The 57,671-nt window shown below is 49.2% G+C and carries 45 protein-coding genes (1 of these 45 running past the window's edge); 15 read left to right on the top strand and 30 right to left on the bottom strand.

Annotated features, from left to right (window positions below; translation table 11 throughout):
- Both ACRJJO_RS05985 and ACRJJO_RS05980 read left to right on the top strand, forming a co-directional pair.
- Window positions 1-137 carry the final stretch of a VPLPA-CTERM sorting domain-containing protein gene (locus ACRJJO_RS05985; RefSeq protein WP_431064980.1) on the top strand. The gene continues 541 nt to the left of window position 1, outside the view, so 137 of the gene's 678 nt are visible here — the last part of the coding sequence; its start codon lies beyond the left edge, outside the window; the stop codon is at window positions 135-137.
- A gap of 339 nt (window positions 138-476) precedes the next feature.
- Complete coding sequence (locus ACRJJO_RS05980) at window positions 477-728, top strand: hypothetical protein (protein ID WP_125219000.1); 252 nt, start codon at window positions 477-479, stop codon at window positions 726-728.
- Window positions 729-913: 185 nt separating this feature from the next.
- On the opposite strand, the gene ACRJJO_RS05975 is transcribed toward ACRJJO_RS05980, so the two are convergent.
- Entirely contained in the window at window positions 914-1,774 is an 861-nt protein-coding gene (locus tag ACRJJO_RS05975; RefSeq protein WP_431064979.1) for a radical SAM protein, read from the bottom strand.
- Between the two features lie 80 nt (window positions 1,775-1,854).
- Between ACRJJO_RS05975 and fae the strand changes: the two genes are divergently transcribed.
- Window positions 1,855-2,403, top strand: a complete 549-nt coding sequence (gene fae / locus ACRJJO_RS05970) for a formaldehyde-activating enzyme (RefSeq protein WP_431064978.1) — start codon at window positions 1,855-1,857, stop codon at window positions 2,401-2,403.
- Window positions 2,404-2,501: 98 nt separating this feature from the next.
- On the opposite strand, the gene ACRJJO_RS05965 is transcribed toward fae, so the two are convergent.
- The 5 genes from ACRJJO_RS05965 to ACRJJO_RS05945 all read right to left on the bottom strand — a co-directional run bounded on the left by ACRJJO_RS05965 (window position 2,502) and on the right by ACRJJO_RS05945 (window position 6,392).
- Window positions 2,502-3,308, bottom strand: coding sequence for a response regulator (locus ACRJJO_RS05965; protein ID WP_404355439.1), 807 nt, complete (start codon window positions 3,306-3,308; stop codon window positions 2,502-2,504).
- A 413-nt stretch (window positions 3,309-3,721) separates the two neighbouring features.
- Window positions 3,722-4,252, bottom strand: coding sequence for a c-type cytochrome (locus ACRJJO_RS05960; protein ID WP_431064977.1), 531 nt, complete (start codon window positions 4,250-4,252; stop codon window positions 3,722-3,724).
- Window positions 4,239-5,528 carry a sulfite dehydrogenase gene (gene soxC, locus ACRJJO_RS05955; protein WP_431064976.1) on the bottom strand — a complete coding sequence of 430 codons (1,290 nt, stop codon included), beginning with the start codon at window positions 5,526-5,528 and terminating at the stop codon, window positions 4,239-4,241. Before soxC ends, ACRJJO_RS05960 begins: the two co-directional genes overlap by 14 nt.
- Complete coding sequence (locus ACRJJO_RS05950; RefSeq protein WP_431064975.1) at window positions 5,521-5,964, bottom strand: DUF6691 family protein; 444 nt, start codon at window positions 5,962-5,964, stop codon at window positions 5,521-5,523. Before ACRJJO_RS05950 ends, soxC begins: the two co-directional genes overlap by 8 nt.
- Window positions 5,961-6,392, bottom strand: coding sequence for a YeeE/YedE family protein (locus ACRJJO_RS05945; protein WP_431064974.1), 432 nt, complete (start codon window positions 6,390-6,392; stop codon window positions 5,961-5,963). The genes ACRJJO_RS05950 and ACRJJO_RS05945 overlap by 4 nt, the downstream gene beginning before the upstream one ends.
- An 850-nt stretch (window positions 6,393-7,242) precedes the next feature.
- On the opposite strand from ACRJJO_RS05945, the gene ACRJJO_RS05940 reads away from it, so the two are divergent.
- Both ACRJJO_RS05940 and bioA read left to right on the top strand, forming a co-directional pair.
- A complete protein-coding gene (locus ACRJJO_RS05940; RefSeq protein ID WP_431064973.1) occupies window positions 7,243-8,724 on the top strand; it encodes a DegQ family serine endoprotease in 1,482 nt (493 codons plus the stop codon).
- A gap of 312 nt (window positions 8,725-9,036) precedes the next feature.
- Complete coding sequence (gene bioA / locus ACRJJO_RS05935) at window positions 9,037-10,326, top strand: adenosylmethionine--8-amino-7-oxononanoate transaminase (protein ID WP_431064972.1); 1,290 nt, start codon at window positions 9,037-9,039, stop codon at window positions 10,324-10,326.
- A gap of 274 nt (window positions 10,327-10,600) precedes the next feature.
- Here the strand turns inward: bioA and ACRJJO_RS05930 are convergent, their stop codons facing one another.
- Genes ACRJJO_RS05930 through ACRJJO_RS05905 form a run of 6 tightly spaced genes read right to left on the bottom strand, consistent with a single transcriptional unit; the run spans window position 10,601 to window position 18,628 of the window.
- Window positions 10,601-12,688 carry an EAL domain-containing response regulator gene (locus tag ACRJJO_RS05930; RefSeq protein ID WP_431064971.1) on the bottom strand — a complete coding sequence of 696 codons (2,088 nt, stop codon included), beginning with the start codon at window positions 12,686-12,688 and terminating at the stop codon, window positions 10,601-10,603.
- Entirely contained in the window at window positions 12,685-14,661 is a 1,977-nt protein-coding gene (locus ACRJJO_RS05925) for an ATP-binding protein (protein ID WP_431064970.1), read from the bottom strand. Before ACRJJO_RS05925 ends, ACRJJO_RS05930 begins: the two co-directional genes overlap by 4 nt.
- Window positions 14,662-14,667: 6 nt before the next feature.
- Window positions 14,668-15,291, bottom strand: a complete 624-nt coding sequence (locus ACRJJO_RS05920; RefSeq protein ID WP_431064969.1) for a DUF1638 domain-containing protein — start codon at window positions 15,289-15,291, stop codon at window positions 14,668-14,670.
- On the bottom strand, window positions 15,288-16,316 hold the full coding sequence (locus ACRJJO_RS05915) for a uroporphyrinogen decarboxylase family protein (RefSeq protein ID WP_431064968.1): 1,029 nt from the start codon (window positions 16,314-16,316) through the stop codon (window positions 15,288-15,290). The genes ACRJJO_RS05920 and ACRJJO_RS05915 overlap by 4 nt, the downstream gene beginning before the upstream one ends.
- Window positions 16,313-16,978 (bottom strand): cobalamin B12-binding domain-containing protein, encoded by a 666-nt coding sequence (locus ACRJJO_RS05910; RefSeq protein WP_431064967.1) that lies wholly within the window; start codon window positions 16,976-16,978, stop codon window positions 16,313-16,315. Before ACRJJO_RS05910 ends, ACRJJO_RS05915 begins: the two co-directional genes overlap by 4 nt.
- A 12-nt stretch (window positions 16,979-16,990) precedes the next feature.
- Entirely contained in the window at window positions 16,991-18,628 is a 1,638-nt protein-coding gene (locus ACRJJO_RS05905) for an ASKHA domain-containing protein (protein WP_431064966.1), read from the bottom strand.
- A 206-nt stretch (window positions 18,629-18,834) separates the two neighbouring features.
- Between ACRJJO_RS05905 and ACRJJO_RS05900 the strand changes: the two genes are divergently transcribed.
- Window positions 18,835-20,109, top strand: coding sequence for a sensor histidine kinase (locus tag ACRJJO_RS05900; protein WP_431064965.1), 1,275 nt, complete (start codon window positions 18,835-18,837; stop codon window positions 20,107-20,109).
- 183 nt (window positions 20,110-20,292) lie between these two features.
- On the opposite strand, the gene ACRJJO_RS05895 is transcribed toward ACRJJO_RS05900, so the two are convergent.
- On the bottom strand, window positions 20,293-20,826 hold the full coding sequence (locus ACRJJO_RS05895; protein WP_431064964.1) for a septal ring lytic transglycosylase RlpA family protein: 534 nt from the start codon (window positions 20,824-20,826) through the stop codon (window positions 20,293-20,295).
- A 954-nt stretch (window positions 20,827-21,780) separates the two neighbouring features.
- On the opposite strand from ACRJJO_RS05895, the gene ACRJJO_RS05890 reads away from it, so the two are divergent.
- The 6 genes from ACRJJO_RS05890 to ACRJJO_RS05865 all read left to right on the top strand — a co-directional run bounded on the left by ACRJJO_RS05890 (window position 21,781) and on the right by ACRJJO_RS05865 (window position 31,181).
- Window positions 21,781-24,210, top strand: coding sequence for a mechanosensitive ion channel domain-containing protein (locus ACRJJO_RS05890; RefSeq protein ID WP_431064963.1), 2,430 nt, complete (start codon window positions 21,781-21,783; stop codon window positions 24,208-24,210).
- 32 nt (window positions 24,211-24,242) lie between these two features.
- On the top strand, window positions 24,243-25,889 hold the full coding sequence (ade, locus tag ACRJJO_RS05885) for an adenine deaminase (protein WP_431064962.1): 1,647 nt from the start codon (window positions 24,243-24,245) through the stop codon (window positions 25,887-25,889).
- A complete protein-coding gene (locus ACRJJO_RS05880; protein WP_431064961.1) occupies window positions 25,889-27,298 on the top strand; it encodes an FAD binding domain-containing protein in 1,410 nt (469 codons plus the stop codon). The genes ade and ACRJJO_RS05880 overlap by 1 nt, the downstream gene beginning before the upstream one ends.
- Window positions 27,285-29,540 carry a molybdopterin cofactor-binding domain-containing protein gene (locus ACRJJO_RS05875; protein WP_431064960.1) on the top strand — a complete coding sequence of 752 codons (2,256 nt, stop codon included), beginning with the start codon at window positions 27,285-27,287 and terminating at the stop codon, window positions 29,538-29,540. The genes ACRJJO_RS05880 and ACRJJO_RS05875 overlap by 14 nt, the downstream gene beginning before the upstream one ends.
- Window positions 29,540-30,022 (top strand): hypothetical protein, encoded by a 483-nt coding sequence (locus tag ACRJJO_RS05870; protein ID WP_431064959.1) that lies wholly within the window; start codon window positions 29,540-29,542, stop codon window positions 30,020-30,022. Before ACRJJO_RS05875 ends, ACRJJO_RS05870 begins: the two co-directional genes overlap by 1 nt.
- Before the next feature lie 175 nt (window positions 30,023-30,197).
- Window positions 30,198-31,181 carry an XdhC family protein gene (locus tag ACRJJO_RS05865; protein WP_431064958.1) on the top strand — a complete coding sequence of 328 codons (984 nt, stop codon included), beginning with the start codon at window positions 30,198-30,200 and terminating at the stop codon, window positions 31,179-31,181.
- A 29-nt stretch (window positions 31,182-31,210) separates the two neighbouring features.
- On the opposite strand, the gene ACRJJO_RS05860 is transcribed toward ACRJJO_RS05865, so the two are convergent.
- From ACRJJO_RS05860 to ACRJJO_RS05780, 17 genes are all read right to left on the bottom strand, one after another.
- Complete coding sequence (locus ACRJJO_RS05860; protein WP_431064957.1) at window positions 31,211-31,552, bottom strand: HepT-like ribonuclease domain-containing protein; 342 nt, start codon at window positions 31,550-31,552, stop codon at window positions 31,211-31,213.
- Window positions 31,545-31,835: a nucleotidyltransferase family protein gene (locus ACRJJO_RS05855; RefSeq protein ID WP_431064956.1), complete on the bottom strand. Its 291-nt coding sequence runs from the start codon at window positions 31,833-31,835 to the stop codon at window positions 31,545-31,547. Before ACRJJO_RS05855 ends, ACRJJO_RS05860 begins: the two co-directional genes overlap by 8 nt.
- Before the next feature lie 73 nt (window positions 31,836-31,908).
- The gene (locus ACRJJO_RS05850) at window positions 31,909-33,003 is read right to left on the bottom strand and encodes a hypothetical protein (protein ID WP_431064955.1); all 1,095 of its coding nucleotides are present in this window, start codon (window positions 33,001-33,003) and stop codon (window positions 31,909-31,911) included.
- Window positions 33,004-33,086: 83 nt separating this feature from the next.
- Window positions 33,087-35,078, bottom strand: coding sequence for a restriction endonuclease subunit S (locus tag ACRJJO_RS05845; protein ID WP_431064954.1), 1,992 nt, complete (start codon window positions 35,076-35,078; stop codon window positions 33,087-33,089).
- Window positions 35,078-36,838, bottom strand: a complete 1,761-nt coding sequence (locus ACRJJO_RS05840) for an N-6 DNA methylase (protein WP_431064953.1) — start codon at window positions 36,836-36,838, stop codon at window positions 35,078-35,080. The genes ACRJJO_RS05845 and ACRJJO_RS05840 overlap by 1 nt, the downstream gene beginning before the upstream one ends.
- 458 nt (window positions 36,839-37,296) lie before the next feature.
- Window positions 37,297-39,696, bottom strand: coding sequence for an EcoAI/FtnUII family type I restriction enzme subunit R (gene hsdR, locus ACRJJO_RS05835; protein ID WP_431064952.1), 2,400 nt, complete (start codon window positions 39,694-39,696; stop codon window positions 37,297-37,299).
- Between the two features lie 312 nt (window positions 39,697-40,008).
- Window positions 40,009-40,290 (bottom strand): type II toxin-antitoxin system RelE/ParE family toxin, encoded by a 282-nt coding sequence (locus ACRJJO_RS05830; protein ID WP_125217026.1) that lies wholly within the window; start codon window positions 40,288-40,290, stop codon window positions 40,009-40,011.
- On the bottom strand, window positions 40,287-40,535 hold the full coding sequence (locus ACRJJO_RS05825; protein WP_404355478.1) for a type II toxin-antitoxin system Phd/YefM family antitoxin: 249 nt from the start codon (window positions 40,533-40,535) through the stop codon (window positions 40,287-40,289). Before ACRJJO_RS05825 ends, ACRJJO_RS05830 begins: the two co-directional genes overlap by 4 nt.
- A gap of 295 nt (window positions 40,536-40,830) precedes the next feature.
- A complete protein-coding gene (locus ACRJJO_RS05820) occupies window positions 40,831-41,646 on the bottom strand; it encodes an SDR family oxidoreductase (RefSeq protein WP_431064951.1) in 816 nt (271 codons plus the stop codon).
- A 368-nt stretch (window positions 41,647-42,014) separates the two neighbouring features.
- On the bottom strand, window positions 42,015-42,860 hold the full coding sequence (locus tag ACRJJO_RS05815) for an SMP-30/gluconolactonase/LRE family protein (RefSeq protein WP_431064950.1): 846 nt from the start codon (window positions 42,858-42,860) through the stop codon (window positions 42,015-42,017).
- Window positions 42,850-43,395 (bottom strand): gluconokinase, encoded by a 546-nt coding sequence (locus ACRJJO_RS05810; RefSeq protein WP_431064949.1) that lies wholly within the window; start codon window positions 43,393-43,395, stop codon window positions 42,850-42,852. Before ACRJJO_RS05810 ends, ACRJJO_RS05815 begins: the two co-directional genes overlap by 11 nt.
- Window positions 43,396-43,405: 10 nt before the next feature.
- Complete coding sequence (locus ACRJJO_RS05805; protein WP_431064948.1) at window positions 43,406-44,869, bottom strand: alpha-amylase family glycosyl hydrolase; 1,464 nt, start codon at window positions 44,867-44,869, stop codon at window positions 43,406-43,408.
- 4 nt (window positions 44,870-44,873) lie between these two features.
- Window positions 44,874-47,567 (bottom strand): MGH1-like glycoside hydrolase domain-containing protein, encoded by a 2,694-nt coding sequence (locus ACRJJO_RS05800; protein ID WP_431064947.1) that lies wholly within the window; start codon window positions 47,565-47,567, stop codon window positions 44,874-44,876.
- 483 nt (window positions 47,568-48,050) lie between these two features.
- A complete protein-coding gene (locus ACRJJO_RS05795; RefSeq protein ID WP_431064946.1) occupies window positions 48,051-49,454 on the bottom strand; it encodes a mechanosensitive ion channel domain-containing protein in 1,404 nt (467 codons plus the stop codon).
- A gap of 365 nt (window positions 49,455-49,819) precedes the next feature.
- A complete protein-coding gene (locus ACRJJO_RS05790; protein WP_431064945.1) occupies window positions 49,820-50,506 on the bottom strand; it encodes an endonuclease/exonuclease/phosphatase family protein in 687 nt (228 codons plus the stop codon).
- Window positions 50,503-52,635, bottom strand: coding sequence for a VTT domain-containing protein (locus tag ACRJJO_RS05785; protein WP_431064944.1), 2,133 nt, complete (start codon window positions 52,633-52,635; stop codon window positions 50,503-50,505). The genes ACRJJO_RS05790 and ACRJJO_RS05785 overlap by 4 nt, the downstream gene beginning before the upstream one ends.
- Before the next feature lie 234 nt (window positions 52,636-52,869).
- Window positions 52,870-53,157: a hypothetical protein gene (locus tag ACRJJO_RS05780; protein ID WP_404355508.1), complete on the bottom strand. Its 288-nt coding sequence runs from the start codon at window positions 53,155-53,157 to the stop codon at window positions 52,870-52,872.
- A 188-nt stretch (window positions 53,158-53,345) separates the two neighbouring features.
- On the opposite strand from ACRJJO_RS05780, the gene ACRJJO_RS05775 reads away from it, so the two are divergent.
- The 3 genes from ACRJJO_RS05775 to ACRJJO_RS05765 all read left to right on the top strand — a co-directional run bounded on the left by ACRJJO_RS05775 (window position 53,346) and on the right by ACRJJO_RS05765 (window position 57,419).
- Complete coding sequence (locus ACRJJO_RS05775) at window positions 53,346-54,548, top strand: hypothetical protein (protein WP_431064943.1); 1,203 nt, start codon at window positions 53,346-53,348, stop codon at window positions 54,546-54,548.
- Window positions 54,549-54,557: 9 nt separating this feature from the next.
- Window positions 54,558-55,373 carry a mechanosensitive ion channel family protein gene (locus tag ACRJJO_RS05770; protein WP_431064942.1) on the top strand — a complete coding sequence of 272 codons (816 nt, stop codon included), beginning with the start codon at window positions 54,558-54,560 and terminating at the stop codon, window positions 55,371-55,373.
- 117 nt (window positions 55,374-55,490) lie between these two features.
- Window positions 55,491-57,419: a DUF389 domain-containing protein gene (locus tag ACRJJO_RS05765; RefSeq protein WP_431064941.1), complete on the top strand. Its 1,929-nt coding sequence runs from the start codon at window positions 55,491-55,493 to the stop codon at window positions 57,417-57,419.
- Window positions 57,420-57,671: the final 252 nt, after the last annotated feature.

The raw sequence follows: 57,671 nt of genomic DNA, 5'->3' as shown, positions 1-57,671 counted from the left end.
TTGGAGAAGCGGCTTTCATTGAAAAAAAATATGTTGGCCTAAACGTCACAGCAGTCCCATTACCGGCAAGCATCTGGTTACTAGGTGCCGCTTTGGTTGGCCTTATTTCTTCTACAAAACGCAGACAAACAATCTAATTGCTCAAGCGTTAGCGGGAGCAAATTCGCTTCCGCTTTTCTTGAAACGACCCCTTCAAAATAAACCGCCTGCCATAACTCAATGCCGAACTGACCTTCTGTTGGATTAGGCGCCTCGTTGAGCTGAACTACCATCGGCAGCAAGAATACCTGCCATCGCCAAAAAAAATCTCATACCTTTTAATCTAAGAAACGTGAAATAACGCTCGGACAAAACAACATAAAAGAGCTATTGTTCGACTTAAAGCGAAGCAATAAAGAAGCATACAATTGATTTTAAAAGACTAAAATTAGTTTATATAATTCCACTAAGCGCTCATACTTCACGAGGGTTTTACCATGGACATTTCACCAACAAACAGCGCATTGAACCTCATCAACGGCGCACAACATAAATCAGCCGAAGCGGCTCACAAAATTGCTGCATTACCGATAAAAAACGATGAAGTAGGCAGCTCCGAATTCAAGTCTGAAGACATTATTAAACCGGTACTCAGCTTAAAAGAAGCTGAATTCGAAACATCTGCCGCCGTTAAAATTCTCGAAACCGAGAAAAAAACGATAGGAAGTCTTTTAGATATTAAGGCTTAAATCCGGCTTCAGAGCAAAAAATGATTTTCAACCGAGAAACTAAATCTTAGTTTACAGCCTTCTTCGGTCGTATCGCTGGATGTCGGGTGCGCTATATTATCCGATAACGCCCATTCCCCGACCCGACGCCATTCACCTCTCCCCGCTAACAATTTACCCAAAGCCATCAACCCGAAACTAGGCAACTAACAATCTACCCGAACCTCGAAACCAAGCGCTCTGATCTCGCCCGCAAAATGTCGCATGAGTTCCGGTGACAACGGCTTCATTTTAGCCGCTTCCGGCTGCATCGATGGGCGCGCAATTGTATAAAGCATAATTTTACCAATCGCCACACCATCGTTCTTGATTCTTTTTAAAAATTGCAAATACGCGTTTTTTTCCACGTCGGTCAATCCCTGCCCGGAATAATCGACTAGGCAAGTTTGAATTTTAGTCTGACAGATTGCGGCCGAAATCTTTAGATTTCTTAATGCCGACTCCATCGTTTGCGCTGCGTTATTAATTAAATTACGCCCCGCATCAGTCGCGCTATCAAACTTGAACCAAACTTCTCCCCCATAGCGATGCAATGACCGAAGCCCGACCTGAACCTTCGTCTGGTGCATTAAACTGCCATTGCTAATCAGAACTAAATTGCTATTCGGCAGCACCCCCATTTCAGTGGCAATACTGCCGATCAAGTTGACAGCCTTATCGAAATCCTGAACGCTGGTCGGCTCGCCATTTCCCGAAATCGCAATATCTTTGATTACTCGATTACGGGGGTCGACTTGAAATCGGTCAAAAAAATCGCCATGCAAAACATCGCTCAGAAACTGCCTCAATTCTTTTTCCAATAATGAAAAATCGAGCAGTGGCGCTGCACCCAACGTTAAATCGGGTACTTGACAATAAATACATCGCCAGTTGCAAGCATTGTTGATATTAAAATTTACACCGATCGACAAGCCTCCGGAACGTCTTGAGAGAACGGGATAAATATAAGTTAATCCGGCTGAATCCCTACTATGATCGGTTATTGTTAATCGTGTTGAATTTGTCACAGCCTTAAGAATGAGAGTCAAATGTGCTATTCTAGTCGCTCAAAATCTTTCCCTGTAACATTTTTATTAAGGAGATTATTATGAGCGAAAGAATTATCATGCGTACCGGTGAGGCATTGGTAGCGGGCGGTCCTCCCGGAACCGCGGCGGAACCGGAAATCGTCATCGGCGAACTGGACGGACCGGTCGGTACGGCCCTCGCCACTCTGACAGGGGACCAAGTCAAAGGTCATAGCCGGGTTTTCGCAATTTTGAATACCGATATTCAAGTCCGCCCCGTGACTTTAATGGTCAGCAAGGTCACTGTTAACAATAGCCGCTACACCAACATATTAATGGGTACCGTTCAGGCCGCTATCGCTAATGGTGTACTTGATGCAGTTCGCGCGGGAGATATTCCGAAAGAAAAAGCGAACGATTTGGGAATCATCTGCTCGGTATGGCTCAACCCTAGTGTGGCGACCGACGATAATCTGGACCATCAAATACTTTTCGACATCCACCGCAAAGCCATGGCACAAGCCATCCATAAGGCCATGACCAATACCCCGGATATCGATTGGCTGTTGGAAAATCAAGATAAAATCACTCACAAATATTTCCAAATGGGCCTTGACGGAAAAATTTAAATGGTTCGAGGGTTGCCCCGACATCAGCTTTAAAATCTTGATTTTTAGTTTGGCGGTTTCAGTCGCGATATTCGCGACTGAAACCACTACAAAATAAACTAGATTTCCTCTAACAATCGATAAACTAATTCCTTTATATTTTTCGGTTCGAACGGCTTATCACAAATCGCAGAAACTCCGGCCTGCTGAATTTTATTGAGCGTTGCTTGGTTCGACTCACTGGTTACCATTAATATCGGAATCGAGCTATTTTCCATATTGGCTCGTATCGCCTCGATCAATTCCTGACCGTCCATTTCCGGCATATTGTAATCCGTCACAATCAAGTCGAAGGCATCCGGCGACTCGGCGAATATTGCCAATGCGTCCGTCCCGTCGTTTGCCAACGTTACGCGCTGTATCCCCATATTGTTGAGTACTTTGGTAATATGCTTACGTGCCGGCGCACTGTCGTCGACCAACAAAACCCTAACAGCCTCGATATCATAAGAATCCAATTCCAATTCCTCCGGATCGACAAACTCGACCGAAGCGCGTAATGCCCTTTTCAAATCGGCATGATCGAACGGTTTGGGTAAAATTGCCACAACGCCGGCTTGACGTATCGGCTCCAGCGCCACTCGACTAGTTTCGCTGGAAATTAGCATGCACTGCATATCCTGAAAGTCGTCCGATTCCTTAATTCGGGTAAATAACTCGGTCGCCGTGGTATCTGGTAAGTACATACTGCTAATCAGCAAGTCCGGTTGGTAATTGCTGATAGCCTCCAATGCCTCCTCGCCCGAAGAGACGCCATTAATATACTTGACGCCTTCTTCCTGCAAATGCTTCACAATGAGTTTCAATTGCGGAACTGAAGGCTCGATCAGGACAATGGCCAAGTCCGAAATAGTTAATTTATGCATGATTTAATCGATGGATTAGAAAAGCGAAAACGATCGTACTCAAAAATTAATTCGAACTGAAAATCCCAATCGCCGGCCATTACTTAAAATCAACGGACCCGAGCTAGGGTGTCGAAATTTACCGATTTCCATGTCGGATAGAATGACTGCTTTATGGATTTTGAGAAAATAACTAGGACCTTATAGCCTATGATGATCAACAAATTCGTAACTCTTCAGTCCCCCGGCAATTATCGTTCCCATGCTCTGCGTGGGAACGATAGCGGGATGTGAATAATTACACAAATTCCAAGACAGCTTGAACGCCGCTGGGTGCGCATCGGGCGCCTTTTCAAAAATATTTTGAGTCTAAAAAGCGGGAACACGGCGATTAGCTAAAAGCGGCTTTTTTCGACAGCCTAGACCCGAGCGCCTTAATCGTCCTGCCGATAATTATCAATAAACCCGTCCCGATTCGGCATGACGACAGCCGGCAACGATCGCGCATTCATTTCGCCGTCCGGCCCGATAATACGATTGAGATAAAGCAAATAGGCGGTTACCGCATAGACTTGATCATCGGTCAGCGACCCAGGATTCGATAACGGCATGGAGCGTCGCGTAAAATCGAAAAGAGTCGTCGCATACGGCCAATAAGTTCCGATCGTTTTATCCGGCGGATCGTCGATTAATGAATGTTCGGCGCCGGCCAGCTCCTCGGCGCTACCGCCACGTCCTTCCGGACCATGACAACCGATGCAATGCGCCCGGTAAACGACCTCACCTTCGCGAGCGGTCCCTCGCCCTAACGGCAAACCCGCCCCATCGGGAAAAACATCTCTATTCCATTGTTTCAACATCGCCGGCGGCGCCTGAATACCCAATCCGGGACCGATCAGCTCTTCGGCTACAACCATATTAGCCGAGCCGAGGCTAAAGCATAGCAGACTCTTAAAGATAGACATGACTAATCTCACCCGCTTCCGTAATGGCCCAACTCACAATAGCATTATAATGAAAATAACCATGCCGGCCGCGCTTTGCGATCAACTCGGAACGTTCCGGCTGAACCTCACCGGTTTCGTCGAACGCCCGACTTTTGAGCACAACGTCTTGCCCCTGCCATCGCCAAGGAATCCGGAATCGCGTGAAACACTGCGGCAATACCGGCTCTTGTAACTCGGCCTCGGCCCAACTCTTACCTCCATCGGCGGATACTTCGACTTTCGCGATTTTACCGCGACCGCTCCACGCCAAGCCGCTGATCTGGTACAAACCGTGCCGATCGAGTCGGTGCCCGAATGATGGATGGGTAATCACCGACTTCGGCTCCATCACGAAGCTAAATTGCCGCGCCTTACCCGAAGGCAACAATTCGGTGTATTTAGCGGTTTCGTTACGAGCCATGACAGGTTTAGCCGCAAGGTTTAATCGCCTGAGCCATTTGACATTGAGCACCCCTTCCCACCCCGGAACCAACAGCCGCAACGGATAACCGTTCTCGGGCCTCAGTCGTTCGCCGTTTTGATATAAGGCCAGTAAACAATCGTCGAGCGCTTTGTCGAGCGGCAAACTGATATTCATCATCGACGCATCGCTTCCTTCGGCGACGATCCATTTTGCACGGCCTTTAATACCGGCCTCCTGAAGGACGACACTCAAGGGCACGCCGGTCCATTCGCTGCATGAAGCCATGCCATGAAAATAGCCGACTTGGGTTTGTATCGGCTCGCTCCGCCAACCGGCATTGCTATTGCCGCCGCATTCAATGAAACATAAACGGGATTGCATCGGATATTGCAATAAATCCGATACCGAAAACGTCAGAGAACGCTTGACTAAACCATGTATCAACAAGCGATGCCGCACAGGATCGATTGCCGGCACACCGTTGTGATGGCGCTCGAAATGTAAGCCGCTTGGCGTAACAATACCCTCGAGTTCGTGCAGCGGTGTCCACGAAACGCCATTACCCGGTGCATCGTCGTTGGCCATAATCCAACGAATCACCTTTTTTTCATAGTCGGATGGCAACCCGTAATTAGAAAAAGGCTTACCCGGTTGTTTCGTCCACGATTCACGCTCGAATCCGGCCTTTGCGGTCTGTGAATTTATCGCACCCCAAGTCGCGGCGGTAAAAATCAAACCTTGCTTTAAAAACAGACGCCGATCCAGCAAACCGCCGCCCGCAGCTTCAATTTCGGCACTGGGTTGAACGGCATTTAACAATTGCTTAGGCATCGACCGGTACGGATTTTTTAAAACGTTTCCGGGCCCAAATACCTTGCGCGATAAATCCCAAATAAATCGAGGCAACCATAATGAATGCTTCGGGGTTGCCCAACCCCAAGCCCGCAACAGCAGGCCCCGGACAATAACCGCTCATCCCCCAGCCGATACCGAAAATCATCGCCCCGAACAAAAGAGGTTTGTCCACGGACTTTTTCCGGGCGACATGAAATTCCTCTGCCCATATCGGTCTAGTACGTTTTAAGATAAAACGAAACGTAATAACGGAAACGGCCAAAGCTCCCATCATCACGAAGGCCAAACTCGGATCCCAGCGTCCTGCGACATCGAGAAAACTCAAAACCTTGTTCGGGTCGGTCATTTGCGATAACGATAAACCGAACCCGAACAACGTACCGCTCAATAAAGCCGCTAAACAATGCTTCATACCCCGACTCCCACAATATGCCTGATACAATAGACCGTGACGACACCGCTGATCATGAAAATCAAAGTCGCCGTTATCGAGCGCAACGATCCGTTGGCGATACCGCAAATACCATGACCGCTCGTGCATCCGCTACCCATGCGAGTACCGAAACCGACTAGAAAACCGCCCACAGCCAACAGCCCATAAGGATAGTCGGAACGCGGCGTGAAAAACCCGGGATTGAACCAATTAAACAGTAAAGCGCCTAAGACCAGGCCGATTAAAAAATTGAACCGCCAAAGCCACTCCGACTTCGAGGAATTGAGTAAACGATGCATGATGCCGCTAACCCCGGCCATGCGACCATTTAGCCATAACAGCAAGGTGGCGGCCAAACCGATTAATGTTCCGCCGAGAAAAGCCGAGAACGGTGTAAAATTTTCCACAAAGAATTCCTGAATAATTTTGAAATTTAAAAAATAACCCTTATATACCCTTTACTAGTCAAATTTCGGCGTCGGGGTGCCCGTCAAAGGACGCCGTGAACCCAGCACCTAAATTATCCAAGATAGTTAACCATAGCCAATGGACTATGGTATTTAGGTGCTGGGTGAATACGTCCATGTAGGCTCTATGACAGCATCCATGCTGCCAAAGCCTTTGCAAGCGCCATGGATGGCGTGAATGTCGATTTTGCAGTAGCAAAAATCGACCGAACACCCCGACGCCTCCATGCGCTAATGCCGAAATTTGAAGTGCGATAGGTATATACACACGTAGGAAAGTGCATTTTATTGTTTTTTGAGAAAAGTCTTAAAAGCTACCCGCTAATATTAACGCTCGAGGATTCAGTCAACAAGGCAAAAACATATTGGCCAAAGAAACTTTCAACCCAAAATGAACAGTTGGCATGTAATTATTCAGTCCCCGGAAATTATCGTTCCCACGCTCCGGCGTGGGAACGCCTGAGTACCGCTCCAGCGGTACGAGACGCTAGAGCGTCTCGGTCTTCATTCCCACGCCGGAGCGTAGGAACGATAGGGGGGTGTGAATAATTACGTTGGCATGTGTTGTAGACCGTTCGTACTGAGCCAAGTCGAAGCATGAACGGTCTACAACACTTTCACCGCATTGGTGAAGTCTCAAACTACCCTTCACCGCTTCGACAGGGCTCTCCTGAGCGTAGCCGAAGGGCTCAGGGCGAACGGTAGTTGAAGCTCTCAAATACTCTTTTTAGGTTTAAACTTTTACAAATTTCCTTACGCGCCCTGAACAACAGACAAGAAGGTTAAATTTATGAATAAAAAATATTTTTTACCGTTACTACTGTTAATTATCACGCTGCCCCCTCTCTCATTCGCGCAAACGGGCGGTATCGAAAATCTTAGGCAAACCAGTAAAGCGTTTGCGTCGGTCGCGCGGCAAACCTCTCCTTCGGTTGTCTTTATCCAAGTGGAAAGTTCCCGTGAAGGCCTCGCGCAAGCCCCCTTTACAACGCCATTCGGCGACGAATGGCCTTTCGGCGATGATTTTTTCCGGCATTTTTTTGGCGATGAATTTCCCGGAACGCCAAGACGCCCGGGGCCGACCCCTGCACCACAACAACGGCCGCCCGCGATAGGACAAGGTTCCGGCTTCGTTTTCGCGTCGAAGCGAGGCTTGTTGAGCGAAACCTCCTATATCATCACGAACAATCATGTCGTTGCGAATGCCGACAAAATTCGCGTGACATTCCAAGATGGGCGGGAATTCGACGCCAAGATTACCGGCACCGATCCTAAATCGGATATCGCCGTCATTGAAATCAAAGCCGGAAACTTGCCGGCCTTGCCGCTGGGCGACTCAACAAAACTGGAAGTCGGCGAATGGGTCGTGGCCATCGGCAATCCGTTCGGCTTGAGCCATACGTTGACCGTCGGGGTCGTAAGCGCCAAGGGCAGAACCAGCCTCGGCATCAGTGATTATGAAGACTTCATTCAAACCGATGCCGCGATCAATCCCGGTAATTCCGGCGGCCCGCTCGTCAACCTGGATGGTGAAGCAATCGGCATCAATACCGCGATTTTCAGCCGGAGCGGCGGTCATATGGGTGTAGGCTTCGCAATCCCGATAAATCTGGCAAAATCGATCGCTGACCAATTGATCGAACGAGGCGAAGTCACGCGCGGCTATTTAGGCGTCGTGATTCAGCCATTGACGCAGGAATTGGCCGAGTCCTTCAACTTGACTACGCATCAAGGCATTTTAATCGCACAGGTCACCGATGATTCGCCGGCAGCAAAGGCAGGCCTCAAAGCCGGCGACATCGTGACCCAATACCAAGGCCGGCCAGTCAACGATATCGGCGATTTCAGAAACCGTGTCGCGCTAACAGCGCCCGGCAAAAGCGCCAAAGTCACGATCTTGCGCGATGGAAAATCGCGCACAATCGACATAAAAATCGAAAAACTCGGCGATCAACCAATTGTAGCAGCACAAGCGCCCACCCAAAGCACCGAAGAACTGGGCTTGACCGTGCAGACTGTAACTAAAGAACTGGCGCGGCAATTTAATGCAACTCCCGGCCAAGGCGTCATCGTCACCGAAGTCAAGCCGGGCGCGATTGCCGCAATGGCCGGCATACGCCCCGGCACTGTAATCCTGGAAGTCGACCGCAAACCGGTCAATTCCGCCAACGAATTCAATCGCGCCGTCAACCGAAGCAAAGATAACAAGCGGGTCTTGTTACTGATCAGCGATCGCGGCATGTCCCGCTATGTCGTCTTGCAGTGGCGCTAAACGCATTCGTGTACTTCGCGGCCCAATTGCTTTTCTACTCCCTTTATAGTCAAAAATTAGATAACTTTATGAAGGTATGGGGTGTGGCTAGCGAGGATGTCGGCAGCAGGGATCGCTGCCGTCAAGCCGCCATGGATGGGTTTACCCAGCACCTAAATTCCATAGTCCATTGGCTATGGTTAACTATCTGAGATAATTTAGGTGCTGGGTGAACGGCGGTCCTCGATAGACACATCCCATACCTTTTATTCTTAGACGGTTTTTCAATCAAAAGAGAGTAGGTTTAATGATTTTCCAAACTCATTCAATTAAATGACTCAACAAGATACACGACTGCAACTCGACCGCGACCATATCTGGCACCCCTACACATCAATGACAGCACCGACGCCGGTTTATCATGTCGCCAGTGCTTCCGGCGTCATGCTTAAACTGGGCGACGGCCGCGAATTGATCGACGGGATGTCGTCTTGGTGGTCGGCAATACACGGTTACAATCACTCCAAACTCAATCAAGCGGCCACGAAACAATTACAATCGATGGCCCATGTGATGTTCGGCGGCATTACGCATACGCCGGCAATCGAATTGGTCGAGCGTCTATTGAAAATTACACCCGAGGGCTTGAACAAGGTGTTTCTTTGTGATTCCGGATCGGTCAGCGTCGAAGTCGCATTGAAGATGGCCATTCAATATTGGCAAGCGCTCGGCAAACCCGAAAAAAACCGATTCGTGGCGCTTCGGGGTGGTTATCACGGCGATACCTTCGGTGCGATGTCGGTCTGCGACCCGGTTACCGGTATGCATCATTTGTTCAACCCCGTATTACCTCAACACTATTTCGCGCAACGGCCGGCTTGCCGTTTCGGCGAACCTTGGAACTCGTCTGATATCGACTCGTTGGAAGCTATTTTATCGAAGCATGGCGAGTCCTGCGCGGCAGTCATTCTCGAACCGATCGTACAAGGCGCGGGCGGCATGTGGTTTTATCATCCCGACTATCTGAAATCGGTAAGCGCCTTATGCAAAAAATATGACGTATTGCTGATCGCCGATGAAATCGCGACCGGCTTCGGCCGTACCGGCAAACTGTTCGCTTGCGAACATGCCGGCATTTCGCCCGATATTTTATGCCTCGGCAAAGCCTTGACCGGCGGATATTTGACGCTGGCCGCTACATTAACGACCGACAAAGTTGCAGGAGCGATTTCGGATGGACCGGCCGGCTGTTTCATGCACGGCCCGACATTCATGGGCAATCCGCTGGCCTGCAGCATCGCATCGGCAAGCATCGACTTATTATTCGAGTCGAATTGGCAAAGCCAGGTCGCGGCCATAGAGGCCGGACTCAAAAAGGGCTTGGAACCGTGCTGCAACCTGGCTAGCGTTAACGATGTCAGAGTGCTCGGCGCTATTGGTGTCGTCGAAATGAAAGACCCTGTGTGCCTATCCGAGATTCAAGACCGTCTGGTTAAACACGGCGTTTGGCTGAGGCCGTTCGGGCGCTTAATTTATACGATGCCGCCTTATATAATCGACGAACGCCAATTGCAAAAATTAACCGCGGCGATTTTTGAAACCCTACAACTAACGGATCATTAAGCGTTATACTTCGCGGGGTGAAGCGTAGGTCGGGTTAGCGCTACCGACTTCTACCGGCGAGTATAAACAGCTTAGCCCGGATGGAACCCAGCGCAATCCGGGAAGTTCGAAGCCACGCCATTCCCGTATTTCGCTACGCTGCATACGGGCTACATGCTTTAATAGCAACTTGGGAAAGAGCGGAGCGGATTGGCCGTTTTTAGCTTGATGCGTATGGCTTGCAAACCCCGTCTTGCTAAGGAAGTTGGCTGACAAAAAAAGTAGGTTTCTGCCGTTAATTCTTTTGTTCCAACTGCCATTCGTTTAGCCAGTTGAACAAGGCTTCCTCTGTCATGGGTTTCGCAATGGCATAACCTTGACCATTTTCACAACCCAACTCAAGTAATTTCGATAAGTGTTCGGTTGTCTCGACGCCTTCCGAGATGACTTGTAATTTGAATATCGCGGCGAGATCAATAATCCCTTTAACTATCGCCAAATCCCCCTCGTCTTCCAGCATACCCAACACAAACAACCGATCGATTTTTAACGTTTTCGCCGGCAAGGTTTTCAAATAACTCAACGACGAATAACCTGTTCCAAAATCATCAAGCGCAAATACGACACCCAACGCTTGGCAAGCCTTCATCACCTTAGCGGCACTTTCGTAATCGTCCGATGTCCCGGTTTCCCGTATTTCCAGTTCAAGACAGCCTGGCTGCAACTCGGGGTTTTCGTCAAGCTTAGCGGCTAAATTTTCAACAAAATCAGAATTCAATAATGCCCCGGGGGCAACATTAATACTAATGGCAATATCGATTCCTGCTTTTTTCCATTGATGCCAATAACTTAAGGCCGTCGACAACACCCATTGGCCGATATTAATCTCCAACTGGCTGCCTTGAATCATCGGTAAAAACTCGGCAGGGCTCAGTAATCCACGAGTGGGATGTTGCCAGCGAATCAAGGCTTCAACACCCAGAATAGTTCCATCGCGAAGATTGATCTTCGGTTGAAAATACAACACAAATTCATTATCGGCTAATGCGCTTTCGATACGGGCAAATTGCTTTCCTTGCTCACAGGTTTGTTTTTCTTGAAGCATGTCGAACCGTTGAAATCGATTCTTACCTTGTTGCTTGGCTTGATACATCGCTTGATCGGCATGGCGAATCAATGTTTCAGAATCGGCTGAATCATCCGGATACAGAGTAAAACCCAAGCTCAACGATACCCACACTGTTTGATTCGCCAGCAACATTTTTGCCGAAACAGCTTTAAGAATTCTTCGTAATATCGTCTTACATTCGCCGCTGTCATTGATATCCAACAGCAACAGCACAAACTCATCGCCGCCGATGCGTGCCAGCGTATCTCCCTCGCGTAAACAAGCCTTGATGCGCCGAGTAATTTCTATCAATAATTGATCGCCGACTTGATGACCGAATCGATCATTGATCGGTTTAAATTCATCCAGATCCAGATAACACACCGCCATTAATTTTCGCGATCGCCGCGCATGAACGATGGCTTGTCCCAATCGATCCGATAATAAAAAGCGGTTCGGAACCCCGGTCAAGGGATCGAAATGCGCGATACGTTCCAATGCGTGCTGATGCTCTTTGATCGGAGTAATGTCGATAAACGAACCGATGAAATGATGAATGCTGTCTTGATCGTCCCTGACCACTGCAATAGACGTCAAGGCCGCGTAAATTTCACCCTGCTTGTTGCGATTCCAAATTTCGCCGCTCCAGTGACCTTCCGATAACAAGGCTTGCCACATGTTGCGGTAGAATTCGGTATCCTGCCGCCCCGATTTGAGTATACGTGGATTTTCGCCTTTGATTTCGTCAAGCCCATAACCGGTAATACGACTAAAGGCGTTATTTACATTGATAATACGGTTTTCAACATCGGTAATCACGATGCCGTCATGACTATAGGCAAAGACAGTCGCGGCAAGACGTTGATCTTCTTCCTTTTGACGCAATGCCTGCCGCATCCGTTCGGTTTCCAACAAATTGCGCACCCTAAGCTGAGCAATCTGGAGATTAAAAGGCTTGATCAAAAAATCTGCCGCACCCAGCGATAAACCCTGAATTTCAGCTTCAATTTCACTCAACGCCGTCACGAAAATAATCGGTATATGCTGTAATTTAGCATCAGATTTAAATAAGCGGCAGGTTTCATAGCCATCGAGATCGGGCATCATGATATCGAGTAAAACCAAATCCGGCGGAGTCTCGCTCGCCAAAACCAGGCCTTTTTTACCGCTAGTCGCTATTTGGATCTCGTATTGATCCTGTAATGCCATCCCCAATAGCGTGATATTAGCCGGTGTATCATCGATTATCAGGATCTTCTGGCGTTCAATACTCACAATGCGTTTCCCTTGGTCTCGGAGAATTGCTCACGCAATAATTTTAACTGTAGATGAGCCTCCTCAAAATTCATATCGTTGATCAGTTTACCAATCGTGTCAAAATGCGAAGCAATCACACTACCCTCCAATTTTGCTTGCAGCATGCTGAATTGTTCAACGGCAGTAAACATATTTTTTTCCAACTGGCCTTCGAGACCATCGAGAATCCCGTTAATACCCTCACAACTCTTGAAAAACAAGCGATCTTCTTTACAAATTACTGTCTTTTGCTGCTGAGCCGCGGACAGATGTATATGGCTTTCGATAACGCTCACTAAATGTTCTATCGTAAAAGGCCGAACGAGTCGTTCATCGATATCCTGTTTAAATTCAGGCTCTAACCCTTCGCTTTGCTGTTGATCGCTAATACCGATGATGAATGCGCGAGGAAGATGATGGGCCGATTCCAAGACACGAATCTTTCTCGCAAGTCGGCCAAAAGATCTATTTTCCAAACTAAGTTCAATAATGATTGCATCAAATTCTAGATCCTCGTCGATAAAGTCCGAAATTTGATCATCCTGATCCACACCAATCACTTCGATAGATCGTGCCTTTAGTTGTGCAGACAAATTAGCGCCATGTCCACAATCACTGTCAATCAATAACACGCGATGTAGCCTAGGATTTGGATTCGATAATTGGGATGACTCATCGATATTGGATGGTAAAGCGCTGTTATCGATCTCATTATCGACGCGGGTAGGTATCCGAAACCAAAAACGCGAACCTTGCCCTTCATCGCTCTCAAACCCTGCTTTGCCTTGCATCAACTCGGCAAAACGCGATACCAGTGACAATCCCAGCCCAGTCCCCACATAGCGTCGATTCGAACTGCTATCGACCTGGGTAAACGGTTTAAATAACTCGCGCTGTTTGTCCTTTGGAATACCGATACCGGTATCGCTGACCGAAAACTCCAACAAACAATTCCTCGACTCATCAAGGATTGAACGCGCCTCAATCCGGATAGAACCGCGATCGGTAAACTTAATCGCATTGCTGACCAGATTGGATAACATTTGCTTAACTCTGAGCGAGTCAACTTGATAAGCCTTTACCTCACGATCTACCCAGGCAGCATGAATTCTCAAGCCTTTTTGCTGGGCAGCACCGGAAAAAAGCGTCATAATTTCGTCTAAAATCCTTTGCGGTTGAACGGCTAAAAAATTTAGCTCCAAGCGATTCGCCTCGATTTTAGACAAATCTAAAATATCATTGAGCAAAGCAAGCAAATTGTTGCCGGACGTCAGAATCGTCCGAGCGCATTCTAGGCGTTTAGTATCGTTGCATTCCCGCTTGGCTAATAATTGAGCCATACCCAGAATCCCGTTCAATGGCGTCCGAATTTCGTGAGACATCGTCGCTAAAAAACTACTTTTGGCACGATTAGCGGCTTCCGCTTTACGAGTCTGTATTTTATTATTCAAAATCAGCGCGATATGAGAAAAAAACGGTGCCAAATAGTTGCGCATCTGTGCCGATCCCAGCAAATCGGACATTTTGACGACACCCAACATTTGGTCGCCAATCGTCAAAGGCATCACCCATGTGCAGGCCACCGCAGCAACATTATCTTTGAGCAAGGTATGGTTCAAATCGGTATTTTGTTCGACAAAATGGCGAGTGGCAAAGACCTCCGCCACCAACGAATCTTCAATCTCACCGACAATCCGTTTTTCGCCGAATAAGTTGACATAGTGAATCTCGCCTTCGTCCAGATAATAAATCTCTGTATTGGTACCGCCTAAACTACCGCAAAGCGCCGCTATCATACTATCTAGGAAGTAATCGATACCGGCAATCGGATTAAGCAATTCCACCATATGCAGGACAAGATGCAGATTGGCTTTTTCTTCGGATAGCTTACGGACACGGCGCTCCAAGTGCTCGATACGTCTTTGCAAATCTTGTTCGTTTGAATTCATCATGCCCGTTCAAGTCGTTGCTTGATCTAATCGCTGCTTAATAGCCTCGAACAACACTTGCTTTAAGTGTTCAAGATCCACTTCGAGCCAGTGTAAAGGTAAATCCACAAAATCGGCCGCGGTTTGAGCGGCTTCGGAAAAATCGGCGCTGCAAGGCGTTTTGAGCGCGAGCATATACTTATGGCTGCTGTGAAAAATTTCGCGCACCACGGCAATATTGTTACCGAAACAAGCCGTGATCATCGGTTGCCAAGTCAAGGCCCAATCCTCAACTAGAAAGTACGCTCCCTTTTCAAGCTCCTGCATGAAAAGCTCATAACCCAATAACATAACGATGCAATTTTGACCCCGGGTGCGGCAAGTGCGATGTTCGTCCAAATAGTTGTCCATCAACGGATGGCAACTGCCGTAAAAAACAAAGGTCTTTTCGCCTTTCGCCTCATGCTCTTGCAAGGCTTCGTTAAGTTCTTTAGATAAACGATTCAGGTAATTGTGCAGAGCCGAATCCAAAAAATGCGTTTGCACATTCCAGCCATGAGTCCGGATCAAATAGTCGACTTCTTTGCGCAAAATACCGCAACCGACCATCGTCAAGGGTTCTGTATGCTCCTGATGCAGGACAAATTTTTTCATGTCAACTGCCCGTAGTCAAAAGCTGCCGTTATCATCGCCTTGATATTGGCCTCCGGCACCGCCAGAGGCATAACGCCATTGCCGAATAAAAAATGTCCGCCCTGCTTGCCTATCTCGATGATGCGTTTGACTTCGGATTTTATTTCCGCCTCAGTCCAATGAATCATTTTGATGTCGTCAATCACACCACATGTCAAGCCGCGGGTATCGATCAAGCGCTTGGCTTCGGCCAAGTCAGCCAATGGACTGATGTAATGCGACGTGATGCCCAGTTGGTCAAACGCCAAATCGATAACGCCGTTAAATGGCGCCATGCCGCAATAATATACGACATCGGCAACACCGCCGGGTAGTAAGTCGAGTTTCATCCAAGGCAATACGATTTCTTCGATGATTTTGTTACCGACAAAATAGGGCGAACCGAACGGCGTCGAATACATCAAAACATTGGCTCCGGCCGCACGTAGCGCGTTAATGTGCTGATGAACAAAATCAACGCATTTGCGCAACAATTCATCGCGCAGATCGGCCGGCCCGGTCAAAAATAGCTCCATCCAGTTATCCATGCCCATCAACAGGGCCGGCAAGGTCGTCGAAGCCGTCACATAAGCGCAAATGGCATGCGTCTGCCCTATCTCGGTACGTAAAATCGATAAACAATCAGCAATGGCTTGCCAGGCTTGCTGTTGAGTGATATCGGTCGGGACTTCAAATTTGGCAATATCGTCCCAATTCTTGATCACGAAATCTTCCACATTAGGCACGCCGTCATCGGCAAACAATATTTTTTTACAGCCCAACAATTCGGCTTCTTTGCCGACATAGTGCAAACTCCACACATTATCGTGACCGAAACGCTTTAACATTTGCAACTGCGCTTCGGCAACACAATCGCCCCGTGCAAAATAATCTTGAGCGCGCATATCGAGTTCTCGCGCACCTTGATCGAACAAATTGCAAAAGATCGGAATACGCGGTGCCGGGGCGCCGTATTTAGCCGCCGCTAAAATTTCTAAAGGCGTCATGGACTCACCTCTTTGATCAATTGGATAATAACTTTTGCCGCCGTCACACCATCAGGAGCCCACACATCGGCCCCCACTTTTTTATATAATTCCGGATCGAATCGATAGGGCGCGCCTCCGACCGCCAGCTTGATTTTATTTTCCAAGCCTCTCTCCTTTAATAAGGATCGAACCTTGATACTACCATTCTCGCCGATCGCGGTATGCACCATCATGGCCGAAATCGCGATGACTTGTGCGTCGTTATCAACTGCCCCGTCGACAAACTGTTCGGCGCTGATATTGATGCCTAAATCGATGACATCGACCATCAACGATTTAAGACAACCTATCACGATACGTTTACCGAGCGAGTGCAAATCGCCATAGGCGGCTCCGATCACCACTTTACCGATCGTTTCCGGTGCGCTGGCGAATTTTTCCAGCATTCGCTCGGTCACTTCGGAGGCGATCTGTGCCGTCATGAAATGTTGAGCCAAATTGGAATCGGGATCCTGTTCGATGCGCGCCATCATGGCTTCCACGGCAGGAATGACCAAATTGAACACAATATCTTCCGGGCTATAACCATCTTGAAGAGCCCCATTAACCACGGCTAAGGCGGCCTGCTTATCGGTTTCAAAAACCGCTTCGTTGTATGCCTGCACGTAACGACTCAACATACTCCGGTCCCCTTATGCCATCGGTTGCAAGCGCAAATGTTCGATAAAACTTTCTTCATAGCTACTGATTCCGCCTAAATTGATCGATTTTGTCTTGTTTATGATCGCATTTAAACGAGCATTTGCGTTTTGGTCTAGCAACAACTGCTCGCACCCGGCCAAACTCGCATTCGCAAGACGTTTGAATCTGTCGACCGGTAAACGGGGCAACAAGCCGACACGCACAGCATTGTGCAAATCCAGATGTTGCCCTAGACTGCCGCAAATCCAAACAGCCTGTAAATCGCTTGGTTTCAAATCGGCAAACCCGAGTAATTGCATCATGGCTGCAGCGGTCGAAGCCTTGGCTCGTTGAAAAATATCGATATCGCCACCAAAAATCGCCGACCGAGCACTGCCGGCATCAAGCCGATAACCTGTACCGCTCGACTGCAATGATTGGGCAAAGCGACCGGAGGGTTTGAGTATTTGCTTGTCCAACATCACCGCAATCGCATCGATGAAGCCGCTGGCACAATATCCTCGAATCGGCTGCTCGTCGATCGTAGTCATCAGCCAACGCTCGCCGTCATCGCGTACACGATATATGGCGCCCGTTTCAGCCGCCAAGCCATTGCGCATCCCGACCCCTTCAAACGCCGGCCCACCCGGAACCGATGTCACCCATACCGTAGTACCGTCCCACAGAGCAATTTCAGTATTGGTTCCCAAATCCGCCAACAGCATCGGACTAGATTGCTCGGTAATTCCCGTGGACAAAAGATCGGCCAATAAATCCGAACCGACAAAACCGGCCAATGGCTGAACGATCGAGATATCCGCGTGAGGCATACGCCAATCATGGCGCCACGAGGCCACATCATCGATTTTGCACTCGATAGGGCTATGCCAATTTTCAAGCCGATACAAATCATCGCTATCGTTACCGCCACCAATCAGCATCAGCATAACGGTGTTTCCGACGATGATAATCTGTCCGGTTTCGGCAAGGAAATGAGCCACTTCCCCAAAATCTCGACTCAAAATATCTCGAATGCCATCCAAGATAGCCTTACGCCCTTCGGTCATCAAGTCCCGCGAGGCATGAACGTCCAATCTTTGGGCATCCAAACGAGTCAAGACATCGGCGCCATGCGCCACTTGAGGATTGATGCCTACCCGGCAACCGATGAACCGAGCGGTGGGGCGATGCCAAATAGACAAACGAATATGAGTCGTTCCTAGATCGACCGCAATGCCATACGGTTTCCGAACCTCGTCGGTAACTTTCGAAAACACTACCGTAGGCCACTGGTATCGATCCGGACTCCTCCATTGCGACGCCGGAGCAGGATGAGCAAGATACGCTTCACCGTCACTCAGAAGCCTTAATTGGCAGGCGAGCCGATAACCCTGCTCCAATTGATCCGGCAACAATTTCTGCCGTTCCACCGGAGTCGGAAGATTGAACCGACCGGAAATAACTTGTATCAAACAAGCGCCGCAAGTACCCAGCCCGCCACAGGCCGCACGAACGCGAATTTCGGTGTGATCGAGCGCTTCTCGAACCGATACCGAATCGGACAGGTAAAGCTCTAAACCGCAATTATCCGTGTTGACGCGTAACCGGTGATGTTTTTGTTCTTCGATGGATTCTAAATTTTTTGGCATCGGTCTTTTAGCCGCAATTCCGGACACTATCACGGAGGGTGGAACTCATATTACTATAGTAATATTCATGAAGGTCTGGCAATCGATCGTCTCGGCAAATGAAAGTGCGCGGCAGGCGGAGAGTGCGGTCACTCGCCCGATAGGACGATAGGACGCCGATGCCGAATTTTGATCTACGATGATGATAAATAAATTTTGAGGTCTTGATGTCAAACGATACCACGAGCATTGATAAGCGCCCCAGCATTCTGATAGTCGACGACGAAAGCGTCAATCTTTCGGTTTTCGGACAATATTTGATGGCGGATTATGCGGTCTTGGTCGCAACATCCGGCGCTAAAGCCTTGGAAATAGCGAATAATAACTCCTTGGACCTAATCCTGTTGGATATTATGATGCCCGGCATGGACGGTTACGAAGTCATTAAAGTTTTAAAAGCTAGTCCGAAGACACAAGACATTCCGGTCATTTTCGTGACGGCCTTGACCTCCGGACTAGACGAAACGTTCGGTTTTTCATTGGGTGCGGCGGATTATCTCTATAAACCCTGCAACTTATCGATATTATCGGTTAGGGTCAACTCACAGATAGAACTAAAAAAAGCGCGCGAGCGCTTACAAAATCAAAATATTCATCTCGAAGCGGAACTACAAAAACGCTTGCAAGAAAATCAAATAATTCAATCCGAACTGATGCAATCGGAAAAACTCGCCGCGATCGGTCAATTAGCGGCCGGCATTGCACACGAAATTAATAATCCGTTGGGGTTTATTTTTTCCAACCTCAATTCCTTTCAAGAATATGCCCTCGAAATATTCGACTTGATCGACCAATACGATAATCAACTCTCTAAATGCCGGCACCAACCTGACTGTATCTCGAAATTACAAGATTTGAAGCAGCAAAAAGACTGGAATTTTTTGCGCGAGGATATCGCCGATCTAATTTGCGAATCCAAAGAAGGTTTAACCCGAGTGCGAAATATCGTCCGTGCCTTTAATCAATTTACCGATGACAACGGCCAAGACTGGCAGCAATGCGATATCAAGCTGAGCTTGGAGACGACCTTAAAAGTGTTCGTCTGCAGCCAAAATATCCAATGCCGTATTCGCAAAGAATATGGCGACACGCCCGAGATCGAATGCATTCCTCAACTCATGAATCAAGTTTTTTTGAGTTTGCTGACCAATGCCTGGCAAGCCGTCGACGAATCCGGTGAAATCATCATACGAACCGGAACCGACGGCAAACAGATCTGGGTGGAAATTGCAGACAACGGCCACGGGATTAATCCCGACCATCTGCATAGATTATTTGAACCGTTTTTCACGACGCGCCCCATTGGCAAAGGCATCGGCCTTGGCTTATCGACCGCGAATAATATCGTCCGAGCTCATCATGGCAGAATCGATGTTTCGAGCCAAATCGGAGAGGGCGCCAGTTTTAAGATTTGGTTGCCTATTCATCAAACGCATGAATGAATGATTATACCCCTCGTAGATCAAAATTCGGCGCCGGGGTGCCCGTCAAAGGACGCCGTGAATACGTCCCTGTAGGCTCTATGCCAGCTCCATGCTGGCAAAGCCTTTGCCGAGCACCCCGGTGCCTCCTTAGACACTGCCGAAATTTGAAGTACGAAAGGTATACTTTCGCGCAGGCATCGACTATCTATTGCTACCGGCATACTCACCGATATACTCCACTTCCACTTCGGCAAGCCCTTTAACGCCAATCGCTTTAGCCGCGCCTTTCGATAGATCAATCAAACGATTTTTGGTGAAGGGGCCGCGATCGTTCACGACCAAAATAATCGACCGGCCATTTTGCAAGTTAGTCACTTTGACTCTGGAAGGTAAAGGAAGCGTTTTATGCGCGGCGCTTAAACCTTCGGGATTAAACTTGACGCCCATCGCAGTGCGATTGCCGGATTCGGCGCCATACCAAGAAGCAATGCCTCTTTCCTTATAACCATTGGGGTTGGCCAAGGGATAGTAGCGTTTGCCTCTAATTTGGTAAGGCCTGTTATAAGGCGCATCTCTCTTGAATTCGATGACTCTACCGAAACCATCATCCAATACCGGCTGTTTGGAAGAACAGCCGAATAACATCATAGCGACAATCGCCAAAACGGCGACGAACCCGAAATTACGTCTAACGGGCAAATGATACGGTTTTTTATGCAACAACTGAAAATCCATAAGATACTTAAAATTCAATATATTGACGAGCATTCTTAAAATAGCTTAATAAACTTAACGTCTGCTGAAGGCTCAGTAACGAATCGATATGACCGCTAGGATATTTTTGCCTAAAACTCAAAAGAGAATATTGCCACCACCGGTATTCTGATCGGCCGCGATTTGCAGTAAAGTCTTAAATATTAGATACTCCCAGTTCCAAAAGGTGGCTTATAATCATTTTTCATTGATTTCACGACACTTCAAATGCAGCTGCCGCTCATCCATCAAATTTAAGTTTCCAATTAATCATACTCTCTCGATAATACCCGAGACGTGGATACCAGTAAAAATTGGCGTCAACTCGGTTAATCGAAGTTTCCACCTTCACCAATTTGCACACTTTGATTGCTTACAACCGGGATGATTCAGGGCAAACGCATTAAAATAATCAATATATCAATATGTTATCCTGTTACTTAGAACGCTTAGTCAATTCGGCTTAACTTATGGCACCCCTCCCTGGGCCCCGTTAGGCCGCGCCGAGCACTGGCGATTTTGCCGAGAATAGCCCGTTAGGGGAGCGGCAGGGATGCCGCTCGTTTTCGGAGGGCTAGGGATAGCCCTTCCGAAAACCCTCGGCAAAATCGTCAGCGCGCAGGATGCAGCGGCCTCCGGGTGTCTTTTCTTTTGGATACTTTTCTTTGGACAAGCAAAGAAAAGTATCGCGGTTGTCGGTCCGCGAACCGACTACACATAAGCGTCGCGATAGCGACACAAAGCCTTATTTAGGTTTCAAATAAACTAAATCTTTATAGTTAACCAGGAAAAAGGAATATTTTAACTATTTGATTTTCTATAGTGTTTTAATGCGTTTGCCCTGCGGGATGATTGCAATGCCGCGACATTTTGGTAAACAAGACTTATGACCGAGTACGCTACGAAAACGACTGACTCTCAACACGAGGAATAAACATGAACATCAACGCAGCAATTTCATTGACCCGAAATCCAAGTCTCTGGCTATTGCTATTTTACTTGATGGCACCGTTTAATTTAGCCTGGTCTCAAGACGCACAACAAGCAACAGAACCCGAGAATAGCACCGAATCCGTTACGCTCGACCAAACCATCGAAGCCATTTCGGAACGTCGTAAAGCCTTGGAAAATGAAAGAACTGAAATCAACCGGCGTTTGCAAAAAGCATCGGGCCAAGATGCCGAACTATTACAAAAGCAACTCGCACTGCTGGAGCAAACAGCGGCAACCTTTACGGCACAAATCATCGAACTCAATCGAAGTCAGGAACTAGATGCTCAAAAAGCCGCCGACTTACAAGAAATTGCCCGACTAGAAAAAGATCCTAAGCCTGAAAAACCTGTTTCAGTTTTGGATTTGGACCGTGCACGAGAACAACTCGCAATAGAGTCGGCCCGGGTTAAAGTAGTTCGCGCCAAAGTCGATTTGGCAAAAGAAGACTTGGCACAAGCGCAACTGGTATTTAAACAAACACAAGACAAACTGACTCAATTACAAAGTCAAAATGGAGCAATCGAGCCCTTGCTGCTGAAAGCGACGGAATTCGAAAATGATCTCGCCGAACAACAACAGACGCTTCGCGAACTGGAACTGAAAAACGAAGAAAAAACGTTTTCAGTCTATGACACCCATCTTGAGCTATTACGTCGTCAAGTCGACTATTTACAGCAACACGCGCGCTTCGACAGTGCGGAATTAACCAAGAAAAACGAGAGCATCCGCAAAAATCAATTCGAACTGAACCGCGATTTGTCTCGACTCAACGATCAGCAATCAAAGGCACAAAGCCTATTGGATCAAGCTAGGAAGCGTCTGGAAGCGACTTCTTTCGAAGATATACAAGCCATTGAAGAAACAGAAGCGCGCCGCCTGGAACTAGAAGCACTTAAATCGAAAACCGATGCTGCGCAACGCAAACTAAAATTATTTTCGGAAAAAAAGGAGTTATGGCAAAAGCGCCATGCCGTATTCAACGAATCGGTCGAACGACAGGAATTACCGAACTGGCGATCTCAGGCCAACTCAGCCATCGCAGAAATCGAGCAAGAGCAAGCCACGATTAAACTTTGGCTCAGCGACTGGCAAAGCCGACTGAATGGGGTCGGCAGCAAAACGGCTCCGAATAAATCCTTTTGGCTATCACGTCAAAGTGAACACATACAAAGTATCATCGACACATTGACCGATTTAAACGGAGCAATGGATGAAACCCGCCGGCTTCATCAATACTTGATCGACGATATTAATGCCAGAACATCGCAATACAACCTTCGCGACCGGATCAAAAGTTTAATCAACATGGAGATCAATCATAATTCGCTATGGGATTGGCTTTATGCCTTCGCCATCGCCTCGATGACCTTCATTTTATTATTCGTTTTGCGTTGGTTCCTAATGCGCGGTTTAAAGCATGCCGCCGAACGCAAGCATTTTTCCCAAGCGAATGAAATGCTAAGCACCGTCAAACGCGCCAATCTCATATTCTTTCTAGTCATCGCTGTCTTTTTCTCATCATTATCGTTAACGCTAGACCCCGCCACCGATACGACGATCGCCAAAATCACAAAAGTTGTTATCGCACTACAGATCGCGATTTGGCTGAGCGGTTTTATAAGAGCCTGGATTTTCCGTATCCTGTCGCGCAAAACCAAACGCGACGGCGCCAGCATGGGCGCATTGGCCATCCTTAATTTCACGAGCCAAATAGTGTTATGGTCGGTAGCAGTATTGCTTATTCTGCAAAACCTCGGTATCGATATCACCGCGTTAATTGCCGGCCTCGGTATCGGCGGTATCGCAGTCGCCTTGGCGCTGCAACGAATCCTCAGCGATTTATTCGCATCGCTATCAATCGTGCTCGACAAACCCTTCGTGATCGGCGATTTCGTCAATTTCGGCGATTATTTCGGCACCATAGAGCATATCGGCATCAAAACTACTCGATTGCGTAGCCTGACCGGCGAGCAGATCATTTGCGCCAACGGCGAACTGCTCGATACCCGCATCCGCAACTATAAACGCATGCAAGAGCGGCGCGTAGTTTTCAAACTTGGAGTGGTCTATGATACGCCCTATAAAAAGCTGCAGAGCATTCCGGCAATGCTCAAAGCGATCATCGAGAAGCAAGATAAAACTCGCTTCGATCGCGCTCACTTTTTTCAATACGGTGATTTCTCTCTCGATTTCGAAATCGTCTATTATGTGCTGAGCCCTGACTACGGTTTATTCATGGATGCGCAGCAAGCAGTCAATCTGGATATTTACCAACAGTTCCAACAGGAAGGCATCGAATTCGCTTATCCGACTCAATCACTGTATTTGCATAACAGGCCTGTTTCGCAGCCTAAATTATCTGAAATCGGATAATCGAGCCCCAGGAAAACCCATTGGCCAAGTAAATGAGTCTAAATCAAGGAAGCATCATCGCGAATATCGTTCAAATACTCGAACGGCGTATATTCTTGGCAAAAGTCTGTTGGAAAAACGGAACAATCGCCTCGCTTACCGAGTTGGGTGATGAAGACCCGGACAAACCTTATCTGTTACCGGGCTTTATCGATGCGCATGTGCATATCGAAAGCTCGATGCTGACGCCGTCCGAATTTGCACGGATCGCGTGCCGGCACGGTACCGTCGCTACCGTTTCCGACCCGCATGAAATCGCCAATGTGCTCGGCCTGGAAGGAATTCGCTTCATGTGCGATAGCGCCGCGTTGACGCCGATGCCGATATTGTTCGGAGCGCCTTCGTGCGTTCCGGCAACTCCATTTGAAACGTCCGGCGCGCGCCTCGACAGCGTACAATTGGCCTGGCTGATCGAAAACCGGCAAGCAAGTTATCTATCGGAAGTGATGAATTATCCGGGAGTTTTGCACGAGGATGCCGAACTCATGAATAAATTGGCATTGGCCAAGCGTTTCGGCTACCCGATCGACGGTCATGCGCCCGGCCTGAGCGGTGAAGACGTCAAGCGCTATGCGGCGGCCGGCATTTCGACCGATCATGAATGCAGCACGCTCGATGAAGCCCGCGAAAAACTCGCGGCCGGCATGCATATCTTGATTAGGGAGGGCTCTGCGGCGCGCAATTTCGAGGCATTGCATCCGTTGATCGGCGAAGCTCCCGAGCGCGTGATGTTGTGCAGCGACGACAAGCACCCGGACGACTTGGTTGCCGGCCACATCAATGTCTTAGTAGCTCGGGCCATCGCGCACGGTCATAGCGTTTTCGATGCCTTGCGCTGCGCCTGTTGGAATCCGGTCGACCATTATGATTTGCCGGTTGGCCGCCTGCGGGTCGGCGAGCGCATGGACGCGGTACTCGTCGAAAATCTAACCGACTTTAGCGTACTCGTCACTTGGATTGCCGGCCAAAAAGTCGCCGAGCACGGCAAAAGCCTGTTGGTGCATCATGAAACAAAACCCGTCAATCGTTTCGCCGCCGTACCGATCGACACATCCGATCTCAAAGTGCCGGCGAGCAACAAGCAAATCCGTGTGATCAAAGCGTTCGATGGAGAGTTGTTCACGCAAGCTTTATTACGCACGCCTAAAATCGAGCATGACAAGATTGTGCCCGACATCGAATGCGACCGTCTATTGCTGGTCGTCGTCAATCGTTACGAAGTCGCCCGCCCGGCACTGGCCTTCATCGAAGGCTTCGGCTTGCAACGAGGCGCGTTGGCGTCGAGCGTCGCGCACGACTCGCATAATATTATCGCAGTCGGTGCCGATGCCGATGCCATTTGCCTAGCTGTCAATGCGGTGATCGCGGCGCAAGGCGGCATTGCGGTTGCGGACCGGGAGCATGTCGAATTACTGCCGCTGCCTATCGCGGGCCTTATGAGCGATGCCGACGGCGATAGCGTCGCGGCGCGCTATGCCGAATTGGACGCATCGGCCAAGCGACTGGGTTCGCCGCTGCGTGCGCCGTTCATGACTTTATCGTTCATGGCCCTGCTGGTTATTCCCGAATTGAAATTGAGCGACCGAGGTTTGTTCGACGGTCGGACATTTTCCTTCACTTCATTGACGGTAACGCCGTGATGACTCGTTTTATCTTGAATCGACAACTGATCGAGGATCATGCCCACCCGGCAACGGTCGTTCTGGACCTGATTCGTCAGCGTCCGAGCCTGACCGGCACCAAGGACGTCTGTCGGGAAGGCGATTGCGGCGCCTGCCAAGTGCTGCTCGGATCAATGCGCGGCGGTCGCCTGCGCTATCAGGCCGTCAATGCCTGTTTGTTGCCGTTGGGCGCGATCGACGCATGTCATGTCGTGACGGTGGAAGGCCTGAACGCCGAATCCTTGAATCCGGTTCAACGCGCCTTAGTCGATTGCGGAGCGATTCAATGCGGATTTTGCACGCCCGGCCTGGTTTTGGCCTTGACCGGTTTTTTTCTGAATGCCGTGATTTCCGATGAAAAGGCCGCGATCGATGCGCTTGCCGGCAATCTCTGCCGCTGCACCGGTTATGCCGGCATCAAACGCGCGATAGCGCGGCTCTGCCGGCAATTCGACTTGTCCGGTTCGCCGCCGGAACGCAGGATCGACGATTTGGTGCAATGGCAAATCCTGCCGGCTTATTTTTCGGGCATGGATTCAAAACTATCGGCCATTGCGCCGCGCGATAAAACAGAGCCGACGCCGGACGCGGTACTGGTCGGCGGCGGCACCGATTTATGGGTGGCCCGTCCGCAATCGCTGCACGCTCAGCCCTTGGCGTTCTTGCCCGGCAACGCCAACGGCGTTCATGTCGACGGTGACGACTGCATCGTCGACGCCGAGACGACGATAGAACAACTTCGAACCTCTAAGTTGTTTCGACAATTGTTTCCGTCGGTCACGCAAGACTTTGAATTGATTTGCTCGGCGCCGGTCCGGGCGCGCGCGACGGTCGGCGGCAATCTGGTCAACGCCTCGCCGATTGCCGATCTGGCGGTGTTTTTTCTGGCCTTGAATGCCCGTCTGCTACTGGTCTCGCAGGACGCCAGCCGCACCGTTTCGCTCAAAGATTTTTTTCAAGGCTATAAACAAGTCGATTTGCAAAGCGGCGAACGCTTGCAAACCATCCGTTTCAACCGAAGAGCCGCGATGGGTTTCAGTTACGAGAAAGTCAGCATGCGCCGGCATCTCGATATCGCCGCCGTCAACTCGGCGCTCGGCATCGAACATGCCGACGGGCGAATCGTCACAGCCCGTTTATCAGCCGGCGGCGTTGCTCCGGTGCCGTTTTATTTCGAGAAGACCTGCGCCTATTTGCAAGGCCGTCCGATAACTCCGGCAACCGTTCTCGCCGCGATCGATATCGCCGGGCAAGAAATCGCGCCGATTTCCGACTTGCGCGGTTCCGCCGGCTACAAACGTTTATTGTTGAGACAGTTGATCTTCGCGCATTTCATGAAGCTATTTCCGGAAGTGATTCGCTGGGAGCAATTACATGCACGACAATGATCTCGAACTGCATGCCCAAGGGCGCTCGACTTTCGTCGACGATATCGCGCCGCCGGTCGGTTTGCTGCATGCCTTTCCGGTCGTCTCGACAATCGCTCACGGCTTGATCGCCAGCATCGATTTTAGCGAGGCCTTGGCGTGTTCCGGAGTTGCCTCGATAGTGACCGCAGCCGATATACCGGGCGTCAACAACATCGGCAATGTCGAGGCCGAAGAGGTCTTGCTAGCCGATAAAGCCGTGCTGTACCAAGGCCAACCGATCGCCGTGGTCGTTGCCGCATCCGAAAGCGAAGCCCGGCATGCGGCCGCGCGCGTCAAAGTCGACTACCGCGAACTGCCCTCCGTGTTCGACGCACGCGAGGCGCACCGGCAAGGCTTGCACATCGCGCCGCCGCGCATTTTTTCGCTCGGCGATGTCGAAGAGGCCTGGCAAACATGCGATGTCATCGTCGAAGGCAAGGCACAATCGGGCGCGCAGGAGCATGTCTATCTGGAAACCCAAACCGCGCTCGTCTATCCGCTGGAAAACGGTGCTTTACGAGTCGTTTCGGCCACGCAGTCGCCGGGCATGGTGCAGCGGGTCATCGCGCGCGTGCTGAAACTGGCGATGACGCAGGTCGAAGTCGACGTGCTGCGCCTCGGCGGCGGTTTTGGCGGCAAGGAAGAACAAGCGACGACCTGGGCCGCAATCGCGGCATTGGCGGCTAGCCTCCAGCAACGGCCCGTCAAAATACGATTGAGCCGAAGCGACGACATGCGCTGGACCGGCAAGCGTCACCCTTACGATGCCGATTTCAAGATAGGCTTGGCTCGCGGCGGCAAGATCTTGGCTTATCAAGTCAGTTTTTACCAGAATGCCGGTGCGTTCGCCGATCTTTCGCTGGCTATCCTGGAACGCACGCTGTTTCATGCCTCCAATAGTTATTTCATTCCGAACGTGCGCGCGGCCGCGGTCAGTTGCCGCACGAATCTGCCGCCGAATACCGCATTCCGAGGCTTCGGCGGGCCGCAGGCGATGTTCGTGCTGGAAGCTGCGATTTTCAAAGCCGCTGCGGCATTGCAAATCGATGTTGCCGAAATTCAGCGCATTAATTTATTGCAAGAAGGCCAAGCGTTTCCTTACGGCATGCCCGCGACGGAATGCCGGGCGCGGGATTGTTGGGAGCGTTTGCAAGAAAAGCTTAGCTTATCACTGCTACAACAGGCGATAAACGACTTCAACGCGAGCCGTCGACTCGAGAAAAAAGCCTTGGCGTTGATGCCGATCTGCTTCGGGATTTCGTTTACCGCGACTTTTCTGAATCAGGCCGGCGCGCTAGTGCATGTTTATGCCGATGGTTCGGTCGGCGTCAGTTGCGGCGCGGTCGAAATGGGCCAAGGCGTCAAGCAAAAAATCCGAAACATCGTTGCTTTGACCTTTTCGATAGCTTCAGACCGCGTCAAGGTTGAAAGCACGAATACCTCGCGCATCGCGAATATGTCGCCGACCGCGGCCAGCGTCGGCGCCGATCTCAATGGTCAGGCGGCTTCATTGGCTTGCCGGCAGATTCTTCAGGGTTTGAAAAAAGTCGCCGCCGGATTGCTCGATATCGAGGCCGAAGCGGATAAAGTCGCCATCGAACAAGAGCGCGTGTATTTCAACGGCCAGCCGACCGCAATCGTCTGGAATCAATTGATTTCCGCGGCATATCTGTCCCGAACGGCGCTGTCGGCGCATGCGCACTATGCGACGCCCGGCGTCTATTTCGACAAAAGCAAAGAACAGGGCCAACCTTTCGCCTATCATGTTTACGGCTGCGCCGCCATTGAAGTAACGGTCGATTGCTTGCGCGGGATTTATCGCATCGATGAAGTCGTTATCGTGCATGACGGAGGCAAGAGTCTCGCGCCCGAAGTCGATCTCGGCCAGGTTGAGGGCGGTCTGATGCAGGGCTTGGGATGGATGACGATCGAAGATATCCGTCATGATAGCCAGGGTCGTTTACTGAACGATACGCTGACCGCCTATAAGATTCCCGATATTCATTTCGCGCCGGAAATCAGCATCGAATTTTTGGCCAAGGACAATCCGGCCGCGATTCTGCATTCGAAAGCGGTCGGCGAGCCGCCGTTCATGTATGGGATCGGCGTGTATTTCGCGCTGATCAAGGCGATTCAGGCTTTCAACCCGGCCTTTAAACCGGAGTTCAGCGCGCCGATGACGCCGGAAAAAGTGTTGCTGGCCTTGTATTCCGAAACATAATGGCACTGTTGACGCTGCGCAACAGCATGTCGGGCGCGTTGATTTATGCGGCGGGAGATAGCGCCGCGGCATTGTTGACCGACGAATTCCAATGGTTTCGATTGCTCGGTATGATGCTGGTCGGGGGGACATTGTATGCAATCGAAATTCCAGCCTATTTCAATTGGCTGGCGCGTTGTTTCAGAGGGAGCGATCTTCGCAACCGTATTCTACGCGCCTTGCTGGCTCAGGCGTTTTTCAATCCGCTGTGGATCGCGCGGCATATCGCATTGATCTATTGCGTGTCGGGCCGCTTTGCCGAACTGAACTGGCAATTACTGAACATCGGTTTGGCGTCATTTCTGCGCATCGTGCCGCTGGCGATTGCGGCCAATTACCTGATTCAAAATCATATTCCGCTGCGCTGGCGTTTCATCAGCAGCGCGATTTTTTCGGCGATGATGGCGGTCTATTACGCGATGAGTGAGGCATTCTTTGGCTAGGCTAAGGAGTATGCACAAAATAACTTCTGGAATAGTAAGCTTTGTGGAGGTTCGATGACTCGCTTGACAGGACGCCGTAAATACATCCATGTAGGCTTGACGGCGGCTATCCCTGCCGCCGACAGCTGTCAATCGAGCCACCGAACCCCCTTCCGACATTTGAAGAAGTTCCTTCATGTTTGTTCCTAAGTCGAATTTTTTGTGGCACTGGCTTGCGGACCGGCTGACACGGCATCGTTCCGTCATGCTCATGATCGTCGTCGAAAGTCATGGCAGTTCGCCCGGCAAGCCGGGGGCGAAAATGGCCGCGACGGCAAACGGCGAATGCTTCGGCACGATCGGCGGCGGTGCGCTTGAAAGCGCCATGCTTAAAGAAGCCCGTGCGGCCTTGCAAGAGATTGCATTCGAGCCGAGGCTCAGACGCTTGCAGCATCATGTTGCGGAAGATGGTGAAGCATCCGGCATGATCTGTGGCGGCGAGCAGACCGTTTTACAGTATCCTTGCCGACAAGATCAGTCCGCTTTATTCCGAAGCTTGGCCGACAATCCGCAAGGCGTGTTGACACTGTCGCCGGCCTGCATCGCATTCGATGACGCGCAAACCTTGCCTGAGTCGTGCCGGTTTACCCGGCAAGGCGATAACGATTGGCTGTATCGGGAATCCGTCGGTTGGTCCAAACAAGCTTATATCATCGGCGGCGGTCATGTCAGTTTGGCCTTATCGAGGATCCTGGCGACGCTCGATTTCGATATCACCGTAATCGACGAACGCGAAAACCTCGATACCCTAACACGCAATAGTTATGCAAGACAAAAACTGAAGCTGCCGTATCGCAATGTCGGCAATGCGATACCGGAAGGCAATCAAGTTTATGTCTTTATCATGACGCATAGTCATTATGCCGACCAGAAAATCGCCGAGCACTTGGCCGGCAAAAAAGTCGCCTATCTCGGCGTATTGGGCAGCCGGAAAAAAATTGCCCACCTCAAAGCCAAGCTTGCCGAAACGCTGTCCTGCGATGAGCTTCAACGCATTCGAGGTCCCATCGGCTTGCCGATCCATAGCCATACGCCCGAGGAGATCGCAGTCAGTATCGCGGCCGAATTGATACAGATTAGCAATAGTGCGAATTCCGCACCCTGTTTATTAAGTGACTGATCAAAAAAAACCAATAAACAATGGAATGATCAGATGTTTTTGACTATCCGCCGCAATTCAATAATCAAGTTGGGGATATCATCCTGAATAATACTCCATAGAGTATCGTTATCGATTCCCAAATAACCGTGTATCAGTCTGTTGCGCGTTGCGATGATTTGCCGCCAAGGAACTCTCGGATTGGCTTCCCTGACTTCCGCTGGGATATGAGTTGCGGCCTCTCCGATCAATTCAAGATTACGAACCGTTGCGTCATAGTTTAAACCGGTGGTTTCAAATGACTGCCGATCCAATCCTTCACAATAAGCCAAAACATTTTCGGCAAAATGCAGCATATCATTCAAATAAAATCGCCATTCCCGTTCAAACATTCACGGCTTCCCGCTCTATAAAAGGCCGTAATTCGGTTCTAACCGCTTTTTCAGTGACTAAATCGACCGGCACGCCCAGTTCATCTTCCAACAAAAACTGTACACCGAAATATTTTTCCGAGGTAGCCGGCCCGTTAAAGGCTACGATAATATCGACGTCGCTATTCGGCCCCGCTTCATTGCGCACGGTAGAACCAAACAAAGCCAGCCGCGTCACGCCGTAACGCTCCATTAACATAGGTTTTAATTTTTCTAAGATTGCCAATGCGCACTGCCGATTCATAGCATTTATCCGATTGACTCAATTTTCAAATCACGATCTGCCGCGATTCCTGCTCGTCGAATCATGTTCTTGTTTACCATGTGATTGTAGGCACCAAGCCCAAGCTATTAATTTCCTCATTGACTGATTCAAGCGCCTGATGCACTTCTAAAACTCGCTGATAATCCCAATACTTTAGCCGGTCGTTAAGTGCTTGAACGCCTGACGCATGTTTCTTGATTTTCTCTATCTGAACGGAATCGGAAACAGCCACGACAGTCTGAACGGCTGGATTATTGACCGCCTTCAGTAAATTCAAAATCAGGCTGTCAATCGATCCCTTGGTTTGAACTTCAAACACATATACGACGCGCCCCATATTGCCTATGGTTTGCTCCCATAAGGTATCCACACGGGAACCATCCGCCACTTTAACCTCTGTACGACTTTCCAATCCGAGCCATTGACCGATATCTTTCAGCTTATCCCGTATTTCGTCATGGATAAATTCAGCCGCTTCAGAGTCGATCTTCTCGGAACTGACTACATCCTCATTCTGACTTGATTTATAAATGGTGCTGAGATTGTTTTCAACTTGTAATTCTTCCCAAATGAAATAATCCGCAATTAACAAATCGGCATCAAGAAAGCCATTCGCTTTCAATTCCTGCACGATGGTTTTGGTTATTTCCGACAATTCGACATAGCGTTTACCGGTAAGCTGATAATTGTAACGCGGCAGATTATTCACACCGAGGTAATTCAGTCCAACGTAGGCCCGGCGGTTCCATAACATGCATTCATCAGGATGAACATAGCAAAGAATTTCGCTGATCATTGCCGGCCCCATTCCTTTGATTTTCGAACGGAATCGATCCCATCGTTTTTCTACCGGTTGTTCTCCCCACACGAGTTCCGCCAATTCGGTCTTGACGGTATCGAATTCATGATCGGACACCATTTTATCGGTTACATATTTCTTGTTTCCCCAAATCAGCATTGCCCAAAGTTTACCGATGTATTCTTCGAACTCCTCCAATTCCATTTGAAGAATTTTATCCTTTGTCCAAGACCTATAATATTGCTGGCGTGACTTACGTTCCGAAGTATCGCTAGCAAAACGATCAGGCTCATTCTGCTGAAAATTTTTATACGCTTGTATATGCTTTTGAAGTTTAAAAGTATCCACTTTAAAGCTCTAAATTAATAACCATTATCTGAATCATCTCAGATTCTCTTTGCATGAAAAACGATCGCAACAACCGGTTCGGGCTAGATCTCGGCCTCCGCCTCGCTCTGGTTATCGGCATCTTTTTCAATCATGCGGGACTTTTCCGGCTCTACAATCCAGTCGCGTGCCATTTCCGTTTTGAGTTGCTGATAAAACGCATCGATTTCCAGGCCGGAATAATTCCATAAAGCTTTCGATGAAAGCTCGCCATTGTGTTTGGCGAGAATGGCGGATAGCGGAGCCTGATCTTTATTGTTGGGACTGACTTTGAGTTTGAGTTTTGACACCAATTCTGTTGTGGGGGTTTTCATTTTTTGGTCTTCTTTAATATTGGTGCCGGTAATAGAGGCCACCGCCGCTTGGGCGAGTTTTCTCGCTGTGGTTTTAGCTTTAGCAAAATGATTTTCTAGTTCATCGCAAAGCGTCATTAAACTTGCGACTTTTTCTACTATGCGTCCTTGTTCTTCAATCGGTGGCAGTGGTATTTCAAATTGTTCAAGCACCTTTTTACTCAAGCCTTCTCTCGCCATGCCTACTTGTCTGCCCCATATCATTTTTTGAGCATAAGGCGATAACATACACAAATGTAAATAAAGCCTCGTTTCTAAATTAGTCGCTCTGATAATAGTAACGTGTTGACTGACATTGGCTTGTTCAAAATCATCTGGTACTAATGCACAACGACCTAACGAGGCACCAGTGATATTCAAAAGGATGTCTTTCGGCATAACTACTGTGTTAGTCATCTTTTCATGGGTATTTTCTGGTATGTATGCAACATCATGCATCCTAATTCCATCATTCCAAATGTTTTGGGATCGCAGAAAAGGCACTCCTTTATTAACATAAACACTTTTGCCACCACGCGGAGTACTGCCTGAACCGATTTTATTGGTGATAGCACCAAGCCGGACAAATACCCAACCTTTTGGTAGATTAAATGGCCTTTCTTCCTCCTTCACAGGTTGAAATTTAGTTTGGTTTGCAATTTTTTTATTTTTTAAAAGCCTCTCTTTTTCCTTAGCTATTTCTAAAACTAACTTACTAGCATCGGTATCATCAGGTTTTTGTATAACTAAATTTCCTTTTATTGCGGAATCCAGTATCAATTTACGCAACCCTACAACATCCTCGGGCTCATTAAACATTAACGACATATTACTTTGCACACGCAGCCAGGCATCTTTGAGTTCGTGGGGACTTTGGGCGTTGGCGAGAGCGTCCAGTGCGGTAATGCGAGTAAGGGTTTGCAGTTTGCGGCGTTTTTGTTGTTGGGCTTCCAGTTTGTCGCATAACGCCATGAGTTCATCGACTTTGGCGACAATGCGTATTTGTTCTTCCTTAGGCGGCAATGCAAACATCGCGAAACGACCAGCCTCAGTCCCCATCCTAGGAAGATTCATACCATGTGTTGAGTTATTAGCGTAGTTAATAAAAAATGGTGATTTTAAATACCATCTCAAGTAGGCTGGTACAACACCATCAAACACACTGATAGGCATAATTTCTGTGGTGCAAACACCATCCTCATCAGCAAGCACCACCTTATCAAGATAAGGTCTTAGCTTACCGTAAAGCACATAGTTGGCTAAAAAACGATTCTTTGAACTTCTAAATCTTCTCTCTTTAGCTCGAATTTTTTTTACTAATGTTGATGTTTGTTTCTCAATATCTTCTAGCTCTAGCACCCAGGTTTCATCGGTAACATCTGAATACTCTGCCTTTAGCGTTACGCCATATGTTGTAACTTCGCCTAAACGACACCATTTCCAGGAGTCCGGCAAATCCCAAGGATGATCTTTTCTATCTACTTTAGCGATTGGCTTCTGCCTGGGGATAGTCCCTTCAGAAATTTGTTTTCTCTTCTCATTCTGATTACTTTCGAAAAGGATTTCCGCAGGTATGTCGTTAAGTACACGCTCAGAGAGATCTCCCTGTATAGCAAGCTGAAGAATCAATTCACGTAACCTTTTCACCCCTTCCGGCGCATTAACAATATGCCCAAACTCGGCCAAAAACTGCTTGGCATCCATCAGTCTTGTTCCTCTTCTTCAAAATGGTGGGCAAGGGCCGCGGCGAGTTCGTCTTTTAGCAGATTTTGCGTTTCCTCGATATCCGCCAGCAGTTGTTTGTATTGGATCAGCAGTTCGTCCGGGTCATGGCTTTCCGCTTCCGGCGCATTGGGATTTTTGATGTCCAGATTGTAGATCGGCCAGTAGATGCGGTCGCCTGCGGCTTGTTCATCCTTGGCTTGCTGTTTAAGTTTTTCAGACGCATTGCGTTGTTCATCGATTTGTTGTTCGATCGGTACGCGCTGTTCTTGCTCTTTGATGCCTCTAATGGAATCGCGCAGATCTTTTATATGATTGTCAATGTTAGCTGCCTGGTTATTAAGCTTTTCCGCTTTATCCCAATAAGGTTTCGCTTTCGCTTCGGCGGCTTCCTTGATCGATTTAAAGTCGATTTTCCAGGCGAGCTCGCTTTCCTGGCGTTCGGCAAAGTCATCTTCTTCCTTGCCCCACCAGGCTTTTTCCTGTTCAAATTCTTCCAACCGAATGGGTTTGGTTTTGCTGTAGCTTTTATAGCCTTCGGGGTACGGGTGTTCGTAAAACCAAATCGTTTCCGTCGGCTTTCCTTTGGTAAAAAACAACAGGTTGGATCTTATGCTGGTGTAAGGATTGAACACACCATTGGGCAAGCGGATTATCGTATGCAGGTTACATTCTTTGAGCAGATTTTCCTTGATTTTGTTTTTTACGCCTTCGCCGAACAAGGTGCCGTCGGGCAATACCACGGCGCATCGGCCGCCGTCTTTCAATAACTTTCTGACGATGAGGGTCAGAAACATATCGGCCGTTTCACGGGCACGTACATCGGCAGGATAGTCGTTGCCCACGCCATCGTCCTCCATGCCGCCAAACGGCGGATTGGTGATCACACAATCCACTTGTTCATTGCGCGACCAATCGTTCCAGGCTTTTGCCAGAGTGTTGCGGTGTTCTATCTGACTCGGCACATCGATGCCATGCAACAACATATTGGTCGTACAGAGCAGATGCGGCAATTGCTTTTTTTCAAAGCCTCTAATCGAGGCTTCGATGGATTTTTTTTGTTCCGCACTCGATTTATCGGTCAGCTGTCCGTTCAGGTGGTCGATCGCGGCGGTCAAAAAACCGCCGGTGCCGCAAGCCGGATCCAAGACCGTTTCGCCCAACTGCGGATTGACCCTTTGCACCATGAATTGGGTAATGGCGCGCGGGGTATAGAATTCGCCTGCATTGCCTGCTGAACGCAGGTCACTGAGGATTTGCTCGTAAATGTCGCCGAGGTGTTGGCGAGTTTTGAAATCGTGAAAATTGATCGCTTCGTCGAGCTTTTCAATGACACCCAACATCAGGGTGCCGGATTTCATGTAATTATTTGAATCGATAAAGACTTCGCGCACCACCTTGGCCTTGGCGATGTGCACATTGTTTTCCGCGCCTTCGATGTTCATGTCTTTCAGGCCGGGAAATACAGTGACGTTAACATATTCGATCAGCTCATTGGCCGCGATCTGGGGCTTACCATCTTTATATTTCGCCCAATTGCGCCAACGGCACGCCTCCGGCAGTGGCGACCGATAGGTTTCGCCCCTGTCTTCCGCGTCGTCCTCCCACTCTTCTTCGCGCTGATCGAATATTTTTAAAAACAACATCCAGGTCAATTGGCCGATACGCTGGGCATCGCCATCGACACCGTCGTCTTTACGCATGATGTCCTGGATGGATTTGATGGTACTGCTTAGGTTCATGAACTCTTCTCTTTATTGCTTCAGCGATGTTCGCCGTAGGTCGGGTCAGCGTAGCGTAATTCGGCATTGATGGCGTAAAACGTCGGGTTACCCTACGCTAACCCGCACTGCCATTAAGTTAAGGACTTTTCCGTTCGCCCTGAGCCCTTCGGCTGCGCTCAGGAGAGCCTTGTCGAAGGGTGAATGGAGAAGTCCGAGTCGATAAGTTAAGCCGTCCATGGTTCGACAGGCTCACCACGAACGACTTAACTTAGGATTTCGCGACAAATATCTTCCCGTACCAATGGGGGTACGGTCTAGGGTTCAGTTACTCGCTTGACAGGACGCCGTGAATACGTCCGTGTAGGCTTGACGGCGGCTCCCTGCCGCCGACACCTGTCAATCGAGCAACTGAACCCTAAATCAAATAGGGAAGTTATTTATGACCGAATCCTTAATGGCATTGACACTAACCCGACCTACGCACTTTCGTCTTGGTAAAGTACCTGTTCAAGCTCGCTTAATGCCTGGGTAAATTTTTCCGGCCCGCCGAATATGCCCCGGCGTATTTGGGTTTTGGTGCCGTATTGGTCAAAAGGCGGTAATTCTAATATTTTTGGGTCTTCGATGTCTGCAATGCCGTGATCGGCGTATTTGTCTAGCAAGGATTCGAGCACGGCACGAGCTTGATCGCCATATTTGCCGAAGTAATTGCGCTTTTTGACCTTGTCGGCGCGTTCCTGCCGGGTCAGCGGTTTTTGATCGAAGGCGATATGTGCGACTAGATCGAAAACATCAAAGTCATCGCTCTTGGGTACGGCTTCTTTTATCAAATCAATGGGTATTCCCTGGTCTTCCAGTTCTTGTAATATCTTTTGCTTGCGGTCGGTTTCATTCCAACGTTTGAGAAAATCCTTGAGCGAACCGAATTCTTCTTTGAGTTTACGCCGCGAATAATCCCGTAGATCTTCGGTAATGAGTTTACCGTCCGCATCCAAATACCGAGTCTGTACGACGCCGTCGTTCACCTCGACATCATCGACATAGTATTTGCTGCGCCCTTGCCTTGGTTCGTCATCCTCTTTTTCCAGCCTTTCAAGATCGTATGGCGATGGTTCGGGTTCGCCCAGATCTTTTGTTTCGTCCGTTGCGAGATCTTCCGGCGGGACGATGGGGTCGTCTTCCTTCGGTTCGTAGATCACAACCGGCTCTCCGTCGAAGTCCGGGTCCGCGAACAAGCGCGTCGCGCCTTTAAAATCCATGATGGTAAAGTACAGTTTGTTGTAGTCTTCGCGAAGACGGGTGCCGCGGCCCAGAATTTGTTTGAATTCAGTCATCGAAAAGATGTTTTGATCGAGCACGATCAACTTGCAGGTTTTGGCGTCGACTCCTGTCGTTAGCAATTTTGATGTGGTGGCAATCACCGGAAACTTTTCGTCATTATCGATAAAGTAGGAGAGTTGCGCTTTGCCTTCCGTGTCATCGCCGGTTATGCGCATCACATACTTACGATTGCTGGCAGCTTCCGGTATCAGTTTTACCAGTTCCTGCCGCATGCGCTCCGCGTGTTCCTGATCTTCACAAAATATAATCGTCTTCGCATAGGGATCGATTTGGCTTAGATATTCCCAAACTTTTCTTGCGACGAAACGCGTCCGCTTTTCCAACACCATATTCCGGTCGAAATCCTTGGTGTTATATTCCCGTTGCGGGATTTCACTACCTGTTTTGTCGACTTTACCTTTTTCGGGTGTATAACCTGCCGCGTCTTTATCACTGACAATGCGAATGACTTTGTAGGGCGCCAGAAAGCCATCCTGAATACCTTGTTTGAGTGAATAGGTATAAATAGGATCGCCGAAATAACGGCTATTGGAAACGTCTTTGGTTTCTCGCGGTGTCGCGGTTAGTCCCAGATGGGTTGCGGATTTGAAATAATCTAATACTTCATGCCATGCGGAATCTTCATCGGCACTTCCCCGGTGGCATTCATCAATAACGACTAGGTCAAAGAAATCTTCCGGGAATTGCCGATAAATCTTTTTCCACTCTTCTTTTCCCGTCACGGCTTGATACAAGCACAGATAGATTTCGTAATTCTTTTTGACTTGACGATTGGTGATTTTATGCATGACTTCGCCAAACGGAGAAAAGTCTTGTTGCATGGTTTGATCGACGAGGATGTTTCGGTCGGCAAGAAACAAAATACGCTTTTTCTTTTTGGCTTTCCATAGTCGCCAAATAATTTGGAATGCCGTATAGGTCTTACCCGTTCCTGTAGCCATGACCAGCAATATACGGTCTTGTCCATTGGCTATTGCTTCGATGGTTCGATTGATCGCCACTCGTTGATAATAGCGTGGTGCCATACCCGTGCCGTCGCTATAGTACGGTTGTTCGATCAACTTGATTGAATCTTCAGTGGTCAATCCTTTCCATTGCAGATAGAGCGGCCATAGTTGATCGAGCCGTGGAAATTCTTCCAGGCTCAATTCGCGTTCGGTTGGATCGGTCAGGCCCGTCCTGTCATGGATTAGAAAACCATCGCCATTCGAACTAATTGAAAACGGCACATCGAGCATTTCGGCATAGCTTAGTGCCTGTTGCATACCCTGCCCGACCGGAAACTTGTTTTGCTTCGCTTCAATGATTGCGATCGGGACATTAGGGCGGGCATACAGCACATAGTCCGCTCGCTTGGGACCGCCTTTAGCATCGGGATTTTTGATTCGCGCCGCCAATTTTCCGCGAACCATCACACGACCGTCGGTCAGTTTGACTTCCTCCCGAAACTGCGTTTGCTGCCAACCCGCCTCAAGAATGGCAGGTGTAATGTATTTGGTGCAGATATCGCGTTCACTGAGTTTCTTTTTTTCCATGTGGGGAATCCTATCAAATGAATTGACCGAACTGGGGTTAATTTTATATTTGGAGCCTATTTATTCCACTATTCACTGCTGAATTGATTTGACCCCAGCATAGTTAGGAATATGCCCAAAACAAATTCTCTAAACAATAGGCTTAGTGGTACGGTGACTCGATTGATAAGATGCCGTAAATACATGTTTGTAGGCTTGATTGCGGAATCTAATTGCCGAGGTGTAAAAGTCTGCCCTGCTGCCAACATCCTAACTAGCCAAACCCTATACGTTCATAAATTTAGCCAATTTTTAAGTATAAAGGGAGCAGGATCAGCCTTGATAAACCTCATCATGACTACCGACATTAACCAAAATAATCTCTTTTTCGGAAATGATCATTTCAATGGTTATCCGATAGCTGAGGTTGATCGATACCGAATGCAAATCGGCTAATTTGCCTTTTAGAGCATGTAAACGAAGCGCCGGATGAAAAGGGTTTTGAGATAGTAATAGCAAGGTTTTTCGGTATTGCTCTTTTAATTCCGGGTGTTGCTTTGCAAAACGCCGAGCGCGTTTTTTGTAACTGTCGGTAAAGATCAAGCTATAAGTCATTCCACGAATGACTCGTTTATATGCCGGTCAATATTGTCCTTGCTGAAACGGCCTGCCGAAAGATCCTGTTTCGCTTCATAGAGCGCGGCCTCCAGCTCCATTTCACGCAAGTAGTGGTAATGATCGATCTTCATTACAACAAAAGACTCTTTACCTCGGACAGTAATCACTGCCTCCGGCTGATTGGCAAGATTTTCTTCTAAACAAGCAATCCCTTTGGTTTTTAAATCGTTTGCGGTAATCATTTCTATCGCCCTATAAACAACACGATTAACTATATGCCTTAGGGCACGACGAGTCAAATTGAGCTACCGGAAAAATCTTTCAGTGTGCCCAAGTGGTCCTCGCTCCGTCGATAGGCGCGCGATGTCGATTGCGAAAATTATGATTTTGCAGCTCGATGTCGAAACTTGACTGGCAAAGACTATATTCAAGGGACCGCTGATGCTTAATTCAACAGTAATGCTTGCAGGAGCGCGCCCTACAATTCACAAATCTGTAATCATTAGACTGGAAACTCCGCGACTCCGCGCGATAAATTTACCCGCCTTCGCGAAAGCCCGGATAAAGCGTCATGCCGCCATCGATATACAGCGTTGTGCCGACCACGTAATCGGATGCATCGGAGGCGAGCCAAACCACGGCACGAGCAATATCGGCCGGATCTCCGACGCGTTCGTACGGAATCAGCTTCAGTAAATCGGCTTCCGCCTCGGGGGTTTCCCAGGCGCTACGATTGATCGGTGTTTTGATCGCGCCCGGCGACACGGCATTGACCCTAATCTTGTCATGAGCGACTTCCTGAGCCAAACTCTTCATGAACATCAACAGGCCCCCCTTTGACGCGGCATAATTGACGTGCCCAGCCCAAGGAATGATGTCATGCACCGAGGAATTGCAAATGATCTTGCCGGCCGAACAGGACAATTCCGGCACCACACCTCGGCGAAGAAATTCCTTGACCGCTTCGCGGGCGCACAAAAACTGCCCGGTCAGATTGACCGCCATCACGGTTTCCCATTGTTTCAAGGTCATCTCGACAAAAGGCGCATCGAGCTGTATGCCTGCATTGTTGACCAAAATATCCAGACTCCCCCAAGTCTTGATGACTCGTTGAAACATCTCCATCACTTGATCTTCTTGGCTGACATCGGCCTGAACCGCAATCGCTTCGCCGCCCGAGGCTTGAATCTTTTCCACCAAGGTTTCTGCCTCCTCGTCATCGGACAGATAATTGATCGCCACACGCGCCCCCGCTTCGGCCAGTGCGACGGCAATCGCCGCGCCAATGCCGGAGCTACCGCCGGTCACTAGAGCACGCTGCCCGGCCAATGATTTCTCGATGATAAGCGGCATATTTGCCTCTCCTCTTTTCTATTGTTTATCTGGATAAATCATGTATTCCAGAGAGTTAAGACAGCATCAGGTAGCGCTGGAAGAAGTGTGCGCAGCATGGATGCTGCGCCCAAGCCTACACGGAAGTATTCACCCAGCACCTAAATTCCATAGCGCATTGGCTATGGTTAACTACCTTGGATAATTCATCCAGCACCTAAATAAGCCATGATTTTGAATCATTGCCAAAGACCTATGGAATTTAGGTGCTGGATTTAGGTGCTGGGTTCACGGCGTCCTGTCGGGCGAGTGACCGCATCCTACCCCCCTAGCACTTTTATTTGCCGGGGTGATAACGGCTTCTTCATAATTATTAGGTTGATGGAAAATCAAGGCAAACCCGCACCCGGCACATCAACTTCGACCATTTCGATGCGCCCCGATTTCAGGTTGTTGGCCTTGCCGGGATCGTCCGTTTCAGAGGTCGCGATGAATAATGTCCGGCGTTCGGGACCGCCTAACATGCATGCGTACGGCACGCCCAACGGCTTGATACGGGTCAATATTTTGCCACCCTGTTCGACCCGGATCACTTCGCCGGTTCCGGGACTAGCGACCCAGATGGCGCCTTCGTCGTCGAGACAAATACCGTCCGGCATTGCCTCGCTTAAATCGGCCCAAGTTCGGGCGTCTCGTAACAAGCCGTCCTCGCCGATCGTGAATGCGCTCAAGCGCGCCGCGAAGGTTTCCGCGACGATCAATGTCGCGCCGTCCGGCGTTATCACACAACCGTTCGGAAACAGCAAACCTTCGGCGGCGATCCGGCAGCTGCCGTCCGTTTCGACCGCAATCAGATGCGTCTTGGCTTGAGCCGCGCCGCCGTGCAAATCGTAGCCGAAGTTGCCGACATAAACGCGGCCGCCGGTTGTCGCGATCATGTCGTTGCAATGAAACGGGGCAAATGCGGACAAATCGGCATATAGCGTCCATCCTCGGTCTTCAAGCTTATAGACGGCACGCTCGGTCATCGCAACGACCAAAGGCGTTCCATCAGGCAACCAAGCCAGCCCGCCCGGCAGATCGTCGGTTTCTAAGATACACTGGGCCTGCCCGTCGGTTTTCACGGTCATCACACGACGCGCATGTTGATCGGTAAACCAAAGCCGATCGCCGCGCCAACGCGGCGCTTCAGGAAAGGCCAAGCCGGTCAGCAATATTTCGGTATCATGTTTCATCGCATTCGCTCCCAGAATAAGCCAGCCAATCCGCGATCGATTCAACCAGCGTTTCGACAGCTTGTTCGCTGTCGATTAAAAGAATGTCGTTAGCCGGTTCAAAGGTCGCGAGCTGGCTATCGAGCAATTCGGCGCCCAGGAAATGGCCTTGCCGTGTCGTCAAACGTCGATGCAGACTTTCCCGACTACAACTCAAGAACACATAGTTCACGTTAACTTCGCCCCCGCGCAATATTTTGCGGTAACTCGCCTTCAATGCCGAACAAGCCAGCACCGCCGAAATACCGCAATCAAGATAATGGATGATTTCGTTGTGCAAGCTGTCCAGCCAGGGTCTTCGGTCGTTATCGTCCAGCGCTTCGCCGCGCCGCATTTTTGCTATATTCGCTTCGGAATGAAACGTATCGCCTTCTATGAAAGGCCAGCCTAAATACTCGGCAAGCGCCTTGCCGACCGTCGATTTTCCGCAACCGGAAACGCCACCGATGATTACGACACGCGCGGTGCGATGCCCGTTTTCGTTCGACGAGTTCATGTTTCGATCGTCAGTCCGGTAACTTAAAAACACGATAACCCCACGCCGGAAAATCGAACCGGATGACTCCCTCATTTATTTCGACGGCTGGATTCTGCGGCTGCGAACTCAATAAGGCTTGCGTGTTATTTTCGGTTTTCGGTATCTGCGCTCCTTCAAGACGGCACTGGCCCGGCTGAGCGGCATAGTTGACGGCGACCCAGACCGTTTCTTCGGCCGATCGCCATCGATAAACGATGAAATTTCGCCAGGATTCGTTGCCGTCTTCGGTCGGTCGGCAATCCGCCAATGTCCATTCACCGCTTCTAAACACCGGTCTTTGCAAAGTCTGCAACAAACCGCTGTAAAACTCGCTCAAGCGTCGGTCGGCGGTCTCTTCAGGCCCACGGCACAGATGAATCGGAATGTGCACGCTGTTGCCGGTCAATTGACCGTCATGAAAAAAACGCAAACCGGGCGAGAGAAAAGTGACGATCGCGGCGGCTTCGTGGACATCTTGCGGAAACGTCTCCGCGGCGCGGGGTTCGTCGTGATTTTCAAGAAAACGCGCCAGTTTGTTTTGAAAATCGAGACCCGCGACCAAATGATCACGCACGGGTCGGCAGGACTTATCTCTAAGCCGATCATAAAGCCGTTTGTCATAGGTGTAATCGAAACCTTGTTGCTGCAGATTCCATTCGAGATCCCAATAGACTTCGGCCAGCAGCATGAAATCCGGAAAACGCTCGCGAACCGCCGCGATCGCCTTCGGCCAAAACGGTTCTATCGGTTTCCTCCAGGTTCGCTCGAATACGTCCGGCAAAATCAACATCGCCATGTCGCAGCGCACGCCGTCGCAGCGTTCTGCTATGGCGAGCAATTCGGCGATCATCGATTCCTGTACTTTCGGATTGCCGTAGTCCAGTTGCAGCGTATCGGGCCAGCCGTCGAAATAAGGATCGCGGCCGTAAGCAAAGACTTGTCTGCCCTGCGAGCATTCCAATTCGATATAATTTTGCGGTTCGCGCGCCAAATCTTCTTTCGAGCCTTGAATATAAAATTCCGGATGTTCCCGAACCCAAGGATGGTCCAATGCGGTGTGATTCGGCACGAAATCGAGCATCAGCTTCAGACCTTGCTCATTCAGCTTTTTGCGTACACCGGCGAGGGCTTTATCTGTGCCGAGGCAGTCCGACGTTCGATAAGCCGTGACCGCGAAGCAAGACCCGCAAATGTCATCTTCGGATAAGTTGGCCAAACTGGCCTGAAAGCCTTGCTGCCAAGGTTCGTGACTTCGTGAAACTTGCGCCCCGGCATGACCGGTTTGCCAAACGCCCAGTAACCATAGCCAATCGAAGCCTTGTTCAGCCATGCCTTGCCATTCGCTATCCGGCCAGTCGTCGATACCGGCGACCTGCCTCCGGTCGCGGTAAAACCGCCGATGCCGGACCCGTGTATTGATTTGATAAAGCGAGGGATAATCAACGGTCGCCATAAAGTCACCTTGTTTGCCGTGTTGGTGTTTTGTCCGTTCCCGCCAATGCTTCGACGATTTCCTGCATGCCGCCTTCCATCAATTCTTCATGATCGAGCGAACCGAATATCGTCAACAGCGTCGCCAGGGTACCGGTCCAGCCGGTTTGATGACTGGCCCCGAGCCCCGAACCGTCGTCGCCATGAAAATATTCATAGAACAACAGATGATCGCGAAAATGTGGATCGCTCTGAAACTTTTCGGCGCCGCCGAAAACCGGCCGTTTGCCGTTTTGATCGGGCAGAAATATATCCATCAGCCGGCATGAAATTTCCTTGGCGATTTGAAACAGATTGAGCCGGTTACCTGAACCGGTCGGGCATTCCATCTTAAAATCGTCGCCATAATAGGCATGCATTACCAATAAGGCTTGAATGATCAAGAGATTAGCCGGCAACCACACCGGCCCGCGCCAGTTCGAATTGCCGCCGAACATATAAGTATCGGACTCGCCCGGTATGTAAGCGACGGTATGGGTTTGCCCCTCCCAATGAAACTGATAGGGATGATCTTGATGATATTTGGACAACGAGCGGATGCCGTAAGGGCTTAGAAACTCTTGTTCGTCGAGCAAACGGGTCAATACGCGCCTTAATTTCTCTTCATCCAAGATCGCCAGCAAGCGTCGATTCTCTCTGCCGGGCGTTATCGGACAAAAAATCGCCTCGGCCAGATGTTCCTTACGCTTAATCAAGTTTTCATAGCATTCTGCGAAGTCGGGCAATTGCACCAAGGTATCGGCTTCGATTACCGTGACTGCGCATAACGGCAACAAGCCGACCAACGAACGTACTTTTAAACGTGTCGAGCTGCCGTCCGGGAAACGTAGCACATCATAGAAAAAGCCGTCCTCCTCGTCCCACATATCCCGGTGTTCGCAGCCGATATCATGCATCGCCGCGGCGATTTCCAAAAAGTGATCGAGATAGGCAATGACCTTTTGCTGATAGCCGGGATCGTGCTTGCTCAACTCCAAGCCGATCTGAATCATGTTCTGCGCATAGAGCGCCATCCAGGCGGTGCCGTCCGACTGTTCGAGATGCCCGCCGGTCGGCAGATGTTCACTGCGGTCGAATACGCCGATATTGTCCAAACCCAAGAAGCCGCCTTGATAAACGTCGCCGTCAGGGCCCTTGCGCGTTTCCCACCAATGAAAATTGCGCTCCAAATCGACAAAGGCACTTTTTAAAAAGTCGATATCGCCCTCGCCACGACGCTCGCGATCGATATGATAGACCATGCGCACGGCCCAGGCATGGACCGGCGGATTGACGTCGCTGAAATTCCATTCGTAAGCCGGAATCTGGCCGTTCGGATGCAGATACCGTTCGTCAAGAAACAGACTGAGCTGTCCCTTTGCGAAATCGGAATCGACCAGTACCAAGGCCAAGGTATGAAAAGCCGAATCCCAAACCGCATACCACGGATATTCCCATTTGTCCGGCATCGAAATGATGTCGTGATTGCGCATGTGTCCCCAGTCGCCATTGCGGGTAGCCTTACCGTGATGCTCTTCGAGCCAGCGGCCGACATCGAATTCGTAATATTGCTTGGTCCAAATCATGCCCGCCAGAGCCTGCCGCAACACCAGCCCTTGCCGGCCCGGTAGCTCCCCGGTCAACTCCTGATAAAATTCATCCGCTTGTTTGATTCTTTGTTCGAAGATGGCGTCGAAGTTCTCGAAAGCCGTTTTCGCTTCACCATCCGCCTTACGCAGGCGTAGTCTGACGATTTTCGTCTCGCCCGGTTGAACGGTCAACGCATAATCGGCCGCCGCTTTCGTGCCGAATCCTTCCGGGTTCACGGCATCCTGCTTGCCTAACACGATAGAGTCGTTAATGCCGTCCTTGACATAAGCGCTATGATTTTCGCCACCGAACAATAAGCGGTTATTGCTTTCATTGTCGACGAACAACCATTCCGGTGCGCCTTCGGCCAGTAATTGGTATTCGCCCAATTCCGCATGACTTACCAACACCTCGCTCGTGCCGTTTCCGCTTTCGGCACGAGACAATTGCGGCTTGGCCGTCTGATTCGACCCTGCCCAGGTATTGCGAAACCACAGCGTCGGCAGTACTCGAAGCGATGCTTCGGCCGGCCCGCGATTCACGATGCCGATGCGGATCAGAATATCCTCGGGTTCCGCCTTCGCATATTCGACGAAGACATCGAAATAACGATCCTCTTCGAAAATACCGGTATCGATCAATTCATATTCGGGGTCATGTTTGGAGCGGCCGGCGTTGGTCTCGACCAGGTCTTCATAGGGAAATGCAGCCTGCGGATATTTATAGAGATATTTCAGATAGCCGTGGTTCGGCGCCGCATCGAGATAGTAATAATATTCCTTGACGTCTTCGCCGTGATTGCCTTGCGGCCCGGTTAAACCGAATAGACGCTCTTTCAAAACCGGATCTCGACCGTTCCAAAGCGCCAACGCAAAGCAAAGCCGCTGGCTATCGTCGCTGATACCGCCCAAGCCGTCCTCGCCCCACCGATAGGTGCGCGATGTCGATTGCGAATGGGGAAAATAATTCCAGGCGTCGCCATTGTCGCTGTAATCTTCACGCACCGTTCCCCATTGCCGCTCGCTAAGATAGGGCCCCCATTTCGACCAATCCTTACCAGCGGATTTTCCGAGCGTATATTTTTTTGCCATGGTCGTCTCTTCGAATTTTTATGGGTCAGGAACGCTTTATTGCGTTGAATCTAAGTTACAAAAATCATTTCTTTACTCAAAACGAGAGTTAGACCCGCTCACTATTTCCCCAGCGCATAAGGCTTTGTGTCGCTATCGCGACGCTTATGTTTAGTCGGTTCGCGGACCGACAACCGCGATACTGCTACGAAACCCATCCATGGGTTTCGCCCTGCGGGCCAGCTAAAGCTGTTCAAAATCGCTCCAGGCGATTTTGTCTTTGCTTGTCCAAAGAAAAGTATCCAAAAGACCAATCCGCCGGGAGCGGATTGGGACGCCAAAGGCGCACGAAGTGCGAGCGCCCGGATGGCGCGAGTCAGCAGACACCCGGAGGGATACCATAAGTTAAACCAAATTGACTAAGCGTTCTAAGCAACAGGATAACATATTGATATGTTGATTATTTTAATGCGTTTACCCTGTTTACACTGCGCTTTTGCAGATTTATAATTCTGAAGGTGTATTAGGATCCAAAAGATTTTCACCTTTGTCTTCTATATTTTCCTTTGAAATCTGATTTTCGACAGTGCGATCGATTGTCATATCATGCACTTCTTCAGCTTGATTATCGATGTTTTGCAGATTTATTTTTAAAGCTTTCTTAACCGACTGTTGGTTTTTTTCGGGGGACGGCTCTTGGTCATGAGTCATTCTAAGATCATAAATCGGATTCGGCATCGTGATTAATGATTCGTCAAAAACCTGCTTCACGGATTTAATCGCCTCGCTACGCACTTTTAAAAAATCATGTTGTGTTTGGTTTACCCAACCGAAAATACGCATCACAACATTGGAATCACCTAACTCATGAATAATGGCTAAAGGTTTTGGCTCCTTTAAAATACCGGGTATCGTTTTGAGCATGGCCAAAGCTACAGCCTGAGCTCTTGACAAATCATCGGTGGTACCGACACCGATATCGAATTGGAACCGTCTCTCAGGGTTTCGAGTAAAGTTGGTTATCGTGGCTTTGTATACCGTCGAGTTTGGGATACGGATATGATTGCCATCCGGTGAAATTAATATAGTAGCTCGTGATGTCAGACGAGCGACATTGCCTTGTTGGCCTTCAATATCAATAAAATCATTGATCTCAAAGGGATTTCGAATACTCAACAAGGTGCTTGCAATAAAATTTTCGACTGTATCTCGTATCGCAAAGCCGACGGCCAAGCCGAAAATACCGGCAGCACCGAGTATTGTGCTCAATAGTGCGACTGAATCCAATAGGTTTAGCGCCAGGACAATGCCTATCAGTATAAAAACAAAGTGGGTGATCTTACCCAATAATTCGGCAATGAAATTGTTAACGCTAATACGACGAAAAAGTGATCTACGTTGAGAAAGCCAACCGCCCAATGTCCAGAATATCAAAAAAATTAGCAACGCCATTAGAATCAAGGGAAGCCCAGCGATCAACTGCTTACCGAACGTCAATATTTTATTGATCGTCTCTGGAAAACGCTTTGTGATACTTTGATCAAAAATTAACCGGCTCTCAACTTCGACAACGCTTTCGATTTGTTGGGCAAATTGAATAGCTCTTGTTTCCGCTGCTTTTGAAACAATTTCTCCTTCTAAGGTCACAACACCATTACTAACGGATACTTTTATGTTTTTTAAATTATCCAGTTCCGAGAAAATCTCCTGCAAACGTTTTTCTATTTTTTTATCGTTTTGTTTTAAGTGCGTTACCGTGATGACTTTATCCGGTGCAGGAGCACTTCCATTAGTCTCATTACCGGTCAATAATTTCGATAAATCCTGGGCTTGAGCGATATGAACTTCGGATAGAAAGCAGAGTAGCCAAACGATAGTTAGGAGCAACTGTTTCATTACTGTTTTCATCTTATTTACTTTTCGCCTCTATCTCTGTCTTGTGTTTCATTGTTTTAGTTCGTTAGCGATGTAAGTTGGCCCTAAATTCCCCCCATTATTGCTTCAACGATCGATCGTGTAATTATTCACACCCCCTATCGTTCCCACGCTCCGGCGTGGGAATGAAGACCGAGACGCTCTAGCGTCTCGTACCGCTGGAGCGGTACTCAGGCATTCCCACGCAGAGCGTGGGAACGATAATTTCCGGGGGACTGAAAGTTACTCGATCGTTGTTGTTTTTTAATTCCAAACAAGCTCATGGAGACTTTAAATGACTCTCTTCATGTTGAGTCAGACTTTCACGACTACTTATTAAGCCCAAAATTGCCGGGAATTTAGAGTTCAATCTCGGCAATCAATGGTAAATGATCGGAAGCGACCGCACTTAGTTCCGATCGATGAACTTTAAGCGAAATCATGCGTTCCGCCGGGTCTACCCAAATTCTATCCAGACTCAGCAGAGGACGATGAGCCGGAAATGTCGCTAATGCCGGCATTTTGTTGAAGCGGCGCTTCAACCAGCGCATCGAACGCCCCCATAGCAGCCATTCATTAAAGTCACCTAGCACGATATTGACATCGGCGGTACTGCTTGCCAAAGCCGACAACACACCTCGAACTTGCCGTCGCCGTTCTCCCGGAGACAAACCAAGATGAGTCGCCAGTATCGTCAGGTTCGTGTTGTCGAACGTCAACTTTGCATCGATCAAGCCGCGCGGTTCTCTGCCGGGTACGCTGATATCGATATGTTCCACGGCGCGAACAGGAATGCGAGACAGCAAGACGTTACCGAAGTGTCCCTGCTTCGCCAAATAAGTGAATCCGCTGATCGCATTTGCCACGGCGGCTTGTTCGAGCTCGGCCAGAACACTTTCGGGATGAGCGATCAATGTCTCCACTTCCTGCAACGCAATCAAGTCGGCATCGATTTCTTTCAACACTTGAGCGATACGGGTCGTATTTCTGGCGCCGTCACGTCCGATACAACTGTGAATATTGTAAGTCGCGACCCTAAGTTTCATACGCTCCCGCTGCTCACGCCTTTGCCGTATTTTTTTCGCAGATGCCCCAGAAAAAAGAACAAGGCAACACCGAATAAAGCGATGACGATCATTAATCCGACGAAATAACTCGATCCTGAATCTCGCATCGCCACGGAAATGCCGTAAGCCATAATGACCAAAACGGATAAGGCAGGCAGCAAACCGATCATCGTTCCAAGCGCAAAATCGTAAAGGCGAATTTTGGAAACTCCGGCGGTCAAATTGACGATTGAAAACGAAGCCACAGGGAAAATACGAAAGAATATGACCGATTTCAGCCCGGATTCGGAGAATTTCCGAGTCAGACTGTTCAATACATCGCCGCTCAATCGGCTCACTTTATCGCGCCCCAGCCTTCGTCCAATCAAGAACAAGCTCACTGCGCTTAATTCGGCGCCGATCAGTGCATACAAGAAGCCTTGCCAGGGCCCGAATAACAGCACTGTGGCTATCAGTAGCACTGTAACCGGAAAAAAACACAAGCCGCCCGCGATATAAAGAAATGGAATCAAAAGAAATGTGTAATGCTGTTGTTGCACCCACAAAGCGGCCGCTTCGACCGTATCGAAAACCGAGTATTCACCCAAGTCGGCCCAGCGCCACAATGCCCCGACCACCAGAAAAATAGCGATCAACAAGACGTTGTTCAACATATGTTTGAAAACGGGGAGTTGTTGTTTCGGGCCGATAAGATATTGGAACAATTCCTCCGGCTCTAACGGTTGCTCAGGATCCAATAATTCGGACTCGGGAACCCATTGATCGACTTCATCGGGAATTGCACCGTCTAACGTCACGAGCCTACGCTCACCCTTGTTCAACGATTCGATCGCACCGGCCAATGTTCCTGTTTCATGATACGCTTTCGCTACCTGCTCGATTTCCGTGCCCAGATGCTCGGCCAGCAAACCATTACGAAATGCCGATATCGCTTTGGACTCCGGAGAGCCCTCCTCCGCCGCGATCGCCAAATCGCATTCCGAATCGAAACCGAGCGAGCGATTACTCAGGTTCGACGAACCGACGCGAACGAAACAATCGTCGATCACCATCACTTTCGCATGCACCATCAAATCCACCTCCGGATCGACGGAAATTCTCGGATAATACACTTGCAGGCGCCGATGGCGGTCGACCTCGCGTAATTTCAACAAGATCCGACCGCGCAACACGTCCATCGTATGCTGTTCGAGCCAACCGCCGGTTTTTTTCGGCTGCACGATGATCACTTCGGGCCCGTCCGTTTCTTGTAAACGCGCCGTCAATGCCTCGCCGATTCGAAAGGAACTCAAATACTGGTTTTCGATATAGATGAATTTGCGCGCCGCGGCAATCGTATCCAGATAGAGCCGTTCGACCTCGCGCACTTCGGCGTAATCGCGATGTCTAGGCCAGGTGCGCGCAATCGCGACCTCAACATCGTTGAAGTCGGCCGTAACGCTTTCCGGCCAGGGATCGCCGATCTCGATCCGCTCGTCGATCAACGGAGCTTCTCCGTAAGCTCTTTGCCAGCGTTCGCTGGCCAATTCGCCGAGTGCTTGCGCCGCCGGACCGTCGACTAGCATCTGCATGTCGTGAAACGGCGGATAGGCTTCGCCGTCAGGGTCGACCCGGCGTTTATCGTCCGGTAAATGATTAGAGGTATCCCAACGCCATTTGCTCAAGTCCAAACCGCCCGCAAAGGCGACGGCGTCGTCGATAACGACCATTTTCATATGCTGGGACGCGCCGACCGGGTGTTCCCCGTCCAGGCAAAATCGAACTTGCTTATGAGTACTCCATAGCAATTTGTAACGAGGAAAAAACTCGCGCTCCATCGCATAGATCATCGCAAAATCCCAACTCAACACATAAATTTGCAGCCCCGGATTCCGTTTAGCCAAAAAATCGAGCAATTTTCCCAACTCTTCGGGGCATTCGGCGGTTTCACCGTTTCGAATCAAGCGCAATTCGCTATGCAAATCCCAACCGACGATCATGATTGACCGTCGTGCTTTCTGCAATGCTTCGTGCAAGGCTCGGAAGTAATTTTCGCCGTCTATGACAAAAGCGGCCCGATGCGCTTTTTCAATTCGCCAGCAGTTTTCGCTTTGAAAAATTGTTTTCACGCGCTTTGGCCTTCTTGCTTTCGGTTTAAATATTCTATCGCTATTTCAATTCCATGGATGTTAAACCAACTGGCAAGCAATCGCCAATACGACAAGCGTTCGATGAAAATCAGATAGCCGAGATAATACGAAAATAAGGAAGAATATCTTGAAATGAGCCGGACTGGATTTAAATTTTCAAATTCAGTCCGGCCGGCATGCTTGTAATTGAGACTTTTTATGGATTTGAAATTTTTATTTGAATTTTGAAGCAGCCGATTTAAATGATTGACTCATCGAATCCCACGCGCTATCCAAACCACCTTTGAGCTCTTGCCAGGCACTCTCACTAGCTGCTTTGATCTCATCGAGTTTTGCAGAAGCTTCATCGCGCTTCTTTTTTAAATCGCTAATTTCTTCCTTGTATTGAACCTCGGCATCGGCTTCGGCCTGCTTTGCCTTAGCCTGGAGCTTGTCAATCTCGGCATTCCATTCGTCGAGTTTAGCTTTCATTTTTTCTACATACGCATCTTTTTCGCTCATGACCGACTCCTTAATTATTAATTAAAATATCGAACAAAATAGTTTTCGGGTCACGGCTCCGGGTAAAAAATTTACCGAAACCTTTTTGCAATATACGCAACTCTTCAATTTGACGCAATTTTATAGATCTTAGGCTACTATAACGCCTAAAAAGCTATTTGCCACGACATAAAACTGGTCTAATCATCATGAATCGCCCGCGCAATGAAAATCATGAAACGTCTGAAACCTTTACATTATGGGAATTCGTATCAATCAGCGATTTTGAACGCCCTATCGTTTTGAGCACGGATGCGGCCCGACAAAAATGGCGTTTGTTCAAGCGCCTTTTTACCCGTGCCGACGAATCCTCGACACCGATAAAACCGGAAGATGCCTTACAAACTTTGTCCGAGGCGCGCTTGGATCAGCTCGCGCCTCCGATCGACCGGCATGCGGCCGTCGATGCGCTCGATCGGGCATTGGAAGACTGGTTGCAAACTCGACCGAACGGCTCCCCGGTTAAATTCATCATAGGTCAAGCATTTTCGGCTAATGAGGAAGCTCTCGCCCGTTGGACCGCTCGGCATAACGCTCGTCTAATAACCAAACCCACTGTAGAACAAATACTCGAAAACGATTCGACTTGGCCCAATGTTCCGACAGACTCCCAAAGTCTTTGGGTCTTGCCGAATTTGGACAAATGTTTTTTACGTCATGCGGAAGGATTATCATTGATTCGGCGATTTTTAGCCTTGGCTTTAAACGGCGATTTAGGACCCGGAATTATCGGTTGCGCCGACTGGTCTTGGACCTACCTGCGGCGGGTCTGCTCCTTATCGAACGGCAATGCATTGACGCTACAAGCATTCGACGGCAAGCGACTCTCCGCTCTATTCTCGCAACTGGCAAGCTCCGCCCAACCGACCGGTTTGCAATTCCTAAACGCCAATACAGGCAAAACTGTTTTATCCGATTCTCGGGAAGAAAATCTAGAGGTCAGCAAAGACTTGAACAAATTAGCCATGCGCTGCCGCGGCAATGCCGAAATCGCCAGACTTTTTTGGCGCGATAGCTTGAGAAATGAGCCTGAGGAAGCAACGCTTGAAGATTCGACGCCAACTACCACAGTTTGGGTCGGTCCTTTCACTGAAGGTGCCGTTATACCCGGCTCTCATGATGAAAACATCGCATTGATCCTGCACGCCCTACTGATACACAACGGATTGCCGGCTAAGGTCTTAACCCGAGTCTTACCTTTTTCCGACTATCAAATCATGGACTTATTATTCAATTTGAAGTCCTTGGGCGTCGTTCATTTGCAGTATGACAACTGGCACGTCGCGCCAATGGGCTATCTCAGTAGCCGGCATTATTTAAGCGCGCAAAACTTTCTGTTGGACGATTTTTAGGAGAAGACAATGGACAACAATAACATCGCCAACATTTTCATCAAGCCTGATTTAGGAACCTTACAACACGTAGTACTCGTCATTTTGGGCACCGTTTTCGTGATTCAGGCGATGCAAAAGCTTTTTCCTTGGATCGCCGATTATCTTCACGGTGCTTCACGGCTTTTCATTTTAGCGATGATTCCGTTGCTGCGGCTGATTTTGATTCTGGCGGCATTTATATTGATCGTACCCCGCATCATAGAACCGTCCATGCAAAACATGTTGGCGTTGTTGGGCTCTATCGGCATCGTTCTGGGTTTCGCCTTGAAGGATTACGCCAGCGGTCTAATTGCCGGTATCGTTGCGGTCGGCGAGAGACCCTACCGTAACGGAGATTGGATCGAAATCAACGGCATCTATGGCGAAGTCAAACATATCGGCATGCGCGCCGTACAAATCGTCACGCCGGACGATACCGCCGCTTACATCCCGCATACCAAAATTTGGAACGAGCCAATTCTTAACGCCAACAACGGGACACCTGCGTTGCAATGCGTAGCCAATTTTTATTTGCACCCGGATCATGATGCCTCTCGGGTAAAACAATTACTGCACGATGTCGCATTGACCAGCCCTTATTTGAATTTCGATGAACCCATTGCCGTGGTAGTTCAAGATCAGCCCTGGGGCACGCATTACCGAATCCGGGCCTATCCTATCGAACCCTACCAGCAGTTTCGTTTCGTTAGCGACCTAACTATTAGAGCCAAGGCCGGTTTAACAAACCTTGGTATTATTTTTGCGTTGGTGCCTGCGTTTCCGAAGAATAAAGAAATCCATTAGCTTGAAGGATTTGCTAGGAAGCTTCAACGTGCCGCGCAACGGAAAACGAATTGACTGTCTTTTATTTTCTCCATGTTAGAATCATCCGGACACACATAATAACAATTGGGAGGCATCATGACGCCGACGGAAAAAACCTTATTGATTCATCAGCAGCCCGAAAACTCGGTTCGGCTCCGCAGCGCCTTGGAAGCCGCGATTCATTACGGCGGAGAACTGGAACCGGTAATGCTCGACGAGTTTATGAATGATCCTTCAGCCTTCTTGGGAGGCCGAAAACATGTCGTGAGTCTCTTGACCAACAGCGAATTATCCCGATTATTACGCGAAGCACATCGGTATCAATTCAGTGTCGGCTTACTGCCGGCCAAGGATAAGTCGATTATCTGCCGATTGTTCAACATTGCCGAACAAGTCGAAGATGCGGTGCCGCGCGCGCTCGACCCCGATAAGGCATACCCTGTGGATTTGCTGCTGTGTAACGATGAAGCAGTCATCTGGACGGTTTTGATCGGTGAAGCGCCTTTCATCACGATGCGCCAGCATGCCTACGAAAAAAATCCGCTACGGGAACAGGTAAACGAATTTCTTGCCAGTATTCCCAATCTAACCAAACTCAAACCTTTCGAGCTGTCAGTCTCAACTGAAAAAGGTCAGCGTATCGAAACCGCTGTCACCGGTGTTTTGATCATAGAAAACGATATCGAAACGCTTGCCGCGAACCTGATTAACGAATCCATTTCGTCACAAGACGGCAAATTATCAGCAATTTTTTTGGCGCCTTCATCGGTCATGGAGTTTCTCAATTTCTTGATAATCGCGATTTATTGCAAGCTTCGCACGGTCAGTCACTTACCGAAAGCGGTCGGGTATATCAAAAGCGCCACGTTAGAATTATCGAGTCCTAATACTCTTTCGTATGCGATTGACAGCCGGCAACGCAAGGCCGAACGTATCTCGTTAAAAACCATTCCTCAAGGTATTGCGATCAATGTCGGCGAACGCTACAAAGCCGCGCATAAAGTCATTCATGACGACGCGAAGGACACGGCCAAAATTAAACCGCTCAGACATAGCGCGAAGCATATGAACCGTTTAAAAAAGAGAATGCCTTTCTTCTCGACTGCGGTCGAGTCCGATTTCAAGGATTTGTTTTTGATGCTGCGCGACAACGCCAAGCTATCCGGGCCTTATATCAGCTTGATGGTCTTGAGCAGCATGCTGGCGACCTTCGGCCTGTATCTTAATAGTAGCCCGATCGTCGTCGGCGCGATGGTGTTGGCACCGCTTATGGGTCCGATCGTGTCGCTATCGATGGGCATTTTACGCAACGACAGCAAATTACTCAGAAGCGGCATGACGGTGTTCGGCATCGGCATCGCCTTGGGTCTGTTCGTGTCGGTCATTACCGCGCTACTGATTCCTTACGAACAATTAACCGCCGAAATCCGCTCCCGCTCGCAACCGAGCCTTCTGGATTTAGGCGTTGCGATCATCTCGGGCAGCGCTGCCGCCTATACGCATGCCAAGGCGACCCTGCTCAGAACGCTGCCGGGCGTCGCTATCGCGGTCGCCTTAGTGCCGCCGCTGTGTTCGATGGGCATCGGCATTGCCTGGTGGGACTGGAATATCGTCAGTGGCACCGGCTTGTTATTTTTGACTAACTTTGCCGGCATTGCGCTAGCCGCCGCGGTTACCTTTCTATTTTTAGGTTATTCGACGATGTTTCGAGTCAATCGAGGCCTCGGTTTATCTCTGTTGCTGCTTTTCTTAGTCAGCGTTCCGCTCTATCATTCTTTCGCCAACACCGCGATACACAGCCGCATTACCAACGCGATCAATGCGAAAACCTATAAGGTGAACGACAAGACGATAGAAGTCGACGATGTCGAGGTTGTGTCGATTGGCGAAAAAGTGCGCTTATCGGTAAAGCTGCACAGTTCCGACCCGCTGTTATCGGAAGATGTCGCCGCGCTTCGCGATTACATCAGCAAGCAAATCGAACGTCCCGTGTTATTGGATGCGTCATTTAGTATTTTGCAGTAGTTAGAAAACCAAGCAGCTCATTTGCCTTGTTCTCAATTCCGGGAACAAGGTATATACCCTCGTAGATCAAAGTTCGGCACTGGAGTGACCGTCAAAGGCCCAGCACCTAAATTATCTAAGACAATTAACCACCTGATTAGCAAGTTTCTTCAACTAAAACCCAAAGATCAGCATATCCTTAGCAGGACGGGGTTCGCAAGCCATGCGCGTCAAGCTAAAAACGGCCAACCCACATCACGCTCTTTCCCAAGC

This window comes from Methylotuvimicrobium sp. (assembly GCF_050611805.1).
Classification (GTDB): domain Bacteria; phylum Pseudomonadota; class Gammaproteobacteria; order Methylococcales; family Methylomonadaceae; genus Methylotuvimicrobium.
Note: the sequence above shows the minus strand (reverse complement) of the source record. Positions and strands in the feature narration are given on the sequence as shown.

Bases quoted from the DNA above. Each gene is read 5' to 3' on its own strand.
- ACRJJO_RS05780 (WP_404355508.1), bottom strand. From the start codon at position 53,157: ATGAGCGAAAAAGATGCGTATGTAGAAAAAATGAAAGCTAAACTCGAC.
- ACRJJO_RS05825 (WP_404355478.1), bottom strand. From the start codon at position 40,535: ATGATTACCGCAAACGATTTAAAAACCAAAGGGATTGCTTGTTTAGAA.
- ACRJJO_RS05875 (WP_431064960.1), top strand. From the start codon at position 27,285: ATGCACGACAATGATCTCGAACTGCATGCCCAAGGGCGCTCGACTTTC.
- ACRJJO_RS05765 (WP_431064941.1), top strand. From the start codon at position 55,491: ATGACGCCGACGGAAAAAACCTTATTGATTCATCAGCAGCCCGAAAAC.
- ade (WP_431064962.1), top strand. From the start codon at position 24,243: ATGAGTCTAAATCAAGGAAGCATCATCGCGAATATCGTTCAAATACTC.
- bioA (WP_431064972.1), top strand. From the start codon at position 9,037: ATGACTCAACAAGATACACGACTGCAACTCGACCGCGACCATATCTGG.
- ACRJJO_RS05925 (WP_431064970.1), bottom strand. From the start codon at position 14,661: ATGATGAATTCAAACGAACAAGATTTGCAAAGACGTATCGAGCACTTG.
- ACRJJO_RS05775 (WP_431064943.1), top strand. From the start codon at position 53,346: ATGAATCGCCCGCGCAATGAAAATCATGAAACGTCTGAAACCTTTACA.
- hsdR (WP_431064952.1), bottom strand. From the start codon at position 39,696: ATGGAAAAAAAGAAACTCAGTGAACGCGATATCTGCACCAAATACATT.
- ACRJJO_RS05860 (WP_431064957.1), bottom strand. From the start codon at position 31,552: ATGTTTGAACGGGAATGGCGATTTTATTTGAATGATATGCTGCATTTT.
- ACRJJO_RS05790 (WP_431064945.1), bottom strand. From the start codon at position 50,506: ATGAAACTTAGGGTCGCGACTTACAATATTCACAGTTGTATCGGACGT.
- fae (WP_431064978.1), top strand. From the start codon at position 1,855: ATGAGCGAAAGAATTATCATGCGTACCGGTGAGGCATTGGTAGCGGGC.
- ACRJJO_RS05855 (WP_431064956.1), bottom strand. From the start codon at position 31,835: ATGAATCGGCAGTGCGCATTGGCAATCTTAGAAAAATTAAAACCTATG.
- soxC (WP_431064976.1), bottom strand. From the start codon at position 5,528: ATGCCTAAGCAATTGTTAAATGCCGTTCAACCCAGTGCCGAAATTGAA.
- ACRJJO_RS05815 (WP_431064950.1), bottom strand. From the start codon at position 42,860: ATGAAACATGATACCGAAATATTGCTGACCGGCTTGGCCTTTCCTGAA.
- ACRJJO_RS05800 (WP_431064947.1), bottom strand. From the start codon at position 47,567: ATGGCAAAAAAATATACGCTCGGAAAATCCGCTGGTAAGGATTGGTCG.
- ACRJJO_RS05940 (WP_431064973.1), top strand. From the start codon at position 7,243: ATGAATAAAAAATATTTTTTACCGTTACTACTGTTAATTATCACGCTG.
- ACRJJO_RS05845 (WP_431064954.1), bottom strand. From the start codon at position 35,078: ATGGATGCCAAGCAGTTTTTGGCCGAGTTTGGGCATATTGTTAATGCG.
- ACRJJO_RS05910 (WP_431064967.1), bottom strand. From the start codon at position 16,978: ATGTTGAGTCGTTACGTGCAGGCATACAACGAAGCGGTTTTTGAAACC.
- ACRJJO_RS05830 (WP_125217026.1), bottom strand. From the start codon at position 40,290: ATGACTTATAGCTTGATCTTTACCGACAGTTACAAAAAACGCGCTCGG.
- ACRJJO_RS05950 (WP_431064975.1), bottom strand. From the start codon at position 5,964: ATGAAGCATTGTTTAGCGGCTTTATTGAGCGGTACGTTGTTCGGGTTC.
- ACRJJO_RS05870 (WP_431064959.1), top strand. From the start codon at position 29,540: ATGGCACTGTTGACGCTGCGCAACAGCATGTCGGGCGCGTTGATTTAT.
- ACRJJO_RS05820 (WP_431064951.1), bottom strand. From the start codon at position 41,646: ATGCCGCTTATCATCGAGAAATCATTGGCCGGGCAGCGTGCTCTAGTG.
- ACRJJO_RS05865 (WP_431064958.1), top strand. From the start codon at position 30,198: ATGTTTGTTCCTAAGTCGAATTTTTTGTGGCACTGGCTTGCGGACCGG.
- ACRJJO_RS05795 (WP_431064946.1), bottom strand. From the start codon at position 49,454: ATGAAAACAGTAATGAAACAGTTGCTCCTAACTATCGTTTGGCTACTC.
- ACRJJO_RS05920 (WP_431064969.1), bottom strand. From the start codon at position 15,291: ATGAAAAAATTTGTCCTGCATCAGGAGCATACAGAACCCTTGACGATG.
- ACRJJO_RS05980 (WP_125219000.1), top strand. From the start codon at position 477: ATGGACATTTCACCAACAAACAGCGCATTGAACCTCATCAACGGCGCA.
- ACRJJO_RS05915 (WP_431064968.1), bottom strand. From the start codon at position 16,316: ATGACGCCTTTAGAAATTTTAGCGGCGGCTAAATACGGCGCCCCGGCA.
- ACRJJO_RS05840 (WP_431064953.1), bottom strand. From the start codon at position 36,838: ATGAACCTAAGCAGTACCATCAAATCCATCCAGGACATCATGCGTAAA.
- ACRJJO_RS05810 (WP_431064949.1), bottom strand. From the start codon at position 43,395: ATGAACTCGTCGAACGAAAACGGGCATCGCACCGCGCGTGTCGTAATC.
- ACRJJO_RS05965 (WP_404355439.1), bottom strand. From the start codon at position 3,308: ATGCATAAATTAACTATTTCGGACTTGGCCATTGTCCTGATCGAGCCT.
- ACRJJO_RS05770 (WP_431064942.1), top strand. From the start codon at position 54,558: ATGGACAACAATAACATCGCCAACATTTTCATCAAGCCTGATTTAGGA.
- ACRJJO_RS05960 (WP_431064977.1), bottom strand. From the start codon at position 4,252: ATGTCTATCTTTAAGAGTCTGCTATGCTTTAGCCTCGGCTCGGCTAAT.
- ACRJJO_RS05905 (WP_431064966.1), bottom strand. From the start codon at position 18,628: ATGCCAAAAAATTTAGAATCCATCGAAGAACAAAAACATCACCGGTTA.
- ACRJJO_RS05890 (WP_431064963.1), top strand. From the start codon at position 21,781: ATGAACATCAACGCAGCAATTTCATTGACCCGAAATCCAAGTCTCTGG.
- ACRJJO_RS05900 (WP_431064965.1), top strand. From the start codon at position 18,835: ATGTCAAACGATACCACGAGCATTGATAAGCGCCCCAGCATTCTGATA.
- ACRJJO_RS05805 (WP_431064948.1), bottom strand. From the start codon at position 44,869: ATGGCGACCGTTGATTATCCCTCGCTTTATCAAATCAATACACGGGTC.
- ACRJJO_RS05895 (WP_431064964.1), bottom strand. From the start codon at position 20,826: ATGGATTTTCAGTTGTTGCATAAAAAACCGTATCATTTGCCCGTTAGA.
- ACRJJO_RS05880 (WP_431064961.1), top strand. From the start codon at position 25,889: ATGACTCGTTTTATCTTGAATCGACAACTGATCGAGGATCATGCCCAC.